Annotated in this window: 60 protein-coding genes and 7 pseudogenes; 18 read left to right on the top strand and 49 right to left on the bottom strand. The window is 40.8% G+C overall.

What is annotated here, in order from left to right:
* Nucleotides 1–183: 183 nt before the first annotated feature.
* The 14 genes and pseudogenes from G4D76_RS00280 to G4D76_RS00230 form a co-directional block, all read right to left on the bottom strand.
* On the bottom strand, nt 184–681 hold the full coding sequence (locus G4D76_RS00280; RefSeq protein WP_213810227.1) for a CcdC family protein: 498 nt from the start codon (nt 679–681) through the stop codon (nt 184–186).
* 1 nt (nt 682) lies between these two features.
* Nucleotides 683–1384: a cytochrome c biogenesis CcdA family protein gene (locus G4D76_RS00275; protein WP_213810226.1), complete on the bottom strand. Its 702-nt coding sequence runs from the start codon at nt 1382–1384 to the stop codon at nt 683–685.
* Nucleotides 1385–1462: 78 nt separating this feature from the next.
* Nucleotides 1463–3228 (bottom strand): annotated as a pseudogene (locus tag G4D76_RS00270) (ABC transporter ATP-binding protein).
* Nucleotides 3218–5002: an ABC transporter ATP-binding protein gene (locus G4D76_RS00265; protein WP_213810225.1), complete on the bottom strand. Its 1785-nt coding sequence runs from the start codon at nt 5000–5002 to the stop codon at nt 3218–3220. The pseudogene G4D76_RS00270 and the gene G4D76_RS00265 overlap by 11 nt, the downstream one beginning before the upstream one ends.
* A 339-nt stretch (nt 5003–5341) precedes the next feature.
* Nucleotides 5342–6880 carry an AbgT family transporter gene (locus G4D76_RS00260; protein ID WP_213810224.1) on the bottom strand — a complete coding sequence of 513 codons (1539 nt, stop codon included), beginning with the start codon at nt 6878–6880 and terminating at the stop codon, nt 5342–5344.
* 154 nt (nt 6881–7034) lie between these two features.
* Nucleotides 7035–8738 (bottom strand): glutathione ABC transporter substrate-binding protein, encoded by a 1704-nt coding sequence (locus G4D76_RS00255; RefSeq protein WP_213810223.1) that lies wholly within the window; start codon nt 8736–8738, stop codon nt 7035–7037.
* 144 nt (nt 8739–8882) lie between these two features.
* Nucleotides 8883–10562: a glutathione ABC transporter substrate-binding protein gene (locus G4D76_RS00250; RefSeq protein WP_213810222.1), complete on the bottom strand. Its 1680-nt coding sequence runs from the start codon at nt 10560–10562 to the stop codon at nt 8883–8885.
* A 119-nt stretch (nt 10563–10681) separates the two neighbouring features.
* Nucleotides 10682–10926: pseudogene (locus G4D76_RS00245) on the bottom strand (YneF family protein).
* A 65-nt stretch (nt 10927–10991) separates the two neighbouring features.
* Nucleotides 10992–11273 carry a transketolase-like TK C-terminal-containing protein gene (locus tag G4D76_RS16445; protein WP_371814707.1) on the bottom strand — a complete coding sequence of 94 codons (282 nt, stop codon included), beginning with the start codon at nt 11271–11273 and terminating at the stop codon, nt 10992–10994.
* Nucleotides 11274–11327: 54 nt separating this feature from the next.
* Nucleotides 11328–11621, bottom strand: a complete 294-nt coding sequence (locus tag G4D76_RS16440; protein WP_371814531.1) for a hypothetical protein — start codon at nt 11619–11621, stop codon at nt 11328–11330.
* Between the two features lie 33 nt (nt 11622–11654).
* Nucleotides 11655–12023 (bottom strand): hypothetical protein, encoded by a 369-nt coding sequence (locus G4D76_RS16435; RefSeq protein WP_371814530.1) that lies wholly within the window; start codon nt 12021–12023, stop codon nt 11655–11657.
* A gap of 41 nt (nt 12024–12064) precedes the next feature.
* The gene (locus G4D76_RS16430; protein ID WP_371814529.1) at nt 12065–12961 is read right to left on the bottom strand and encodes a thiamine pyrophosphate-dependent enzyme; all 897 of its coding nucleotides are present in this window, start codon (nt 12959–12961) and stop codon (nt 12065–12067) included.
* 15 nt (nt 12962–12976) lie between these two features.
* Nucleotides 12977–13216 carry a DUF896 domain-containing protein gene (locus G4D76_RS00235; protein ID WP_213810221.1) on the bottom strand — a complete coding sequence of 80 codons (240 nt, stop codon included), beginning with the start codon at nt 13214–13216 and terminating at the stop codon, nt 12977–12979.
* Nucleotides 13217–13305: 89 nt separating this feature from the next.
* Nucleotides 13306–13620, bottom strand: a complete 315-nt coding sequence (locus tag G4D76_RS00230; protein ID WP_213810220.1) for a hypothetical protein — start codon at nt 13618–13620, stop codon at nt 13306–13308.
* A gap of 142 nt (nt 13621–13762) precedes the next feature.
* Here G4D76_RS00230 and lexA point away from each other — a divergent pair.
* Nucleotides 13763–14378, top strand: a pseudogene (gene lexA / locus G4D76_RS00225) (transcriptional repressor LexA).
* A 209-nt stretch (nt 14379–14587) separates the two neighbouring features.
* On the opposite strand, the gene G4D76_RS00220 reads toward lexA, so the two are convergent.
* From G4D76_RS00220 to panB, 3 genes are read right to left on the bottom strand one after another with little or no spacing between them, the layout of a single operon-like run.
* Nucleotides 14588–15577, bottom strand: a complete 990-nt coding sequence (locus G4D76_RS00220) for a CAP domain-containing protein (RefSeq protein WP_213810219.1) — start codon at nt 15575–15577, stop codon at nt 14588–14590.
* Nucleotides 15578–15589: 12 nt separating this feature from the next.
* Nucleotides 15590–16429: a pantoate--beta-alanine ligase gene (gene panC / locus G4D76_RS00215; RefSeq protein ID WP_213810218.1), complete on the bottom strand. Its 840-nt coding sequence runs from the start codon at nt 16427–16429 to the stop codon at nt 15590–15592.
* Nucleotides 16430–17230: a 3-methyl-2-oxobutanoate hydroxymethyltransferase gene (panB, locus tag G4D76_RS00210; RefSeq protein ID WP_213810217.1), complete on the bottom strand. Its 801-nt coding sequence runs from the start codon at nt 17228–17230 to the stop codon at nt 16430–16432.
* Between the two features lie 72 nt (nt 17231–17302).
* Between panB and G4D76_RS00205 the strand changes: the two genes are divergently transcribed.
* Nucleotides 17303–18184 (top strand): ketopantoate reductase family protein, encoded by an 882-nt coding sequence (locus G4D76_RS00205; protein WP_213810216.1) that lies wholly within the window; start codon nt 17303–17305, stop codon nt 18182–18184.
* Between the two features lie 47 nt (nt 18185–18231).
* Here G4D76_RS00205 and G4D76_RS00200 read toward each other — a convergent pair whose 3' ends face one another.
* The 3 genes and pseudogenes from G4D76_RS00200 to G4D76_RS15675 all read right to left on the bottom strand — a co-directional run bounded on the left by G4D76_RS00200 (nt 18232) and on the right by G4D76_RS15675 (nt 20296).
* On the bottom strand, nt 18232–18849 hold the full coding sequence (locus G4D76_RS00200) for a DedA family protein (RefSeq protein WP_213810215.1): 618 nt from the start codon (nt 18847–18849) through the stop codon (nt 18232–18234).
* A gap of 31 nt (nt 18850–18880) precedes the next feature.
* Entirely contained in the window at nt 18881–19690 is an 810-nt protein-coding gene (locus G4D76_RS15680; protein ID WP_256440599.1) for a protein adenylyltransferase SelO family protein, read from the bottom strand.
* Nucleotides 19666–20296: pseudogene (locus G4D76_RS15675) on the bottom strand (protein adenylyltransferase SelO family protein). Before G4D76_RS15675 ends, G4D76_RS15680 begins: the two are co-directional and overlap by 25 nt.
* Nucleotides 20297–20509: 213 nt before the next feature.
* Between G4D76_RS15675 and G4D76_RS00180 the strand changes: the two are divergent.
* The 3 genes from G4D76_RS00180 (at nt 20510) to G4D76_RS00175 (ending at nt 22815) form a co-directional block, all read left to right on the top strand.
* Entirely contained in the window at nt 20510–21427 is a 918-nt protein-coding gene (locus G4D76_RS00180; RefSeq protein ID WP_213810213.1) for a YkvI family membrane protein, read from the top strand.
* Nucleotides 21428–21739: 312 nt separating this feature from the next.
* Nucleotides 21740–22048 carry a hypothetical protein gene (locus tag G4D76_RS13980; protein WP_250130046.1) on the top strand — a complete coding sequence of 103 codons (309 nt, stop codon included), beginning with the start codon at nt 21740–21742 and terminating at the stop codon, nt 22046–22048.
* Nucleotides 22045–22815: a YkvI family membrane protein gene (locus G4D76_RS00175; RefSeq protein WP_250130045.1), complete on the top strand. Its 771-nt coding sequence runs from the start codon at nt 22045–22047 to the stop codon at nt 22813–22815. Before G4D76_RS13980 ends, G4D76_RS00175 begins: the two co-directional genes overlap by 4 nt.
* A 335-nt stretch (nt 22816–23150) precedes the next feature.
* Here the strand turns inward: G4D76_RS00175 and G4D76_RS00170 are convergent, their stop codons facing one another.
* Nucleotides 23151–24125: a nuclease-related domain-containing protein gene (locus G4D76_RS00170; protein ID WP_213810212.1), complete on the bottom strand. Its 975-nt coding sequence runs from the start codon at nt 24123–24125 to the stop codon at nt 23151–23153.
* 236 nt (nt 24126–24361) lie between these two features.
* On the opposite strand from G4D76_RS00170, the gene G4D76_RS00165 reads away from it, so the two are divergent.
* Nucleotides 24362–25495 (top strand): YkvI family membrane protein, encoded by a 1134-nt coding sequence (locus tag G4D76_RS00165; RefSeq protein WP_213810211.1) that lies wholly within the window; start codon nt 24362–24364, stop codon nt 25493–25495.
* Here the strand turns inward: G4D76_RS00165 and arcC are convergent.
* From arcC to G4D76_RS16410, 11 genes and pseudogenes are all read right to left on the bottom strand, one after another.
* Nucleotides 25485–26423 (bottom strand): carbamate kinase, encoded by a 939-nt coding sequence (arcC, locus tag G4D76_RS00160; protein WP_213810210.1) that lies wholly within the window; start codon nt 26421–26423, stop codon nt 25485–25487. The two genes, G4D76_RS00165 and arcC, sit on opposite strands and share 11 nt — an antisense overlap.
* Before the next feature lie 4 nt (nt 26424–26427).
* A complete protein-coding gene (locus tag G4D76_RS00155) occupies nt 26428–27192 on the bottom strand; it encodes an oxamate carbamoyltransferase subunit AllH family protein (RefSeq protein WP_213810209.1) in 765 nt (254 codons plus the stop codon).
* Nucleotides 27193–28458 (bottom strand): YlbE family protein, encoded by a 1266-nt coding sequence (locus tag G4D76_RS00150; protein ID WP_213810208.1) that lies wholly within the window; start codon nt 28456–28458, stop codon nt 27193–27195. It lies immediately after the preceding gene.
* Complete coding sequence (gene fdrA / locus G4D76_RS00145) at nt 28458–30209, bottom strand: acyl-CoA synthetase FdrA (RefSeq protein WP_213810946.1); 1752 nt, start codon at nt 30207–30209, stop codon at nt 28458–28460. The genes G4D76_RS00150 and fdrA overlap by 1 nt, the downstream gene beginning before the upstream one ends.
* Before the next feature lie 15 nt (nt 30210–30224).
* Entirely contained in the window at nt 30225–31274 is a 1050-nt protein-coding gene (gene allD, locus G4D76_RS00140) for an ureidoglycolate dehydrogenase (protein WP_213810207.1), read from the bottom strand.
* 17 nt (nt 31275–31291) lie between these two features.
* Nucleotides 31292–32320 carry an ureidoglycolate dehydrogenase gene (allD, locus tag G4D76_RS00135; protein WP_213810206.1) on the bottom strand — a complete coding sequence of 343 codons (1029 nt, stop codon included), beginning with the start codon at nt 32318–32320 and terminating at the stop codon, nt 31292–31294.
* A 24-nt stretch (nt 32321–32344) separates the two neighbouring features.
* Nucleotides 32345–33131, bottom strand: a pseudogene (gene allE / locus G4D76_RS00130) ((S)-ureidoglycine aminohydrolase).
* 48 nt (nt 33132–33179) lie between these two features.
* Nucleotides 33180–33347, bottom strand: coding sequence for a M20/M25/M40 family metallo-hydrolase (locus G4D76_RS16425; protein WP_371814528.1), 168 nt, complete (start codon nt 33345–33347; stop codon nt 33180–33182).
* A gap of 67 nt (nt 33348–33414) precedes the next feature.
* Nucleotides 33415–33651, bottom strand: a complete 237-nt coding sequence (locus tag G4D76_RS16420) for a hypothetical protein (protein ID WP_371814527.1) — start codon at nt 33649–33651, stop codon at nt 33415–33417.
* 24 nt (nt 33652–33675) lie between these two features.
* Nucleotides 33676–33852 (bottom strand): hypothetical protein, encoded by a 177-nt coding sequence (locus tag G4D76_RS16415; protein WP_371814526.1) that lies wholly within the window; start codon nt 33850–33852, stop codon nt 33676–33678.
* Between the two features lie 39 nt (nt 33853–33891).
* Nucleotides 33892–34380: a M28 family peptidase gene (locus G4D76_RS16410; protein ID WP_371814525.1), complete on the bottom strand. Its 489-nt coding sequence runs from the start codon at nt 34378–34380 to the stop codon at nt 33892–33894.
* Nucleotides 34381–34554: 174 nt separating this feature from the next.
* On the opposite strand from G4D76_RS16410, the gene G4D76_RS00120 reads away from it, so the two are divergent.
* Nucleotides 34555–35376 (top strand): alpha/beta hydrolase, encoded by an 822-nt coding sequence (locus G4D76_RS00120; RefSeq protein WP_213810205.1) that lies wholly within the window; start codon nt 34555–34557, stop codon nt 35374–35376.
* A 197-nt stretch (nt 35377–35573) separates the two neighbouring features.
* Here the strand turns inward: G4D76_RS00120 and allB are convergent, their stop codons facing one another.
* Nucleotides 35574–36941, bottom strand: a complete 1368-nt coding sequence (gene allB / locus G4D76_RS00115; RefSeq protein WP_213810204.1) for an allantoinase AllB — start codon at nt 36939–36941, stop codon at nt 35574–35576.
* Between the two features lie 232 nt (nt 36942–37173).
* Here allB and G4D76_RS13975 point away from each other — a divergent pair, with 232 nt between their 5' ends.
* The 5 genes from G4D76_RS13975 (at nt 37174) to G4D76_RS00105 (ending at nt 40145) form a co-directional block, all read left to right on the top strand.
* Nucleotides 37174–37869, top strand: a complete 696-nt coding sequence (locus G4D76_RS13975; RefSeq protein ID WP_250130044.1) for a PucR family transcriptional regulator ligand-binding domain-containing protein — start codon at nt 37174–37176, stop codon at nt 37867–37869.
* Nucleotides 37870–37937: 68 nt separating this feature from the next.
* A complete protein-coding gene (locus G4D76_RS13970; protein ID WP_250130043.1) occupies nt 37938–38669 on the top strand; it encodes a hypothetical protein in 732 nt (243 codons plus the stop codon).
* Nucleotides 38606–38782, top strand: a complete 177-nt coding sequence (locus G4D76_RS13965; protein WP_250130042.1) for a helix-turn-helix domain-containing protein — start codon at nt 38606–38608, stop codon at nt 38780–38782. The genes G4D76_RS13970 and G4D76_RS13965 overlap by 64 nt, the downstream gene beginning before the upstream one ends.
* A 111-nt stretch (nt 38783–38893) precedes the next feature.
* The gene (locus tag G4D76_RS13960) at nt 38894–39118 is read left to right on the top strand and encodes a hypothetical protein (RefSeq protein WP_250130041.1); all 225 of its coding nucleotides are present in this window, start codon (nt 38894–38896) and stop codon (nt 39116–39118) included.
* Nucleotides 39087–40145 (top strand): MFS transporter, encoded by a 1059-nt coding sequence (locus tag G4D76_RS00105; protein ID WP_250130040.1) that lies wholly within the window; start codon nt 39087–39089, stop codon nt 40143–40145. Before G4D76_RS13960 ends, G4D76_RS00105 begins: the two co-directional genes overlap by 32 nt.
* Nucleotides 40146–40215: 70 nt before the next feature.
* Here the strand turns inward: G4D76_RS00105 and G4D76_RS00100 are convergent.
* The 3 genes and pseudogenes from G4D76_RS00100 to G4D76_RS00095 form a co-directional block, all read right to left on the bottom strand.
* Nucleotides 40216–41737, bottom strand: a pseudogene (locus tag G4D76_RS00100) (DASS family sodium-coupled anion symporter).
* A gap of 338 nt (nt 41738–42075) precedes the next feature.
* Entirely contained in the window at nt 42076–42432 is a 357-nt protein-coding gene (locus tag G4D76_RS16405) for an MFS transporter (RefSeq protein WP_371814524.1), read from the bottom strand.
* Complete coding sequence (locus G4D76_RS00095) at nt 42366–43313, bottom strand: MFS transporter (protein WP_371814523.1); 948 nt, start codon at nt 43311–43313, stop codon at nt 42366–42368. Before G4D76_RS00095 ends, G4D76_RS16405 begins: the two co-directional genes overlap by 67 nt.
* Before the next feature lie 227 nt (nt 43314–43540).
* Here G4D76_RS00095 and G4D76_RS13955 point away from each other — a divergent pair, with 227 nt between their 5' ends.
* Both G4D76_RS13955 and G4D76_RS00090 read left to right on the top strand, forming a co-directional pair.
* On the top strand, nt 43541–43732 hold the full coding sequence (locus tag G4D76_RS13955; RefSeq protein WP_250130039.1) for a hypothetical protein: 192 nt from the start codon (nt 43541–43543) through the stop codon (nt 43730–43732).
* Nucleotides 43729–44763, top strand: a complete 1035-nt coding sequence (locus G4D76_RS00090; protein ID WP_371814706.1) for a pyridoxal-phosphate-dependent aminotransferase family protein — start codon at nt 43729–43731, stop codon at nt 44761–44763. Before G4D76_RS13955 ends, G4D76_RS00090 begins: the two co-directional genes overlap by 4 nt.
* 216 nt (nt 44764–44979) lie before the next feature.
* Here the strand turns inward: G4D76_RS00090 and G4D76_RS00085 are convergent, their stop codons facing one another.
* On the bottom strand, nt 44980–45177 hold the full coding sequence (locus tag G4D76_RS00085) for a hypothetical protein (protein WP_213810203.1): 198 nt from the start codon (nt 45175–45177) through the stop codon (nt 44980–44982).
* Nucleotides 45178–45257: 80 nt separating this feature from the next.
* Between G4D76_RS00085 and G4D76_RS00080 the strand changes: the two genes are divergently transcribed.
* Nucleotides 45258–45836, top strand: coding sequence for a pyridoxamine 5'-phosphate oxidase family protein (locus tag G4D76_RS00080; protein ID WP_213810202.1), 579 nt, complete (start codon nt 45258–45260; stop codon nt 45834–45836).
* Here the strand turns inward: G4D76_RS00080 and G4D76_RS00075 are convergent, their stop codons facing one another.
* Both G4D76_RS00075 and G4D76_RS00070 read right to left on the bottom strand, forming a co-directional pair.
* The gene (locus G4D76_RS00075) at nt 45837–46547 is read right to left on the bottom strand and encodes a tyrosine-protein phosphatase (protein WP_213810201.1); all 711 of its coding nucleotides are present in this window, start codon (nt 46545–46547) and stop codon (nt 45837–45839) included.
* A gap of 186 nt (nt 46548–46733) precedes the next feature.
* Nucleotides 46734–47180: an Lrp/AsnC family transcriptional regulator gene (locus G4D76_RS00070; RefSeq protein WP_213810200.1), complete on the bottom strand. Its 447-nt coding sequence runs from the start codon at nt 47178–47180 to the stop codon at nt 46734–46736.
* Nucleotides 47181–47299: 119 nt separating this feature from the next.
* On the opposite strand from G4D76_RS00070, the pseudogene G4D76_RS00065 reads away from it, so the two are divergent.
* Nucleotides 47300–47841: pseudogene (locus G4D76_RS00065) on the top strand (cysteine hydrolase family protein).
* 138 nt (nt 47842–47979) lie between these two features.
* Here the strand turns inward: G4D76_RS00065 and G4D76_RS15670 are convergent.
* The 5 genes from G4D76_RS15670 to G4D76_RS00040 form a co-directional block, all read right to left on the bottom strand.
* Nucleotides 47980–48375 (bottom strand): amidohydrolase family protein, encoded by a 396-nt coding sequence (locus G4D76_RS15670; protein WP_213810199.1) that lies wholly within the window; start codon nt 48373–48375, stop codon nt 47980–47982.
* Between the two features lies 1 nt (nt 48376).
* Nucleotides 48377–49582, bottom strand: coding sequence for an amidohydrolase (locus G4D76_RS00055; RefSeq protein WP_213810198.1), 1206 nt, complete (start codon nt 49580–49582; stop codon nt 48377–48379).
* A complete protein-coding gene (locus tag G4D76_RS00050) occupies nt 49583–50971 on the bottom strand; it encodes a sodium:solute symporter family protein (RefSeq protein ID WP_250130038.1) in 1389 nt (462 codons plus the stop codon).
* 326 nt (nt 50972–51297) lie between these two features.
* Nucleotides 51298–51564 (bottom strand): zinc-ribbon domain-containing protein, encoded by a 267-nt coding sequence (locus G4D76_RS00045; RefSeq protein ID WP_213810197.1) that lies wholly within the window; start codon nt 51562–51564, stop codon nt 51298–51300.
* Nucleotides 51565–51682: 118 nt separating this feature from the next.
* Entirely contained in the window at nt 51683–51946 is a 264-nt protein-coding gene (locus tag G4D76_RS00040) for a zinc-ribbon domain-containing protein (RefSeq protein ID WP_213810196.1), read from the bottom strand.
* 134 nt (nt 51947–52080) lie between these two features.
* Between G4D76_RS00040 and G4D76_RS00035 the strand changes: the two genes are divergently transcribed.
* On the top strand, nt 52081–52698 hold the full coding sequence (locus tag G4D76_RS00035; RefSeq protein ID WP_213810195.1) for a glycosyltransferase: 618 nt from the start codon (nt 52081–52083) through the stop codon (nt 52696–52698).
* Nucleotides 52695–53192: a glycosyltransferase gene (locus tag G4D76_RS00030; RefSeq protein WP_213810194.1), complete on the top strand. Its 498-nt coding sequence runs from the start codon at nt 52695–52697 to the stop codon at nt 53190–53192. Before G4D76_RS00035 ends, G4D76_RS00030 begins: the two co-directional genes overlap by 4 nt.
* A 29-nt stretch (nt 53193–53221) precedes the next feature.
* Here G4D76_RS00030 and G4D76_RS00025 read toward each other — a convergent pair whose 3' ends face one another.
* The 5 genes from G4D76_RS00025 to G4D76_RS00005 form a co-directional block, all read right to left on the bottom strand.
* Nucleotides 53222–53653, bottom strand: coding sequence for a hypothetical protein (locus G4D76_RS00025; protein ID WP_213810193.1), 432 nt, complete (start codon nt 53651–53653; stop codon nt 53222–53224).
* A gap of 318 nt (nt 53654–53971) precedes the next feature.
* Entirely contained in the window at nt 53972–54493 is a 522-nt protein-coding gene (locus G4D76_RS00020; RefSeq protein ID WP_213810192.1) for a YdcF family protein, read from the bottom strand.
* A gap of 123 nt (nt 54494–54616) precedes the next feature.
* Entirely contained in the window at nt 54617–54934 is a 318-nt protein-coding gene (locus G4D76_RS00015; protein ID WP_213810191.1) for a hypothetical protein, read from the bottom strand.
* A gap of 127 nt (nt 54935–55061) precedes the next feature.
* Entirely contained in the window at nt 55062–55487 is a 426-nt protein-coding gene (locus tag G4D76_RS00010; protein WP_213810190.1) for a YdcF family protein, read from the bottom strand.
* Between the two features lie 1062 nt (nt 55488–56549).
* Nucleotides 56550–57671 carry a hypothetical protein gene (locus G4D76_RS00005; protein ID WP_213810189.1) on the bottom strand — a complete coding sequence of 374 codons (1122 nt, stop codon included), beginning with the start codon at nt 57669–57671 and terminating at the stop codon, nt 56550–56552.

The following is a 57671-nucleotide window of genomic DNA, read 5'->3' as shown; positions in this document are numbered from 1 at the left end:
GGGAAATGCCGTTGTTAACCGGGAGCACTGGATTCACAACAGGGAGATGCCGTTGTTAACCAAGAGCTGCAGATTCACAACAGGGAGATGCCGTTGTTAACCAAGAGCTGCAGATTCACAACAGAAAGATGCCGTTGTTAACCGGCACAAACATTCTCATAAAATCAAAAAAACAGCATACCGTCATGCGACGGCCTGCTGTTTTTTAAAGTCATTATGTTTGATAAACATTGATAAACGCCAAATTCCGATCATAACGAACGCGAGCAGGAAAAACATTCCGCCGATTTCGCCTGGTGTTGTATTCAGTGAGAATATATACTTCAATGCAATTCTCGCCAGCAGCAGACCCATTAAAATTACAGGGAATGCTTTTGTCTGTCTGACATACAGTTCGGAATTCTTAACTTCGTATTTCGTCGTAATAATCAAGACTACTGAGAATATTGCGCCGATAACTATCGTTTCAGCGATGTGTATCCATGACAGTCTGAAGTATGGGAATATATACATCAATGCTCCCGTTGACATCATTACTGGCGGTATTATAATTTTCTTTAATGTCAGCGGTGTTTTACTTGCATGCTTGCGGACAAAAATAACGACAATCCCCATTATAACCGCACCGATTGATGCGATCAAAAACAGGAGTTCTTCTATCGATTCCAGAAATTCTATCATCTTAAAATCCCTGGAAATCTCCGAAGAACGGCTGCAGCCATATAATAATCTGCGTTAAACCGTCAAAGTATAATATTCCCATCAATATCATGATCACTCCGCCAGCTTTCATAATACCGTTTGAATATTTCAGCATCCAGCGTGTCTTCGATACGAAGAAACTTAAGACGAAGAACGGAACACCAAATCCGAGACAGTATACAACCATAAGCATTAATGCGTTGCTCGGTTCTGATGCACTCATTGCAAATATCGCACCGATAATCGGTCCGTTACATGGTGTCCAGCCGGCTGCGAATGCCATACCGATTAAGATTGAACCCAAAAATCCTGATGGTCTGTTCTTAAATTGCACTTTATGGTTTTTCATCAGAAAATCAAATTTAAGGACACCTGTAATAACCAGTCCAAAAACAACGATTAAGATCGCACCAATTTGACGAATTAAGTTACTGTGTTCAATAAGGAAGCCGCCAAAGAATGACGTTCCAAAACCTAAAGCGATGTATATTAAGCTAAATCCTATTAAGAAAAACAATGTATGTAAAATGGCACGCCCATTAAAATTCTGTTTTTCAACCTCGTTGTAGCTCATTCCGGTAATGTACGAAACGAAAGCAGGGAAAACCGGAAGTACACAAGGGGACACAAAACTCAGTACACCTGCACCGAAGGCAAGGAGAAATGTTACTTCTGAACCCATTAAAATACCCCCATTCAGATTCAGTATACCAAATCTGACGGGGGCAATGAATATCTTAAGCTGATTAAATATGACAAATTATTGTTTACTGTTTTGCAAACGGTACATTTATAGTAAATTCCCTTTAATTGTACCAATTCATCATGAGTTCCACGTTCAACGATTTCACCTTTGTTTAAAACGAGAATTTCATCGGCATCCTGAATCGTCGACAATCTGTGTGCAATTGCGAGCGTTGTTCTGCCCTCTCATCTTCATCAGTGAGGCCTGAATTTTCTCTTCTGTCGATGAATCAATATTTGCTGTTGCTTCATCTAATATTAAAATTTTAGGATTCGTTGCCATCGTACGGGCAAATGCCAGGAGCTGACGTTCCCCGCTCGAGAAGTCTGCACCTTTTTCGACAACTTTCTGTTCGTACCGGTTTTTCAGTTTATTAATAAAACTGTCTGCTCCGACAAAGTCCGCTGCCGACCTTACCATCTCGAACGTCATCGTGCTGTGATACAGTTTAATGTTCGATGTTAAAGTACCATAGAAGATAAATGGATCCTGCAGTACGAGTCCGATGTTATTTTTCATTTCTTCTTTAGGCAGTTCTTTAATAGAATGTCCGTCAATTAAAATTTCACCATGTTCGTATTCATAAAATCTCATCATCAGGTTAATGATAGAACTCTTACCGGAACCAGTATGTCCGACGAGTGCCGTTGTTGTTCCGGGCAGCACTTTAAAACTGATGTTTTTCAGCACATCGACATTGCCGTCGTAACTGAATGTGACATTTTTAAACTCTACCTGTCCATCCGTAATTTTATACTCTTTTTTAATAATTTGTGCCGGTTCGTGACGGTCGTCATCCAGCAGCGTAAACTCTGCTCGCCGCAACGAGTGCCTGCTGGAAAATGTTCAGGTTCTGACTGACCTGGTTAATCGGTTCAAAGAACCGCTCCATATATTGAATGAACGCGAAAATAACACCTGCTGTCACACTCGTTTCAAAACTAAGAAAACCGAAGTAACTTAAAATAACTACAATCGATAAAATATAAATCATATCGATTGCCGGTCTTAGGAGAAGTCCGTCCAGTTTTATCGTGCGTAAATTATACTGATAATGTTCTTCGTTAATCACTTCAAATTCACGCTGCAGACGTTTTTCCTGATTAAAGACCTGAATAATCTTCATGCCTTCTATTGATTCTGAAAGTTTTGCGTTCATGTCGCTTAACAGACCGCGTGCATGTGAAAAATAGCGCGCGGAATATTTACGGTAAACGAGCAGTATAAAGATGATAACCGGCATAAAGATCAGCGCGATAAACGCCAGTTTTACATCCAGAATGAACATCATCACAAAGCTCGATATCACCAAATATTGCCATTAAGAATGTGCCGAGGACCGATGTGAACATATCAACAATTGCCTGCGTATCATTTGTCAGACGGGATACCACGCTGCCTGACGGCACTTTATCGAAGTATGTCATACCGAGCTTGCCGATTTTTTGGAAGGCATCGATACGCAGCTGCTGAATCACTTTAAAAGCGAGCACCTGCAGTAAATATATTTGCCAGTACGTAGTAAGCACCGCAACGACGTTGACTGTTATAAACGCGATGATCAGCCACATGATATCTTCTTCTGGGAAGATCGACGGTGTTAAGTAATCATCGATAAAAATCATTACAAGATAAGGCGTCATCACACCCATCACCGTCGAGATTATCAGCATAGTGAACGCGAGTGCCAGGATACCTTTAAACGGCAGCGTATATTTTAACAGCCGTCCAAGTACGCGGAACTGATCTTTTAACGTTAAATTAATTACATCAGTTGTCATCAGCTCGACCCCCTTCCAGTGTTTCATCAAGCGCTTTCGATAAACTCTGGCGAAGAGACTGCGTTTTAAATGTTTCGTAATACCAGCCCTTTGCTTTAGTAAGTGAAGCGTGATTTCCGCGTTCAATGATACGGCCGTCTTCCATTACTAAAATTAAATCAGCATCTCTTACCGCACTCATACGGTGAGCTGTAATTATATTTGTTTTACCTCTTCTGTTTTGTTCAATGTTGTTTAAGATTGCTGTCTCTGTTTCAGCATCTACTGCCGACAGTGAATCATCCAGTATAAGAACCTCCGGATTTTCTATTAAAGCCCTGGCGATCGAAATCCTCTGCTTCTGGCCGCCTGACAGTGACACACCGCGTTCACCGACAATTGTGTCGTAACCTGCAGGGAAAGCTGTAATATCCTGATGAATATAACTTAACTCAGCAGCACGATAAATTTTTTCAATATTGATGTCAGGATTGGTAAAGGCAATATTATTTCTGATTGTCGTCGAGAACAGGAAATTATCCTGCGGCACATAGCCGAACAGCTGACGCAGATTTTTAATATCTGCCTGTTTAATATCAACACCGTTTACAGCGACTGTATTATCAGCATCTGTATCAAACTCACGGAGCAGGAGCCTGATAATTGAACTTTTGCCTGATCCGGTGCGTCCGACAATACCGAGTGTTTCACCCTCTTTTAGAGTGAAATGAATATCACGAAGTGATACTTCTGCTTCACCGGGAAACGAAAATTCGGACACGTTAAAGGTAATATCACCTGACGGTACAACATCACTTGTTACATTCGTACCGATATCACTTTTAGTGTTCATTATTTCCTCTATCCGGTCGTAAGATGCCTTGCCCCGTTCGATTAAATTAAAGAACCAGCCGAGAGCCAAAAGCGGCCAGACCATCATGCCGAGATACGTCGTAAATGTAACGAGCTGACCGAGCGTAATTTCATCAGCCACAACCATACGCGCACCGAAAAATATCGACAGAAAATAACTGATTGCGATAATCGCCGTAATTGTCGGATCAAACAAGGCATCGATTTTTGCCACTTTTAAATTCTTCTTTACGACATCATCGGATAAATTGGTAAAGTCTTTTAAATCTTCATCTTCATAGCCGAAAGTTTTTGTCACTTTGATCCCCGCAATGGACTCCTGGGTTTTATCGTTTAAAGAACTGAACGCTGCCTGGGCAACGCGGAACAATCTGCTTAAAATCGAACCGTACCAGCTGGTTAGAATCACCATAAAAGGCAGCGGAATCATCGCAATCAATGTTAATTTCGGACTGACAGTCAGCGCCATCGTAATCAGCACGGCACCGCCTGTAATTACCGAGTCGGCAATCGTTAAAATACCAGCCCCCGCCGTCATCTGAACCGCGTTAATATCATTTGTCGCATGCGCCATTAAATCCCCTGTGCGCCGCTTGCCGAAAAATGCCGGCGACATTAACGAATATTTTTTAAACAGCCGCTCTCTTAATGTACGTCCAAGTCTGTTCGACGCTCCGAAAATCATCACGCGCCAGAAGAATCTGAATATGTAAGTTAAAATTGCGACAAAAACCAGCATCACACCAAATAATATAAGTGTATTTGATGTCAGTGTTTCCGTCGTAATCTGATCGATAACCCGGCCGATAACCTGCGGCGGCACGAGCTCCATCAGTGCAACGAGAACAAGCATCACTAATCCTATAATATAACTTTTCTTTTCGAGCTTAAAAAACCATCCCAAATTCTTAAATACCCGCATTAATACACTCCCCTTATTTACACACCCCTATTTCACTTTGAATTTTACCATATATTTCGGAAATTGAAATAAATCATAAGGATGAAAAATGGTGGGGAGCTGATATTGCCTCGGGACTGGCGTGACCTTGTCTCATGTGTATCCGCAGTCTGCCGGACTGGCATGATCGGGTCTCATGTGTATCTGCAGTCATCCGGACTGGCGTGACCTTGTCTCATGTGTATCCGCAGTCTGCCGGACTGGCGTGATCGGGGTTCATGCGTATCCGAAGTCAGCGGGACTGGTATGAGCCAAATCTTTCCATCAAAAAAACCGCAGAATTTCTGCGGCTTTAAAAGTTTAATATGAAAGATTTGTTCCCGGACCGACTGGAATACCGAGAAGCATCCAGATGACGAACATAATAGTCCAAGCTATTAAGAAAATGACTGAATACGGCAGCATTAATGAAATAACTGTACCGATACCGTTTTCTTTGCCGTAGCGCTGTGCGAATGCAACAACGAGCGGGAAGAATGGCATCAGCGGCGAAATAATATTCGTCGATGAGTCACCGATTCTGTAGGCAATCTGTGTTACTTCCGGTGCGATGCCAAGCTGCATGAACATCGGTACGAAAATCGGTGCCATAATTGCCCACTTGGCTGAATCCGCTGCGATTGCAAGATTGATCAGCGTTGTAATCAATATAAACACAATCAGTACCGGCAGACTGCCGATATTTAAGTTCTCTAAAAGTCCTGCACCGTTAACGGCAATAAGCGTTCCAAGATTGGAATAGTTAAACAATGCAACGAACTGTGCTGCAAAGAATATCAATACGATAAAGCCGGACATCGTCGCGAGAGAGCCGTCCATCAGTTTTACGGCGTCTTTATCGTTTTTAATCGTCTTATTCACTGCACCGTAGACAAGACCCGGCACAAGGAAGATTAACATCATAATAAAGATGATACTTGAGATAAACGGTGAACCGACAATCCCCCCATCTTCACCCCGTAAAGGCGAGCCCGGGAAGGCGACGAGACTTAATATTGCAAGCACTGTTACAACTGCAGAAATATTTGCCCAGTTTAATGCGCGTTTTTCCTGTTTGTCTAAAGCCTTGTTCTCACTGACTTCTTCATTATCAAAATCAAATTTCTTCAGACGCGGTTCAACAATCTTATCGGTAATTAAAGTACCTAAAATTACGACAAGGAAAGTCGACACGAACATAAAGAACCAGTTATCTGTTGCCTGTACGATATAAGTCGCATCGAGAATTCCTGCTGCTTCCGTCGTAATACCTGAAAGCAGCGGATCATTCGTACCGATTAACAAGTTAGCGGAATATCCGCCGGCTACACCGGCGAACGCTGCAGCAAGACCTGCAAGCGGATGACGGCGGAAGCCAAGGAAGATAATCGCACCGAGCGGCACAAGAACGACATAACCGACACTGGCAGCGACGTTTGACATAACACCCATAAAGACAACAATCGGTGTAACGAACTTACGTGGTGCTTTCGTGACCACATTCGTCATCAATGCACTGATATAACCACTTTTCTCTGCAACACCGACACCGATCATAGCGACCAGTACCGGACCAAGTGCCACGAATGTAGTAAAGTTTTCAACCACACTCGTAAACATATAGCGGATACCGTCACCTGTTAAAAGACTGACAGCGTGAACCGTTAATTCTTCACGCTCGCCCGACTCGGGATTAATTCCGACATAGCTGACATTGACACCAAATAAATATAAAACATGAGAAATTGTAATAACAAGCAATGTTAAAATTAAAAATATCGTGACCGGATGCGGTAACTTATTACCGGTAATTTCAATCCAGTCGAGAAGTGAACGCTTCTCTTTTAAACTGTTATTCATAGTATTCTCCTCTAATATAATAATCGCTGTTTATTATACTACGCGTTATTACTATTTGCTAGCGGGTAAGTTTAAGTTAGTAAGTGAATGCGTTTTCTAACAAAACACCCGGACAGAACCTAAGTTCCATCCGGGCATTTATTACTATTTAATTTTATTCTTCAGTGCCAAACGAAGCATTTTCAAGTCTGATATTTCCTACAGGATCAAGACCGATATTGTTTACGCTGTCGTTGTTCACACCTAATAGGAAGCTCGTGTGATTTAGATATACTGCCGGTGAATCGTCAATCAGGATTTGCTGTACTTCGCTGTACGCTTCCTGACGTCCTGCTTCATCCGGGTTCATACGTCCTTCATCAAGCAATGTATCTACTTCTTCATTCTCGTAGAATGAACGGTTCCCTGGTGCACCGAAGTTGTTAGAGTGGAATAATGCATACAGTCCGTAGTCAGCGTCAGCTGTAACTGTCGTCCAGCCGAGAATAAACATATCGTGTTCTCCGTTTGCTGTCTGATCAAGGAATGCGCCCCACTCAGATTGCTGAACTTCTACTGTAATGCCAATTTCACTTAGTGCGTTTTGAATATATACTGCCGAGTCAACAATTGCTGGATCGTCGTTCACCCATAATGTTGTAGTGAAGCCGTCCGGCTGAGATGATTCGCTTAACAATTCCTGAGCGCGCTCAACATCAACGTCGATGCTCTCAAGGTTTTCATCGTAACCCCAAACGTCTGGAGCTAACGGGCTTTGTGCTGTGATACCGTAACCATCATACACACCGCTGATAATTTCATCGCGGTCAATTGCATGTGCGATTGCCTGACGTACTAAAGGATCATCGAATGGCTCTTTCTCCATGTTAAATCCTAAGTAGTTCATACGTACTGATTCACTTTCGATTAACTCAGTCGCATCACCATTTTGAATACGGTCTGCACTCGCTGTATCGATTTCGTTGGCAATATCAATGCCGCCAGTATCAAGTTCAGCTAGACGCGCTTGTGTTTCAGGAATAACTCTGAATACAACTTCATCAAATTCACGCTCTCCATTTTGGAAATCTTCGAATTTGCTTAATGTTACCGAGTCACCTGGTGAACGGTCAGTCATTTGAAGATGGTTCGTACCATCTGTTTCAGCACCGGTAACCCCGCCGATATGCTCGCTGATTTCATCAGCAACAGCCTGAAACTCATCTCCGCCTGCTTCACGCAGTTCATAGTATTCTTCTAAAGTAACATCACTGCCGGCTTCATCAAGTGCAGCCTGGTAGTCTTTATCAATTAAATCCTTACTCATAATTCCGCCTGCGTTATGTGATAAATGTGCAGGTAATGGAGCGAAGGCATATTCTGTATGTAAATTCACTTCGTAATCTCCAACAACTTCAACTTCTTCAATCATTTCGTAAAGGAATGCAACCTGTGATGCAACAGCCGGGTCATTAACTCGGTCAATTGTCGCTTTCACATCTTCAGCAGTAAACTCCTGTCCACTGTGGAATGTAGTACCTTCACGCAATTTGAAATTCCATACTGTATCTTCCGTCGCTTCCCATTCAGTTGCAAGACCTGGAGTTAATTCCAGCGCTTCATCCTGGAAAATAAGCGATTCGTAAATATTACGTCTGATTTGAGCACTTGCCGAGTCATTCGAACCATGCGGATCGACCGTGACCATATCTTCAGACATCCCGATATTAATCGTGCCGCCTGCCGTTTCTTCTGTACTGCCTCCCCCTTCTGCCGCTTCATCTACATTTTCATCACTTGAACATGCAGCTAAAACTAAAGCAACAGTGAGTAAAAGAAAATACTTAAATCCTCTTTTACCATTTTTGTTAACCCCCAAAATATTTTGATAATTTGAATTATATAGAAAATAACGAATTTATGCAATATAATAATTCGAATTCGTATAAAGATAAAGGTAGAACCAAAATTTTGCATAAAAATACCTCTTAACTGCGAGGTGCAGCCAAGAGGTACTTCCATATTATTTAAATCTCACATCTTTAAAGTGCAGTCCGCCTGCCGGATCCACTTCGATGCCGCTTACTGCTGTTTCGTTATAACCTGCAGCAAATTCTGCGTGGAACAGGTATGATGATGGCGATTCTTCTACGAGAATATTTTCGATGTCAGTATAAATCTGCTGACGTGCTTCATCATCTACTTCTGCGCGTCCTGCGTCTAATAGCTCATCGACTTCAGGATTGTCGTAGAACACACGGTTACCTGCTGCGCCCTGGTTTTTAGAGTGGAATAAAGCATACAGACCGTAGTCAGCATCCCCTGTTACAGTCGTCCATCCAAGGATAAACATTTCGTGGTTACCCTGCGCAAGTGTTTCTAAGTACGCGCCCCACTCGAACTGCTCAATTTCAACATTAATGTTAAGTTCAGCAAGTTCACTTTGAATATAGACAGCTGTGTCGATAATCTGCTGATCATCATTCACCCAGATTGTAGTGTCAAAACCGTCTGCTACATCTGTTTCAGCTAAAATTTCTTTTGCTTTTTCAATATTGTATTCCTGTCCTTCAAGGTCTTCTGAGTAACCCCAAACATCTGGTGCTAGAGGTCCTTTTGCAGGAATTCCCATGTCATCGTAAACCCCTGATACAATCTCTTCGCGGTCAATTGCATATGAAATTGCCTGACGGACTTTCATATCATTGAACGGCTCTTTGTTAATATTAAGTCCAAGATATGACATACGAACTGAATCCGTTGAAGTGACTGCAGTATCTGCACCATTTTCAACGCGTTCCATATTCGTTGAATCCACATCAGTCGCTACCTGGATTCCGCCTGTTTCAAGTTCTGCCATACGCGCGCCATTTTCTGGAATTACTTTGAATGTTACATTTTCAAAGTAACGGTCGCCGCCCTGGAAGTCTTCAAATTTCTCTAACACTACTTCATCCCCTGCACTGCGTGAAACGAATTTAAGATGGTTCGTTCCGTTTGGCTCATTCGCCACAACAGTACCTAAATGTTCACTGATTTCTTCTTTAACAGCATCGTACTCGTCTCCGCCTGCTTCACGCATCTCGTAGTATTCTTCTAAAGTAACATCGCTCTCAGCAGCATCTAATGCAGCCTGGTAATCAGCATCGATTGTTGCTTTAGAAATAATACCGCCTGTGTTGTGAGCTAAGTGACTCGCTAATGGAGCGAATGGTATGGATGTATGAATATTAATTTCGTAATCACTGACAACTTCGATTTCCTCGATCATTTCGAACAGGAAAAGTACCGGTGATGCCATTGCATCATCCTGCACACGGTCGAAAGTTGCGACAACATCTTCCGCGGTAAATTCTTCACCGTTGTGGAAAGTTGTGCCTTCACGAAGTTTAAAATTCCATGTTGTTTCATCAACTTGTTCGTATTCAGTTGCAAGACCTGGTGACAGTGACATGTCAACGTCCTGGAATACTAAAGTTTCATATATGTTTGCTCTGACCTGGCGTGATGCTGAATCGTTCGATCCATGTGGATCCGTCGTCACCATTTCCGCCATTGTACCAATTGTTAAATCTCCTGTTTTTTCATTTTCAGCCGCTTCATCGCCAGCCGCTTCTTCTTCGACGTTATCATCGCTTGAACATGCTGCCATGACAACTAAGAAAGCGATTACAAGAAACGCTAAAAAATTTTTCCTTTTCATTGTTGTATTACCCCCTTTGTTTGATAAAGTTATTATATCCATGCCAATAACAAAATTGCAATAATTTTCTAAAATTTAAATAAATATAAAAAACACGCACTTTAAAAAGTGCGTGTTCCTCAAGTTTTTACTTTTTCTTTTTTAGCTTGTTCTGATGATTTATTCATCATACTCAGCATTTGATTAATTTTCTTCTGGGAAGGTTTTGTCCCATCTGCATCATCATAATTCTGAGCATGTCTTCATTAATAGGAGGGTTCTTCTCCAAATAATCCATCATATATTTTCTAGAGATCCAAAATCCTAATGCGAAACCACCAATGAGGGCTACGATTACAATTAGTATCCATATCCAAGTCGCCAAAATGCTCACCTCTTTCCGTGTAAACCACTATTTAGTTTACATTAACGGGCATTTAAATTCAATGCTTATTTATTACAGATAATATTCGACAGGTTCTCAACTGTAAAGCCGTAACGCTCAACAACTTCACCGCCCGGCGCACTTGCGCCGAATGTATCGATTGTTAAGAGCTTGCCTTTAATACCGAAATCTGTGCCAGCCAAGACTTGCAGCCATTTCAACTGCCGTGCGGTTTTCAATATCAGTATTAATACCGATTCAATATACGCTTCATCCTGATTTACAAATGCTTGTACATTAGGAATCGAGGCAACTTTAATATTAACGCCTTCTTCAGCTAATTTCAGAGCAGTTTCAACTGCAAGAGAAACTTCACTTCCTGTTGCGAAACAATAGCATCTTTACCGCCGTCGTAAGCAATAATCCGCCGCGGCGCACGCCTTCTTCAATTTTTTCTGTTTCAATATCAAGACAGTGAGATCCTGACGTGTCAGTACTAAAGCTGTCGGTGTATCTTTAGATTCTAAAGCAACTTTCCATGCAGCACGTGTTTCGTTGCCGTCTGCTGGACGAATAACGTTCAGGTTCGGAATGGCACGAAGTCCAGCTAATTGTTCAACCGGCTCGTGTGTCGGACCGTCTTCACCAACTGCAATTGAATCGTGAGTGAATACGTATGTTACCGGTAATTTCATTAGTGCACTTAAACGTACTGCCGGCTTCAGGTATCACTGAAGAAAGAACGTTCCTGCATAAGGATAAACGCCACCATGTGCTGCCATACCGTTATTGCAGCTGCCATTGCAAATTCTCTGACGCCAAACCAGTGTTGCGTCCGCGTAGTTGTCTTTAGCAAAGTCAGATGCTTCTTTAACGTTTGTTTTGTTACTGCCTGCAAGGTCAGCTGCACCGCCGAAGAATGTTGGAATTGTTTTTGATAATTCCTGAATCATATCTCCCGAGTTGCCGCGTGTTGCTTTTTTCGTCCCCGCTTCGTAAACCGGAAGTTCTGAATCATAGTCTTCAGGCAGTTCACGTTTAACTGCAGCCATAAAGTCGTTATATTTAGCTTCGTCAGCTGCTTTAAATGATTCCATAACTTTGTTCCACGCCGTTTCTTCTGAAGCGCCGCGCGCAGTTATGTTTCATCAAAGCGTGCGTATACAGAGTCGTCCACATCGAAAGTTTTCAGGTGGTCGAGACCATATGCCTCATAAGCACCCTGACGCTCTATCTCACCAAGCGGTGAACCGTGTGCATCAGATTTACCTGATTTATTCGGCGCGCCAAATCCGATTACTGTTTTCACTTCGATCAGTGATGGTTTATCGCTTTGTTTAGCTTCTTCAATCGCTTTATCGATTGCATCTAAATCGTTGCCGTCTTCAACACGCAGGTAGTGCCAGTTATACGCTTTAAAACGAGCCGCCACATCTTCAGAGAAACTCTTGTCGAGGTCTCCGTCGAGTGAAATATCATTTGAATCGTAAAGTACAATCAGCTTCTCAAGACCTAAGTGTCCTGCAAGTGATGCCGCTTCATGCGAAATCCCTTCCATCAGATCACCGTCTGAAGCTAGTACATAAGTATGGTCAACAACTTCGTGCTCATCTGTATTAAATGCAGAATTAAGGTGAGTTTCAGCCATTGCCATACCGACACTCATCGCAAAGCCTTGTCCAAGCGGCCCTGTAGTTACTTCTATACCGTCTGTATGTTTGAACTCAGGATGTCCCGGAGTTTTGGATTCGTACTGTCTGAATTCTTTTAAATCATCCATTTCCAAAATACCAGAAAGATGAAGCAGGCTGTAAATTAACATTGAACCGTGGCCCGCACTCAGTACGAAACGATCTCTGTTAAACCAGTCCACATTTTTCGGGTTAAAGTTTAAATGTTTTTGCCACAGTACATACGCCATTGGTGCAGCACCCATAGGCAGTCCCGGGTGACCAGAATTTGCTTTTTCAATTGCATCAATACTTAAAGAGCGGATCGTATTGATCGCTAATAAGTCAGTTTTATCAAATGACATTTACTTTCGACTCCTTTAATTCTCTTCATTATTATTTTTTTTGCGCAGTGCCTTAATTTTGTCAGGGGTAACATCTTTACCGTCCGGATCGATCACTTTAGTGTTTTCAATCTGGTTTTTAAAAGAATTTCTAAAGTTTGATAAATATTGTTCTCTCAAACCAGTCAGCTCTGTAAGTTCCGATGCGGATATTTTATCTTCACGTTTTAACTTTGCAAGCTGGTTGAGACGTTTTAATTTTTTATCGTCTAACATGAGCTCCACCCTTTCCAATATAATTTACCATAAAAAAGGTGCGGAAACCAAATGGTCCCGCACTTTAATAGACAATATACACTTATTAATTAATTTCTGCTGGAAACGTCATAATTAAGAGGTTCTGTGAGCGTTCCGCTGCTGATAAAACCATTCGCAGGGCGTTCTTCTTCCGCCTTTTCTGTTTCTTCATCATCCGGTTCATTAATTGACGAAGCCGACACCGTGCCGTTCGCCTCTTGTTCGATTGATTCTTCAGTTATATTTTCAGAAAATGCAGTGTTTTCATCAGAATGTATGTTCTCTGCATAATCCGGTTCAACCATATTAAAACTATATAAAAGCCCGAAGCTTAGCATTACCGCGAATAAACCTGTGAGAGTTTTGAAATCTTTCATTGTCATTACTATCCACTCCTAAGAACAAATGTTTGTAATAACAATATAACAGAACACCTGTTCGCAGTCAACATAAATACGAACAAATGTTTGTAAGTGTATATAGTATATGATAAAATTTAATTAATATAAGGCTGGAGGTAAAAATATGAAAGATTTAACAGACAGACAAAAAGATATTTTTCAATATATAAAACGCAGCGTAAATGATAAAGGCTATCCGCCAAGTGTCCGTGAAATCGGAAATGCGGTAGGACTCCAGTCGAGTTCTACAGTACACGGTCATCTCGCAAAACTTGAAACTAAAGGATATATCAGAAGGGACCCGACAAAACCCCGCGCAATTGAAATCGTCCAGGCTCCAGATGACAACGCATCACCCGTTATTCATGTTCCTGTACTCGGTAAAGTTACAGCCGGCCTCCCTATTACAGCCGTTGAAAACATCGAAGAGTACTTCCCTCTTCCCGAACACTTTACGGCAAACCATAACAGCGAAATTTTCCTGTTAAATGTTTCCGGTGACAGTATGATCGATGCCGGCATACACGACGGCGACCGCGTTATCGTCCGCAAACAGAACATTGCCCACAACGGTGAAATCATCGTTGCAATGACAGAAGACGAAAGCGACAGTTAAACGCTTCTATAAAGAAAAAGGCTATTACCGTCTGCAGCCTGAAAATACAACGATGGAACCTATTTACCTCGATAATGTTATCGTTCTTGGTAAAGTCGTTGGGCTGTTCAGAGAATTTATTTAATAAAATATGTGTGTGACCGCCCGGGGCTCTGTGCCCTGGGCCTTTTTTGTGTTGGGCGGGATGCTTGCTTATGCATGAGAGATTAACTCATGGTGCCCTCACTTTTTTCATCAGTAAAATTTAATCGCATGTGACTCGATCATCCGGTCAAAAAAACAAATAAACAAACAAAAACACCCGGATTTTGCCAATCCGGGCTCTCATACTCATTATTTTTGTATATAGTTTTCCGTATAATACGGTACGTTGTCACCGTTGTACTCAATGCCTACACCGAGATAGTTAAACTGATCGTTCAGTATATTAACACGGTGTGACGGCGAGTTCATCAGACTGTGGTGGGCAAATATCGGCGATGTATGTCCTGTCGCAATATTTTCTCCTGCCAGCCTGAAGTCAACCGAGCCGTTTAACAGCCTGTCTTTCAGCGTGCGGCCGTCCGGTGAGTCGTGATCAAAGTAATTATTTTCTGCCATATCGGCGCTGTGATAGTAGGCAACTTCATCTGCCAGAGAGTCGCGTTCTAATGTCGAATAGCCGTACTCTGCACGCGTTGCATTAACTAAGTTAAAATGCATCTGCTCATTGTCTTCCAGCGGAGGGTTGTTATAAAGTTCGTTGATTTCAATTACTTCATCTTTATTAATAATCAGCATACCGTTCGCTTTATCGTTCTCATGTATATCGTAAAAGAAATATGCATAGTAATTGCCGACATCGAAAACATCGTATTCGTCATGTTCGACTTTCAGCCGCTTCCACTGCTTACGAATATAATCGAGCGGTTCCCCGTATACTTCCCGCAGCTCTGCACGGTTCATGCCGTCGAGGCTCATTTTGCCTAATGATACATCACTTGAATTCGTATAGCCGCCTGTAACGATGCCGTCACGCACGAGGAGCATATGAAATGCCCCGGGCTGATTCTTAATGACAAAGTCGCCTTCGTATTCTGAATTAATAACTGTCTCGTCCGCCGTTGTGAACGATGAACCGAGTGAATAATCAATATTCGTCTCCTGTGCACCGTGCACCTGTTCTATTTTTGTCGTATCGTAATTTGGAATGACATTCTGTTCAAGCCAGTGATTAAAATAATCTTCGGTCAGACCGTCCTTAAAGTCGTAGGATTGCATGGCCGGTACGATAAGCAACAAAGATGCGTATAAAATTAATAGCGCTGTAATTCGCCGTACCATATTATTCCTCCTTTAAATGCTGACGTATAAATTATCAATCAGCCTTGCTTTTTCAAATTGTACTGCAATAAATATAATAACATCCTCGTCGATATTTTCAACAGGCTGCAATGCGCGCGCTGTGTATATCGCTAGGTCATCCACAGTACCGCTCGTCTGCTGCTCAATATGAAGTCTGATAAACGACATAATCTTATCCGTATTAACAGTACCCTTTTTAATCTGTTCCGCCGCATTTAATAATGCCGCGTTAATTTCACTTGCTTCATTATATTCAGATTCACTTAAATTCACATTGCGGGAACTTTTTGCAAGACCGCTTGCTTCGCGTTTCGTCGGCACTCCAATAATTTCAACCGGTACATTAAAGTTTTCCACGTAGCGCTCGATAATCATCAGCTGCTGACGGTCTTTTTCACCGAACACAGCAAAGTCCGGCTGAATAATATTTAAAAGCTTGCTGACTACTGTCACAACGCCTTCAAAATGTCCCGGACGCTTTACACCATCCAGTATATCCGCCATTGATTTAATGACTACATTAAATTCCATTTCCTCAGGATACATTTCGTTCACTTCAGGATGGAACACAATGTCCGCGCCATGTTCGCGGCAAATATTTAAATCGCGTTCCAGATCGCGCGGATAGCTGTCGTAATCTTCGTTTGGACCGAACTGCAGCGGATTAACAAAAATACTCACTGCAACTGCATCAGCGTATTTCTTCGCCTCTTTCATCAGCGTCGTATGCCCTTCATGCAAATAGCCCATCGTTGGTACGAGCGCAATTTTTTTATCCTTATGAGCACTTAAGAGCGCTCTCACTTCTTTAATACTTCCTGTGTGCTTCATTTACTCGAACACCCGTTTCTTGTAGGTCGTTTCCTCAGAAGGGAACATTCTGCTCTTCACTTCGTTGCGGTAGTTCGTCAGTCCTTCTTCAACAACTGAGTTCACATCCGCGTATGCCTTAACAAACTTCGGCAGACGGTCACTGCCGTACTGAAGTACATCATGATAAACAAGCACCTGGCCGTCGGTATGAAGACCTGCGCCGATACCGATAGTTGGAATGTTAACTGATTCCGTTACTTTTTTTGCAAGATCCATTGGAATGGCTTCAAGCACCATCATCGACGCACCGGCTGCTTCAAGCGCCTTCGCATCTTCAATCAGTTTTTCAGCCTGTTCTGTATCACCAGCCTGCATTTTAAATCCTGTAATTCCAAAGTGCTGCGGCGTTAATCCTAAATGTCCGCATACAGGAACGCCTGCCTTAACAAGACCTTCGATAATATCGAGAGACTCGGCGCCTTCCATTTTGATCATGTTCGCATCGCTCTCCTGATAGAGTCTGATGCCGTTTTTAATTCCTTCATTTACATCTGCATGGTGTGAGCCGAAAGGCATATCAACGACGATAAACGTATTCGCTGCACCGCGTCTCGCCGCTTTCGAGTGGTGAATCATATCGCCGAGCGTTACCTGCACCGGTGATTCATATCCCAAGACGACCATTCCAAGTGAATCTCCCACTAAAATGACGTCTACCTCCGCCTTCTCTGCAAGTTTTGCAGAGGGATAATCATATGCTGTTACCATCACTATTCTGTCATTGTTTTTCATGCTGATTAAATCTGCTGTCGACTTCATAGTTTCCCTACTTTCTGAAATTAGATATACTTATTTTACCACAGAAATGAGAAAAAATAACGGAGTGAAAATATGAGAATAGGTATTATCGGTGCGGGTGCAGTCGGCAGTATTATTGCCCGCGAGTTCTATAAACTGCCCGCAGATAAAGTTGAGCTGACATTAATGGCGAGATCCGCTCGAGACGGCTTTACGATACTCGACCAGGGTGTGAAAACGTATCATGAAATTAAAGTTCATAATATCAGTGAAGTTACAGTTAAATTCGATGTGCTCTTTATCGCAGCGAAGACACCTGCACTTACGGCGCTGAAAGAAACGATTAATATTATCCATAAGGACTCGGAAATAATTTATGCCTTAAACGGCATGGGCTACGACGCAGTATTTGACCAGGGAATTCCAGGCGTTGTCTATATCAGCGGCCAGCAGCATGACGATTACATCGAGCATTATGTAAATCAGAAGATTATTTTGCCGGAAGGTAAGTTCAGTTATATCGATAAACTGATTGAGCTGATTGACAGTACAGAGACAGTTAATTTCGAGCTGCTGAAAAGTTCAGCATTCAACAAAATGCGCTATGAAAAACTGCTGATTAATGTCGGAATTAATTCTATGACCGCTCTCAGTAAAAACACTTCGAAAATATTTGAAGATGATAGAACAGTACAATTAACAAGGCAGCTGCTGACAGAATCTCTGGCTGTCGTGAACAAGTGCAACACTGATAATGTGGAAATTGATGAGAACTTCATCGACTATGCTATGGATATGTATTTCAGCTATCCGCGGGATATGGGCACCAGCATGTATTACGATGTGATGGCGAACAAGACTACAGAGTTTGAATATATTCAGCAATATGTCTATAACATGAAACAGGATTGTGATATTGACACGCCTGTCCTCGACATCGTAGTCACGCTACTCGCAGCTTACGACAAGAAATAATATTTAAAAATGGGGTTGACCGATAATACCGGTCAGCCCCATTACTATTATTTCTCTTTTTTCTTTGGTCTGAAGTAAAAGAACCATACTAAAAATGCGATAACCAAAACAGCAATGACTGCATAGGCAATATTTGCGTAGACATCCATCACCTGAACGATATCTTCCCAGTTCTCTCCTACTGAAGCACCGAGATTAACGAGCACCGTGTTCCAGATAAAAGTACCAAGCGTCGTCAGCACTAGAAACTTCGGCATGCTCATTTTACTCATGCCTGCAGGAATTGAAATCAGACTTCTGATTAACGGAATGAAGCGGCAGAAAAACACAGTCCATGAACCGTATTTATTAAACCAGCCGTAGGACTTATCAACATCATTTGTTGTTACCCTAAACCATTTTCCGTATTTCACAACGATGCGCTTCATACGTTCGGCACCCAATATGCTTCCAAGATAGTACAGTACAACCGCACCGCCGACGGAACCTGCCGTCGAAGCAATAATTACCCCTGTTACTGTCATATCAGTCGCCGCCGTCATAAAGCCGCCAAACGTTAAAATCACTTCCGAAGGAATCGGCGGAAAAATATTCTCCACTGCAATCAAGATGACAATTGCAGCGTAACCAAACTGGTTAATTACTTCTTCTAGGAAATTCTGCATTATATTTTTGTCCTTTTATGAGAATTAATTATTATGTGCCGCAGTATGTCTTAAAGTCCGGATCAACATCGTCTTTACCTGGTGCATTAATATATTTCCCGCCGAGCTTATCATTAAAAGGTTTAGACACAGCTTTTAAGAGCTGTTTTAACTCGCCGTAATGACCTTCCAAAGCAAGATTTAATGATTTTTGAACTAAATGGTTACGCGGAATAAAACTTGGATTTGCTGCATTCATCGCAATATTAATTTCATCTTTTTTAGCACTCTGCGCTTTCTTTCTCGCCTGATACTGTTCGAACCAGTTTATAAATTCACTGTCGTTAAACATCGGCAGTTTATCGTAATTAGTGAGATAAAGATCTCTGAAAGTCCGCGTGTAATCCGCTTCATATTTAAACATAAATTCGAGCAGCTCATCGACCAGTTTCACGTCGTACTGTTCGTCATAATCAAGATCCAGAATGCCGAGTTTGCTACCCATTAATGAAATATATTTTCTATTATAATACTGCGGATATTTATCGAGTATTTCCTGAGCGAGCTTCACTGCTTCACTCTGAGAGTTGTCAAACAGCGGACACAATGCTTCACCGAGCTTGCTTAAATCCCACTGCCCGATCGGTGGCTGATTTTTATAGCGGTAGCGTCCTTCTGTATCAATCGAACTGAAATACGTATCCGGATTATAGACATCGATAAACGCACACGGGCCGTAATCAATCGTTTCACCTGAAATTGACACGTTATCCGTGTTCATCACACCGTGAATAAATCCGACTGACTGCCACTGGGCAATTAACTCTGCCTGTTTTCTTACGACATGGTCATAAAATAGCAGATATTTTTTTCTTCTGTCAGCGCTGCAAGATATGGATAGTGACGTTCAATTGCAAAGTCAGCCAGCGCTTTTAATTCGTCAGTCGACTGACGTGCAGCATATTCAAAAGTACCGACACGGATATGAGAACTCGCGATGCGTGTTAAGATACCGCTCGCCGTTCTTGTTTGACGCGTCAGCTGTTCTCCTGTATCGACGACCGCTAAGGCACGTGTCGTGGCAATCCCGATGTTTGCCATATATTCACTGATAATATTCACGCAGCATAGAGTCAATCGGCGCACGGCCGTCACCCTGGCGTGAGTATTTTGTCGCACCTGATCCTTTTAAGACGACATCATACTTTTCGCCATCTGTGTTATGCTCACCTAGTAGGACGTTTCGTCCGTCACCAAGCATATTTAAAGTACCAAACTGATGTCCCATATAAGCCTGGGCAATCGGTTCAGCCGACTCCGGCAATTTATTGCCGCTGAAAAATTCAGCATCATTTTCAAGTTCTTTTTCGTCGATATTTAATAATCTCGCTAAATGGTGATTAAACAGAACAATTCTCGGTGCATCTGATTCCTCAGGTTCGTACGGTGTCCAGAATGTACGCGGCAGCGATTTATAGTCATGTGTAAAATTAAGCCTTTATACATTAAAATTCTCCTTTTCAAAACAAACGTTCAAATACAATCTATAGTAATTGAGTATACTATATACATATATACTTGCATAACAGAAGACACCGTTTTCTGAACAAATAAATAATTTTTGTTAACATAGTAAAAAAGAGGGTATAATCAGTAGCAGACAGAAATAGGAGTTGGAAATATGTCAAATGGTAGCAGACGTGCTTCCTGGAAATATGCCTTTGCATACACCGGTATTGTAGTGGGTGCCGGCTTTGCAACAGGCCAGGAAGTACTTCAATTTTTTGCAAGTCACGGATTAATTAGTATTGCAGGTATTATTTTAACAGGATTGATTATTATGTTTATCGGCCGGCAGGCTGCTAAACTGGGATATGCAACGCACGCTGAATCCCACGTATTACCGCTGAACACACTATTTGGCAAAAAACTTGGACTTGTCGTTGATATTATACTCGCCTTCTTCTTATACGGTCTTGCGATCGTTATGATTGCTGGAAGCGGCGCAACATTCAATGAAGGTTTTGGTATACATCCGCAAATTGGGGCAATTGTCCTTATCATACTTGCGTTTATTACATTACTTATGGACTTTGATAAAATCGTTTCCATAATCGGCGTTATCACACCAGTACTCATCATCGCAATGTTCTTTATTGCGGGATATAACATATTGAATCCGATGATTCCTTTATCAGAGGTCAATCAGTATAATGATGTGTCACGGGCACCAACAAGCAGCTGGTGGTTTGATGCGATTACTTATTCAGGATTCACACTAGCAACAGCATTCAGCTTTTTATCAATAATGGGCTCAGAATCTGCACGCCAGTCGATTGTAAGACGCGGCGCTGTTTACGGCGGACTGTTAATTATGATACTGATGATGCTGATTACATTCGGTGTACTGTCAATTCTTCCGATCGCATACGATGTCGCACTGCCGACAATGCAAATGGCGGCAAATGTTGCACCATGGCTCGGCACAGCATATTCGGTAATTATTATATTATTAATATATAATTCTATCGTCGGATTTTTATACCCTTTCCTGGCAAGATTTACTAAACCGGGTTCGAAGAAATATAAATCTTATTAGCTGCTGCACTTATCGTCGGATATTTTGGTACTTATGTAGGATTCGTTGAACTCGTTAACATTATCTATCCATTATTTGGATATGTCGGGTTAATTATCGGTGTCATGCTGACTGTCCGCTGGGTATTTTTAAAATTTAAAGCGCGTAAACTTGCAGAAAAACTTTCAGACAATAACGAAGAATAATACATGCACCCTGCTCATTACTTCACCGTAATTTGCAGGGTGTTTTCTTCTGTCATTTTATTTTGGATGTTTTTTTTTTGAATAGTTTATATATAAGTTATGTAAACCACTAACAGGAGATGAATTTATGTCACAAGGTAAAAATCGTGCCTCATGGAGAATCGGCTTTGCATACGCCGGCATTATCATCGGCGCAGGATTCTCAACAGGACAGGAAGTATTACAGTTTTTCTCAAGTCACGGAATGATCAGTATTGCTGGTATTATACTCGCCGCGCTGATTTTAATGTTTGTCGGCCGGCAGGCTGCAAAACTCGGATTCCGTTTGGATGCAGATTCTCATGAAACGCCGCTAAGGGTTTTATTTGGAAAAAAACTTGGACTCGTTATCGACTACGTATTAATATCTTTTTATACGGAATCGCAGTTGTTATGATTGCGGGGAGCGGTGCTACATTCAGTCAGGCATTCGGTATACATCCGCAGATTGGTGTACTCATTATGATATTAATTTCATTTGGTACACTGCTGCTCGACTTCGATAAAATCGTCAATATTATCGGAGGGATCACGCCGCTGTTAATTATCGCTGTGATCATTATTACAGGTTACAACATATTAAATCCGGAAGTCCCTTATTCGGAAGTCGACACCGTCGTTGACCCTTCTCGTACACCTACTTCATTCTGGTGGTTCGATGCGGTAACTTATGCCGGTCTGGCACTGGCAACTGCGTTCAGCTTTTTATCGATTATGGGATCTGAAGCATCCCGTCATGCGATTGCACGGCGCGGTGCGATATACGGCGGACTGATAATTATGCTGTTAATGTTACTCGTGAACGTCGGTGTACTGTCAATTATGCCGACAGCAAACGAAGTCCCGCTGCCCGCAATGACAATGGCAAGCAACATGGCACCCTGGCTCGGCACAGTCTACTCGGTTATCATTATCCTGCTGATATTCAACTCAGTCGTCGGATTAATGTACCCGTTCCTGACACGCTTCACAGAACCGTTCACAGGAAAATACAAAATCATGCTCGTCGTGTCGCTGATTGCAGCGTTCATCATATCTAACGTCGGATTCGTTGAACTCGTCAACATTGTCTACCCGATTTTAGGCTATATTGGTTTGGCGATATCCGCCGCACTGTTTGTCCGCTGGATAATGAACAAAAATACGAAGAAAAAGCTGCTGTAGATGTGATAAACCCCATCCGCCTGTGTGTGGATGGGGTTTTTTTGATGTATTTGGGCTTTTCTAAGTGTCAGAGCAGTATTTTGCGTCGTAGGACTACCATGTCAAAGATACATGGTAACCCAAACACTCCCGGACTACCATGTCAAAAGTACATGGTAATCCAAACAGTCCCGGACTACCATGTCAAAGATACATGGTAATCCAAACACTCCCGGACTACCATGTCAAAAGTACATTGTAATCCAAACACTCCCGGACTACCATGTCAAAAGTACATGGTAATCCAAACACTCCCGGACTACCATGTCAAAAGCACATGGTAACCCAAACAGTCTTTATCCTTTCAAATGGTCTTTATATTTGATAAATAGTTCTGGTTTCCCCATAGCATCCTCAAAATTTTGATATTTAAATATATATGCTGTTTGATTGCCTTTTTTATTAACATAACAGTGTTTTAATAAGATTCTGTAAACAACTCTAGATGTTAAACTGTAACCAATAAAATTCATAAACGCAGTCCGTGTCATTGGTTTACCGTAAAATAAAAATTGATAGTCGCTCATTGCCCTGAGTAAATGCGTTTCATTAACCTCTTTGCTCCCACAGCTACTGCAGACTAAATGAAACCGGGATTTTATCAAATTGAAACTCCCGCACTGCCCGCAATATATTCCCTTCCTCAATCTTTCCTCATCCACATTATTATCTATATACGGGTTCTCGACTATATTCTCACTGAGCAGCCGGACTATAAATTGCGACTTATTACTAATCTTCCCGCCCCGAAACTCCCTCAAATATCTCCGCAGATTCATACGCACAACGATTTTGCCCCACAGCGAGTTGTCATCGGTTTGAAGATAAAAATCATCGCTTACGAAAATCAGTTTTCCGCTGATTCCAAAATTACCATTCACCGAATTTCTCAAGCCGATTAATTTTCCAACAGCCCGGTTCAGCTGAGCCAGCGGTTCTTCGGATATTCTCTGTCCATTTCTGAACCAGTCCCCGCCCTCCACCTTGTATTCTCCGATGTAGTTTTTTATCTCGTTAACAATTATTCCGTCATCGTTAATTACCAGAGCATCGTACTGGGTAACTGATTTTCCAAGTTTAAGATAAAGGTCCCGGTAAACTAAAACATCATCATGCCCAACGTCTTCAAAAATCTCATCGTATAAGCATTCGCCTTCAAAGCCTTTCTGAAATGTTTTAAACCAGCTTTTCTCTACACTCGTTAATTCGCACCTTCTCTGCAGCGTTTCGTAAAATAAGTCATGTGATTTGCCTCGAGTATTCAAAAACATATAACCGCCTCCTGCAAAATACTAAGTCACTTCAGTTATACAACAAAACTCCTCAAAAAAGGCGTCCAGTCCAAACAGCATACAAAAATCGCAAAACTGTACAACTGATATTTAGAAATAATATTACATGAATTTACATTTAATTTTATATTACCTTTTACACAATCACGGTTATTATAAAATTCCAAGTGTGTTAGTATATTGACTTGTGTTAATTATTTAGGAGGAGATTTTTTGTGGATTCACAAAAAGATGCAATAAAATTCGCGCTCGCCTATACAGGTATTGTCGTAGGTGCAGGGTTCTCAACTGGACAGGAAGTTTTACAGTTCTTTACCAGTTTTGGACTATGGAGTTTTGCAGGGATAGCGCTCACTGCAATATGTGTAATATTTATCGGCAGACAGACTGCCAAATTGGGTTACAGATATGATGTACCTTCCCATGAAGTACCATTGAATAAATTATTCGGGAAAACTGCAGGTACGCTTATTGACTATGTATTTACTATTTTTATGTATGGTATTGCAGTAGTGATGATTGCGGGAAGCGGCTCCGCATTTAAAGAAAGTTTCAACATAGAACCGTGGATTGGAACAATAATATTAATTGTTCTGTTATTTTTTACATTACTTATGGATTTCGATAAAATCCTCACCGTACTCAGCGTGGTTACACCATTCCTTGTGATTGCGGTATTTATTATTTCTGTGATCAACATAATGAATCCCGGCGTCGCAATTGATCAGGTCAATCAGGTTGCAGATATCAGCCGCACACCGACTGGTTTATGGTGGTTTGATTCTATTACTTATGCCGGTATCGTTCTAGGGGTGACATTTAGTTTCCTCTCTATTATGGGTGCTGATGCTGATAAACAGTTCGTCGCACGACGCGGTGCTGTTTACGGCGGTATTATCTTTGTCGTTATGCTGCTCTTATTAAACACAGGAATGCTCGCTGTGCTTGATGAAGCAAATGAAGTGGCGTTACCGACATTGGTTATGGCAAATGCGATTCACCCGGTGCTTGGCACATTGTTCTCGGTTATTATCATTCTGCTGATTTACAATACCGTTGTCGGCATGCTTTACTCGGTGGCAGCAAGATTTACAATACCTTACTCAAAAAATTACAAACTGCTGCTTGCAGCAATGCTCATAATTGGATATCTTTTAACATTTATCGGCTTTGTCGATCTGGTTAATTTCTTCTATCCAATCTTTGGTTATGTTGGCATAATCATCGGTATTGCACTCTTAGTCAGATGGATTATGAATAAAATACCGATAAAAAATTATTATAAGACAAGCCAAAAAAAGCGGCGAAGACCTCAGTCTTCACCGCTTTTAATCTATATTAAAGTTTAATTCTAGTGCCCGCTTTACCTTCAAGTGCTAATACTGCTTCATCTAATGAACAGATGATGCCTTCTTTGCCTTCGTGTTTAGCGAATGCGATTGCTGCTTCAATTTTAGGAAGCATTGAACCTGCCGGGAATTGTCCGTCAGCAACGTGTTTTTCTGCTTCTTCAACTGTAATAGCTTCTAATTTTTCTTCGTTTTCTTTACCGAAGTTAATGTAGACGTTAGGAACGTCAGTCAGCATCATGAAGACATCTGCTTCAGTTTGCTCTGAAAGTTTTAATCCTGAACGGTCTTTATCGATTACAGCTTCTACGCCGTGAATCTGACCTTTTTCATCTCGGTAAATCGGAATTCCGCCGCCGCCTGATGATACGACGATAGATGATTCGATTAATGTTTTAATTTCGTCCACACCGTGGATTACTTTGGGTTCCGGAGATGGAACAACACGTCTGAATCCGCGTCCTGCATCTTCAGCCATCTGATAGCCTTTTTCTTCAGTCATCTGTTTAGCTTCTTCTTCAGTGAAGAATACACCAACTGGTTTAGTCGGGTTATCGAATGCTTTATCATTTTTGTCGACTTCAACCATAGTAAGAAGCGTAACAACGTTAGTGTTGTCGCCGCCTTCAGTCAGTCTGTTTTTAAGCGCAGATTCCATCATGTAGCCAATCATGCCTTGTGACTCAGCATTGTTGACGAAAATCGGCATTGCCGGAATATCTTCTTTAGCTGCTTCGTTTTGAGCGATGATATTACCAACTTGAGGTCCGTTACCGTGTGTAACGACGATTTTGTGACCTGCTTCCGAAATTTCAACCATACGGTTTGCTGCATTGACTACGTTCTGATACTGGTTTTCAAATGTTGCTTCTTGTTTAGGCTGTAAAATTGCGTTACCACCTAATGCTAAAACTACTTTTTTACCCATTGTTTCATCTCCTATTTAATGTCATATAAATACCGTACAACGTGTCGCGCCCTGAGCTGGAGCCCAGTTCGAGAAGCGCATCCACTGTTTCTTTGTCTGGTGTCTCGCCGATATCTGTAATACGTCTTGAAAAAACACCCTCGAGTGCCAGGCTGATAAAGTTCTCGCTGACAATTGTCGTTACACTTTCACGTATATACAACTTGAGGCTGTTCAGATGATTCTCTGCAATAAAAGGTTCGAGGCAGTTTATATACAGTATACCTGTAATAATGTCGTCACCTGACGGTGTCAGTCCCTGTCCTCTGCCGACTAAATAAGCGAGTGGAAAATCAACATCAGGATTCTCTAAATCCGCCAGAATGCGGTTTAGTTTATCCCTGCTGAAGTCACTGCTGTTATAATCGCAAAAATCATAGCTGCTGACAACACTTTTTATTGAATCGGTGTCACTTTTATTAACTTTACTATATAAATAAACTTCTGCATTTCTGTTCGACAGCATAAAATCATTATGATTAAGTGATGATGCTGCTGTCTTCAGTATATCTCCGACCTGCAGTGTTTCTTTTATATAATGCATTGTATATTTATTTATTGTAATGCCGAACGGAAAATAACCGTTCTTATTTGTGCCGATAAAAATTAAATCATTTTTATCATTAACAATATTAAAACCATTGTTGAAAATACTGTGCACACGCATTGCTTGATTTGTTTTTAACAAGGAAAGTGCGATCTCACCGATCGCACTTGACTCATATATCATTTATGCTTCAAAACCTAATTTAGCAGCGTAAGCTGTAATTGCTTTCTCGAAACATTCGATTGGAGGGTTAACTGTACCCGCACCAATCTGACCAAATCCTGCAACTTTGTGTGCAATACCTGTGTTAATTACAGGAAGAATTCCTGATTCAACTACTTTACGTGCATCGATTCCAGTTGGAGCACCTTTAAAGTCCCAAGTCGGGATAATAAAGTTAGGGTTTTCCTGTTCAGTAATCTCAGCCATGTTATTACTCGTTTCAAGTGCGTCGTTGAAGCCGCCTGAACCTACGAAACGTGTAACAGCTGGTGCAGCGATCATCGCCATACCGCCGACACCGATAGTTTCAGTAATCGCCGAGTCACCGATATCCGTGTTTGCATCTTCTGCTGAATATCCTGTGAAGTACAGACCTTGCGGTGTATTTACAGGCGCTGTGAACCACTCGTCACCCATACCAGCGATACGGATACCGAAGTTTTCACCGTTACGGCACATTGCAGTAACAATCGTACCGTGTTCGATAGTACGTGCAGCGTCAGTCATTGATTTAGCTGTTGCCATTGCAACGTTCAGGAAGAACTGGTCAGTGTCTGCAAGGAACTGCATAACTTCCTCGCGATCCTTAAGCGAAACATCTTCAAGACTAGTAATTGCCGGAGCAACTTCTTTTAAGAATGCTAATGATGCAGCAATGTTTCTCTGGTGGAATTCGTCACCCATAGCAATTGCTTTAGCAACCAGTACGTTAACGTTTAAGCCTTCGTCCATAGTTTTAAGTGCTTTAGATAATACAGGACCAAGTACATCTTTCATCCAGTGAAGGCGTGTAAGCACCTGATCACTGTAAGAACCGAAACGGAGAACCGCGCCGATACCTTCGTTTAGAGTACAGTAAGCTTCGTTCCCGTGCTCTTTGTTAACAACGACTACAAGTGGCATATTCATTGAAGTAATACCGCCCATTGGTCCTACTGCGTTAACGTGGTGGCAAGGGATGAATGTGATTTTACCGTTTTCAAGTAATTCACGTGCACCCTGCTCATCTTCAGCCCATCCTTCAAAAAGAATAGCGCCGACACATGAACCCTGCATCGGGTCAGTCATGTTTTCATATTTAATCGGAGGACCGGCATGTAATAATACATGCTCAGTCAATTCCGGAATTACTGTATGTGCAGGAACAACATCTGTTAAGAAAGGTGCTGAACCAATCATTTTTTGAACAACTGCTTTGTTTGCTTCATCTATAGTTTGGTAAGCCATTATACATTCTCTCCTTCATAATTGTTTAAGAATTGAAGTACTTTCATAAGCTTCTCATCTCCGCCTGCAACCGGACGCCAGTTGAACTGTACAACTTCTGCTCCGCTGTTTTCAACAGCTTCAGTGAAGCTCTTAAGTCCGATATTAATAACGCTTGGGTTATTTGAAATCAGGCTCATCATCTTCTCGTCTACTGACAGATCTTCAGTGCCTTTATCGAATGATTTCATTTCAGTTTCAGGCTGAGCCACTTTACCGCCGATTAATTCGATTGCTGTACGTACCATCTGATCGTTTGTATCACAGATTACCGCACCCGCTTCTTCTAAAATCTGGCGCTGTTTATCATAACCTTGAGCATCTTTATCAGTACCGACTACAGTTGCAAGAACTACTAGTGAACGTTCTTCTGAAGCTGCTTTGTCAGTAATACGTTTTATTGTCGGCGCAAGTTCTGAAGCCATGTCAGCATGTGAACCGTAACCGATAACGTTGTCGAGCATAATTACTGCAGTATCTTCTGAGTCAGCAGATGTTTCTAATGCTTCGATACGTTTTTCAGGGTCGATCATCGGGTGAGGTTTACCTTGAGTGTACATGTCATCACCAAGGTCGATAACTTCGTGAGATGCTGATTTATAAGTGAAACCTTCATCTTTAATTTCTTCTTCACCAAGTGAATGTTTAATCATCATCGCTGCTTCACTCGCAAGCGTACCGCCTGAGTAGTAAGCTTTAATGCCTTTTTGGTTGTCATCAAAGTCAGCTTTAAGCCCGTCGATTGAAGTTGGAGTGAATTTAACCTCTTCACCATTTGACAGCTGAACTGATGCTACTGCTGCTTCTTCAAGAGTATAAGCGTGATAAATAGCTTCTTCCTGGTATTCAGGTTTAGCACCTAAGAATAGTGCAACAACAGGTTTGTCGATGCTGCGCAGCAGGTTTTCTACTTTTTCCTGTACTTCTTTAGCCGGCGGCTTAGAAATTACAGTAATAACTTTAACTTTTGGATCCTGGTTTAACGCTTTAATGCTGTCAAGCATAGTAATCGCGCCGACTTCTGTTGATAAGTCACGCCCGCCTGTGCCGATAGCGTTAGTTACACCTTTACCTAAACGGTCAACAATTGTCGTAACTTCCTGGATTCCTGTACCTGATGCACCGACCACACCGATGTCACCTTGTGCTACAGTGTTTGTGAATGCTAATGGCACGCTGTGGATAATACCAGTACCACAGTCAGGACCCATTACTAACAAGCCTTTTTCATGTGCAAGTTCTTTTAGACGAACTTCGTCTTCTTTAGGTACGTTATCACTGAACATGAATACGTGCAGACCATTGCGAATTGCGTTTTCAGCTTCCATTGCAGCGTATGTGCCGGGAATTGAAATCATTGCAAGGTTTGGTTTGTTTGCAAGTTCAAGTGCGCGTTTCCAGTTGTGTGCTTCACTGCTTTTAGCTGAATCGTCAGAACCGCCGCCACCGGCAAGTTCAGTGTCGACCGCTTCGTTTACTTCATCAACTTTTGTTTCGTCCGCAGTATCGACAACGATAACAATGTCGTTTGCACTTGCTGTTTCTAATTCCGGTGTACCAAGTCCTGCACCTTTAAAAATATCTTTGTTCGCAGGTGTTCCCATCATTACCGAAGCCTTGTCCACTCCGTCCATAGCGCTTAATTTTTGGCTCAAAAGCATTAATACGATAGAATCCTGATACGTATTTTCTTTAATAATTGTATATAACATCATTTACCTCCATATTTATTCTGCAAATCTATTTTTCTCGTGATAGCGATCAAAATGAATATCGTCACTCACGAGGTAATCATATATTTCATCGACAATTTCGATGCCTTCTTCATCATACTTATCGGCACGCAGTTTACCGCGTTCGCCCGGATAATTGACTTCAGTAAAACCTGGAGCCGGTGTCTGTTCTTTTAGTTCATCCAGCATTACAGAAAGCTGCTGTTTAAATGCATCGACATCTGTAAAGTATGCAGGGTTAATAACGATATGAAGCTGACCAAGCTGTCTGCCTGCAGATAAATCTTTGTACATACTGGAAACGTGGACACCGTGAGGAAGTCCCAGAAGACTGCCTGACAGAATATCAACCATCATCATTAAACCGTAACCTTTCGGTCCTGCTACAGGAACGAGTGCGTGAACATCTCTTGAGTTCGTCGTCGGTTCACCCTTATCGTTTACAGCCCATGTGTCCGGGATATCATTGCCTTTTGAACGTGCATCCAGCACTTTGCCCCATGCCTGCACCGTCGTTGCCATATCGAACGTAATAATACGCTCGTCATTTGTCGGTGCACTGAAAGCAATCGGGTTTGTACCAAAGTATGGATCTGTGCCGCCGAACGGCACAACCATTGGATCGGACTGGCAGACAGAAATTGCCACCATATCCTGTTTTGCTGCTTCTTCAACGAAGTAACCGAGGGCGCCGGAATGAGAAATGTTCGTCATGCCGACGACAGCCACCCCGTTATCGCGTGCAATTTCAATCGCACGCTCCATACCCTGTTTTGCAACCTGATGGCCGGGACCGTTGTCACCGTCTAAAATCGCTGTCGATGGCCCTGTCTTTTCAAATTTATATTCGGGATTGTTCGTAATGCCGCCCTTTGCAATACGTTCAGCATAATACTCAACGCGTACTGCACCGTGGGAATGAATGCCGCGGTGATCAGCAAATGTCAGTACATCACTAATATCAGCCGCTGCATCTTCTTTTAAGCCTGCTTTTTGAAGTTTATCTTTCATTAAATTGAATAGTTCTTCTTTTGACACGCGCATTTACAAAACCTCACCTTTTAGTATGGTGTTTCCGATTTAAGAAATTCCATAATATCTTCCGGAATCGGAATGCCGTCTTTTTCATATTCTGCTTTTTGAGCTTCCATTAATTCACCAGGGTAGTATACCTGATCAAAGCCTGTTGCCGGTTTGTTCTCGTGAAGTTCATCAACCATCGTATCCATTTTTTCTTCCATTGTTTCTCTTGAACTGAAGAAATCAGGGTTAATGACGAGGTGGAACTGTCCCAAGCGGCGGTATTCACTTAAGTCTTTGTACATACTTGAAACATGTTTACCGTGATTTAAACCGAGCAGGCTGCCTGATAAAATGTCGACGATCATCATCAGACCGTAACCTTTCGGTCCTGCTACCGGAAGCAGTGCATTGACTGCGTACGGATCAGTTGTCGGGTTACCGTCTTTGTCAACCGCCCACGTATCCGGAATATCTTTATTTTTAGAGCGTGCATCGAGGATTTTACCCCAGGCCTGCACTGTTGTTGCCATATCGAAAACAATCGGCGTATCGTTTTTACGCGGTGCCGCAAAAGCAATCGGGTTCGTACCGAAGTACGGTTCTGAACCGCCGAAAGGTACAACCATCGGATCCGACTGACACAGTGATAAAGCAACCATTCCCTGTTCAGCTGCCTTCTGCACGAAGTAGCCGATAGCACCCGAATGACTCATTTCACTTACGCCGACTGCACCGATTCCTGATTCTTTAGCAAGTTTAATTGCTTCTTCCATCGCTTCATTAGCAACGTAGTGACCGAGTGCGTTATCGCCGTGATATATACCTGTTGACGGGCCTGTTTTCTCAAACTTAAGCTCCGGATCGTTATTGAATCCGCCTTTTGCACTGCGTTCCGAGTAATACTGCATACGGACTGAACCGTGGGAGTGAATACCGCGCTCATCTGCCCACACGAGGACGTCTGCCGCACGGTCTGCAAATATGTCCGGCACGCCATTCAGCATCAGTTTTTCTTTAAATAAACCGCGGAGTTCTGATGAATTCGAAATTACTAGATTTTCTGACATGTCATTGCCTCCTGAATAGGTGAATTAGATTTCAACGTCTCTGTTAGCATCTTTAGAGTAAATATATGAGAATGACTCATCAAGACCAACTGCATAAGTTGCCTGTAATGCATAAGCACCCATGAAGATGTAGTCGCCTTTATCAACCGGCATCCAGTTGTTATCAAGGTTGTACATTCCGCGTCCGCTTAATACGTAAGCACCGTGCTCTTGTACGTGTGTTTCGATATAACCATGTGAAGCACCTGGTTTAAATGACAGGATGTGGAAGTTCATGTCGTATGCGATGTCTGCAGGTAGTAAATCCTGTACAAGCACTTCGTCCATGCCTTCGTAAGCTTTAGCCTGAATGTCGTTTACATTGCCTGTAACGACGGTTTGCCCACATTTTTAGCTTCCTGGTAACGTTTCTTGTAAAGGAACAGGCAGCTGTCTTCACCGTTATTGCTGTTCACGAAAGTAAGTTCTAAGTGAGGCGGCACGTAGATATATCCACCTTCTGACAGTTCGAAAGATTCCCCGTCAACTGTTGCAGTTACGTTTCCGTATACTACATACATGAAAGTCTGTACGCCGTCTCCGCCGAAACCTTGAGTGTTTCCACCCTGATTTTTAACTGTTACAAGGTAGTCTACAAAACGTGCACCCATGCGCGGTGAACCTAAGATTGACATATCGCAGTCATCGAAGCCTGGTACTACGTTGTTTACAAGACCATCCGGAGTAACTACCGCGTAGTCTCCTTTTTTAATGATTGAACGTGTTTCAAGAATCCTTCTCTGTATCCTTGCTGGTGGTTTAAGTAACCCATTTTAAAATCTCCCTTTCTTAATATCCAATTTTTTTATCGATTAATACGCTAATTTGTAAAGGTTTCTGCCAGTACTTCAATACCTTTAACGAGATCTTCAACATCAGTTTCTTCTTCGACGTTATGAGAAATACCGCCGATTGACGGAACGAAAATCATTCCCGTCGGCATGTAGCCTGCGAAAATCTGTGAATCGTGGCCGGCACCTGAAGGCATAACTTTATAAGAACCGCCTGCAACTTTTCAGCTGACTCTTCGATCATCTTAACGATTGAATCATCCATTAATGCAGGTGACTGTTCCATCCATAAGTTATATCTGCTGTGATACCGTATTTGTCTGAAACTTCGTTAATTGTTGCTTCTACCGTCTTAGCAAATGAATTCAGTTCAGCTTCGTCGATGTGACGTGTATCTATAGAATTCAACTCACCAGGTACAACGTTAACTACGCCGGGAACCGGTTTGACACTGCCGAAAGTTACAACTAGCGGGTCACCGATTTCACGCGCTTTTTGCACAAGCGTCTGCAATTTCAGTAAATGCTACAACCGCATCTTTACGGTAGCCCATCGGTGAGTACCTGCATGGTTCGCTTCACCTTTTAAGTTAATTGTGTAGCGTTTTTGACCAACAATACCAGTAACGACACCAATTGTTTTTCTTCTTTTTCTAAAATCTGTCCTGCTCGATATGAACTTCAACGAACGCTTTAATATCATCGCGCACTTTATCGTCTGTTTAAATAAAACATGACTCTTTCATTGCGTCGACAAATTAATTCCTTCGCCGTCACACGATATCTTTACATCGTCATTGTTCTGCAGGTTAAAGAAGTTTTTAACGCCCCAGAAAGTATAAGGGAAACGTGACCCTTCTTCTTCGGCAATCGACAGTACTTCAAGCGTACGTTTCGGCTGACCGTATTTTTCTTTCAAGTAAAGTGTTGCGACGAGGGCGCTTAGAACCCCGAACTGTCCGTCCAGATGACCGCCTTCAGTCACGGTATCGATGTGCGACCCGCTCATGATTGTTTCGTCAGGTTTTTCACTGCCGATGAGGCGGCCGGATACGTTACCGACTGCATCGCTTGAAACTTCGAGGCCGTTTTCTTTGAAGATGGCCTGCAGTGCATTGACCGCTTCGCGCCATTCTTCAGAATATAGTAATCGTGTAATACCGCGGGGCTCAAGACCGCCGTAACTGGTAAACTGTTTATCCAGTTCTAGAAAGGTTTCACGAATATCCATTGTTTTATCCACTCCACTCATTTTATTTCACTTATAATTATAGATTTAATTACCGCCTGAGGCATTGACAGTTCTAACAATCATCCCTCTTGGAATTATTCACTTTAGACAAATACAGAAAAATTCATTACTCTGTATAATAGTACAAGTAAATAAAGGAGGTTTTCACAAGCCATGAACACAGTAACGATAAAAGAAACTGACACTTATACGCTCAACGGTGATCTGTATGAAAGCACCGCCGATAATGAATCAGATGTACTTGGTACATTAATTTATTTACACGGCGGCGGCCTTGTATTCGGAGAAAGAATAGACCTCCCTTCAGAATATATAAAAGTGCTCGGACGCCGCTTTGACGTCCTCGCCTCTGATTACAGATTAGCGCCGGAATCTAATATCGATGATATTTTTACCGACTTACATCACATATATCACTTCGCGTCATCTTTGAAACACGATAAAGTTTATATTATGGGCCGTTCTGCCGGCGGCTTTTTAAGTTTAATCACTGCCCGGGACTTTGATATCGCCGGTGTGATTGATTTCTACGGCTATTTCAACTTTACACACAGCGATTTTTCTTACCTGCCGCACGACCAAAAACATTTATCAAATATGCTGACAGAAGAGCTTGCATCTTCTAATATTCGTGATTATGTGACGGTGAGTGAATCGCCGGACCCGAGGTATTTGCTCTATTTATACTATCGACACGCTGGTAATTGGCATGAATTTCTTGGAATTGATATTGAATCCGATAAATACCGACTCACTAATCAAGACCTTGCGGCACTGCCTCCGGTGTTTATCGTCCACGGAAAAGGCGACCCGGATGTGCCGGTATTTTTCAGCCGTAAACTGAAGAAAACTGCAGCGGCGGCTGAGTTCGTCGAAGTCGACACTGCAACGCACAACTTCGACCAGCAAGTCAGTCCAGAAAATATTGAGATTTATGAACGCGCTGTTGAGTTTATGGCTGAACAGTCGAAGTAAATATTTGATTAGTTGAAAGCATCGGCAACTTGCCGGTGTTTTTTTGTATATTTTTACGATAAATACCGAGTTTTGTTGACTTTGTTGATTCAACATTGGGTATACAACTACTTCTATTGACTCTGTCCTTGTCACATTGTCATTGCATCCCTCAAAAAAGCACCGCGCAATCAAAAATTGCGCGGTGCTCCCTTTAATTATTTATAAAATTTACCAATCTTAGCGTCACTTACGCCATTTTCAAGTGAATAGATTTCTTCTCCGCGTAAAATTGTGCCGGCAACCTGTGCGCCGATTTCACGTCCGATATATGGACTGATTTTATTGCGGTATTCTAATTCTTCTTTTTCTACTGTGTAAGAAGAGTCACCTTTAATTAATACAAAGTCAGCGTCGTATCCGACTTCGATACGCCCTTTTCCTTCAAGGTCAAAGCGTGCTGCAACGTTCGTCGCAATAATGTCAGAGAATTGCACAAGTGACATACCGCGTTTTTGAACTGCTTCATCAAACAGCATATCTACGTTGTTCTGGATTCCTGAAATTCCGCCCCATGCTTCAAATGCATTGTCCGTATCTTTTAAGTCCGGTGTACATGGTGAGTGGTCACTTGTAACAAACATTACCTTGCCGTCAAATACGCGTTCCCACATTCCTTCAAGACGCGATTTTTCACGGATTGGCGGTGAACATTTAACTACCGGTCCGATATCGTCAAGTTCTTCTTTATAGAAGTATAAATAATGCGTACAAGTTTCACATGTAATATCTACACCGTTGTTTGCTGCTTCGTTGATTAGATCAATTCCTTCAGCACATGCAACGTGTACAATGTGCACTCGGCAGCCAGTTTCACGAGCGAATAAAATAATCTTCTGAATTGGTTCAATTTCAGTGAAAACAGGACGTGAGTCTACATAAGCTGCAAGTGATGTTTCACCGCGTTCTTGTGCCAGCTGTCCTAATTTATCTGTAATCGGACCGTTTTCAGCGTGAATTGATAAAAGTTTACCTGTCTTAGCAATTTGACGCATTCCTTCATATAAAGAATAATCGTCAACATTCATAAAGTCGCCTTCGATTGTACGGTCCCCGGCTGTTGCAACGAATGCTTTATATGCAACAACTCCGTTGTCGTCCAGTTCCTGAATACCGCCGTTAAGATTAAATGGTACTAATCCGCCGTAACTGTAAACATCAACAGATAGTTTGTCGTCACCCGCATCGAATTTCGTCTGAATTGACTCAGCATCAACAGTTGCCGGAATTTGGTTTAAAGGCATTTCAATAAATGAAGTGACACCGCCTTTTGCTGATGCGCGTGTACCTGTGTCGTAGCCTTCCCAGTGATCGCGGATACTGCCGCCCGGCTCACTGATATGTACGTGAGCATCGATCATGCCTGGTGATACAATTAAACCTCCAGCATCAACAACCCGAGCGTCGCCTGCATCAATATTTGTAGCGATTGAGGCGATTTTACCATCAATTACACCGATATCAACGTTTTTTTCTCCACCTGGTAAAATTACCAGACCATTTTTTATAACTAAATCAAAAGCCATTTATAATTCCTCCTGACCATTCTGTAAAACGTAAAAATATCACTCATCTTTCTGTATACTATACCCCTAAGAAAGGCGGTAAAACGCACAGCCGATGAATTATATTTAAGTTTTATTTATTATTAGTGTACTATTATATGAGTAAATAAATATAGTTAAAATATGATGTCTGCTTATTAAATTTGTGCATTTTGTACAAAATTTTATAGATAGGATTTTAGGTGATGAATAATTGGTATCTATTAGAGAAATTTTATCATTAGAACGCTTCAGCAATTTTAAATTAATAAATAAAGATGCGGACTTATCGCGCATAGTGACCAGCGTCGATATTACAGAAACTCCCGATGTTAAGGATTATACTTCCGAACACACACTTTTGCTTACGACTGCAATGAATTTTAAAGATGATCAGCAGGCGCTGATTAATTTTATCAGCGAGCTCGACAGCGTGCCTGTTGCGGCACTCGGTATTAAGCTGTCGCGCTTCATTCACTCAATCGATAAAGAAGTGATTGATCACGCAAATAAGCTTGGTTTTCCGCTGATTGAAATACCCGAAAACTGGAAGCTCGGTCAGGCGACGCACAGCATCTCAACATATATATCACAAGATGAAACCGAGAAATTATACTATGCGCTGGGAGTTCAGCAGCGTATGAACTCAATGCTGATTAAAGAGTTCAGTGTTGAACGTATGCTGAATCAGCTGAGTCAGTTTCTCCGCCTGCCGCTTGTACTGATTAATCCGTTTTACAAAGTGGAAGTCACGAGTAATGATTTCAAGAATGATCAAAAACTGCTGAAAGAGAACTTAAGATATTTTAACGATGTTTATCTGCCTGATAAAGACAGTGTGAATATCGATTTCAACAGTAAAATCGCAGTATTTGAAGTTCCGGCTTTCAGCTACTTCCCTTATATTTAATCGTTTCAAATCTTGAAACGATCAGCTACCCTTTCAGTCATCTGGCGATAGAACAGGCAATTAACTCATTGTCGTTCGCAATATATAAGGATTCAAGAATACGTGCAACTGAACAGGAAGACGTCAATCTGCTTTTCAGTTCTCTCATCAATACAACAGAAGGCTCGCCTATAAGTCTTGAAAGCAATCCCGATTTTTTTGAACGTTATCATTTAAAAGATTCTGCATACTATAAAGTCATCATCTGCGGTATCGATCCCGCGGGTGATATCGAGAATTCCGAGTATGTAAATGAACGCTATCAGCTGACATTTGAATGGCTGAAAAGTGTGCTTGTCACACTTGATCCGAATATCAGTATTTTCGGTTTTGGAGATTCCAATAAATTTGCAATTCTGCTGCAGGATAAGCATGAATATTATCAGGCCTACTGCCGTCACCTTCAGCAGGAATATAAGAAATTCTTTAAGGAGTCGCTGTCTTTCGGTATAGGCAATGAAGTATCCGACTTTACGCAAATACACTCTTCATTCGTAGAAGCTTTGGAAACATTCGACATTTGTCAGGATGAGGGAGCGACCGAGTTTCTGGAAGTGTACCGTCCGCGCAACTTTGAAGAACTACTGCAGCTCTTACCAGCGGATAAAGTCCGTCCGTTCGTGCTCAGCACGCTGGGTGACCTCGCTTTTCCACAGAACACTAAAGACAAAGAATTAAAAAAACACTCCATATATATATGGATAATCAGTGTGATATTACAAAAACTTCAAACGAAATTTTTGTCCATAGAAACACTGTAAAGTACCGGATTAATAAATGCGAAGAACTGCTCAAGGTCAATGTTATGGACCCAGCGCACTCGTTAAATATACGCCTGGCGCTGTTTATCTCACAGTATATACAGGATAATTAATTGTCAGCCATCGATAATTATAATACCGTTCATTGTTCACATTGAACAATGAACAGTGATGTTTTTCCTTCTATAATATAGTGAGTTAAAAATTATAGGAGGCGTACTTTAATGAATCAGATAGAACAAAACGGTTCACAGTACTATAAAAAAATAATTGTTGCTTTAGTACTTGGTTGGGTTGCGATTTGGATTTACAGAACGATTCTTACGCCGATTTACCCTCAAATACAAAGCTCGCTCGGCGATGTATCTAACGCGGAAATTGGTTTAATCGCTTCTGTATTTCTTTGCTTACACAGGTATGCAAATTCCGGCAGGTATATTAGTCGATAAGTTTGGACAGAAAAATGTTTTAATTCCGGCGTTTATCGGATTTGCTATCGGTGCTGTTGTACTCGGTACAGCAAGTTCACTGCCTCAAGTATATCTTGGGTCATTAATTTCAGGTATCGCTACAGGCAGTTACTACGGTTCAGCGTACAGCTTATCAGCAAAACACGTTCCTAAAGATAAAAAGACTTTTGCCAATGCGATTATTAACAGTGGTTCCGCAGTTGGTATGATTATCGGTCTTGTCGGTTCATCAGTTCTTGTCGGCGGTTTAAATGTTGAATGGAACTGGATGCTTTACGGGACAGCTCTTATCATCCTGGGTGTAACATTTGTATTCTACAAAAACATTAAGAGTGATAAAAAAGCTGCTCCAGTTGAGAACATCGAAAATGCTGATGCAACTTCAGCGGATGTAGTCACAGATTCACAAAGCGAAGTGTCATTATTCTCACCTAAACATATTACAGTTTACTTTACGTACTTTGCAGTATGTTACGGGTACTACATGATTGTGACATGGTTACCGTCATTCCTCGTTGCAGAAAAAGGTTTCTCACAATCAGATGTTGGCTATGTATCAGCACTTGTTGCTGTTGCAGGCATCCCCGGCGCGTTAATTTTCGCGCGCTTAATCGATAGAAGACAGCAGGATCGTTTGAAATATATTCTGTTACTCCTGCTCGTTTCAGCAGTAATGATTGGTCTTACAGTATACTCACCGTCACCATGGATACTTTATCTTGCGTTAATCATATACGGTTTAATGGGCAAACTTGCAATTGACCCAGTAATAACCTACGTCTCAGATTCAGTGCCGGAACAGAAAACAGCTAAAGCACTTGGCCTGTTTAACTTCTTCGGTATGGCGTCATCCGTAGTTGCACCTTGGCTTACAGGGTACATCGGCGACGTAACAGGTTCACAAGTACTAGCATTCTATATCGGTTCAGTACTATTATTAGCAGCTGCAGTATTCTTCTTCTTTGTTATTTATCTGAGAAGCGAAAAAGAAACTCCGGCACATTAATATAATGAATATTAACAAAAACAGCGCCCCTCCCGAGATTTTCGAAAGGGGCGCTGTTTTACTATCTAAATTAGAATGGGAATGTAAGCAGGTCGATACCGAATACAACTGGCACCCAGAAATATACGACTAAAATAACAATTATTGAAGCAATTATATTTAATCCAAACCCTGTTTTAACCATTTCCCCAATAGACACTTTATTCGTACCGAATACAATCGCGTTTGGCGGTGTCCCTACCGGCAGCATGAATGCACAGTTTGCAGCCATTGCAGCAGGAATCATTAGAGCCAGCGGGTGCACGTCAAGCGCAATCGCAAGTCCAGCCAATACTGGTAAGATCATTGTCGCCGTAGCTGTATTAGATGTAAATTCTGTTAAGAACAGAATTAAAATTGCAACGATAGCAATCATAAGAATTAATGGAATACCGCCTACACCTGCAAGTACTTCACCAATCCATTTATCTACCCCTGTTGCTACGATTGCTCCAGCTAACGCAAGTCCTCCACCGAATAAGAGCAGCACGCCCCATGGAAGATCTTTTGCGACAGCCCAATCGAGTACGCGACCATTTTGTTTTCTCGAAGGAATGATGAACAGCAATACTGCTGCAAACATCGCAATCGAACCGTCACCCAGCATTTCTGTAAATGCAAAGCGATCGAAGAAGAATCCACGCATAATCCACAAGGCAGCTGCGAGTATGAATACTGCAAGCACCCATTTTTCTTCCCTCGTCATTTTACCGAGTTTATCTAATTCGTCCGTAATAATTTTACGTCCGCCCGGCAATTCTTTCATACCGTGTTTAAAGCTGAAGAAGTTCATGTAAGCCCAGGCAATAGCGAGCATTACAATAACAACTGGAACACCGACCAGCATCCATTGTGCAAAGTTCATATCATAATCAAAAAGTTCTTTCATTTGACCCGCAAGAATAATTAATGGAGGTGTACCGATTAACGTACCCAACCCACCAATAGTACCTGCGTATCCAATACCGAGAACGAGTGCTTTCTCAAATAATTTAACATCACGCCCGAGCTCTGGTGTCGACAGTGAATGAGCTTCTTTAATGATTGCAAGTCCTATTGGAATCATAATCATTACCGCAGCTGTATTTGATACAAACATCGAAAGCAATGCTGTTGAAATCATGAATCCAAGTAATATTGTTGCCGTAGTAGTTCCTATCGCCTTTATAATGGACAAGGCAATACGCGTATGTAAGTTCCATTTTTCCATTGCTACAGCAAGCAAGAAACCGCCGAGGAATAAGAATAAATATCATTACCGTAAAAACTCGCTGTATCCGAGTTAGACATTACTCTTACCCGCCCATTGGGAATAAAATTAACGGTAACAGTGATGTTGCTGGAATCGGAATAGCCTCTGTTACCCACCAGGTTGCAATCCATAAGGCTGCAGCTACGACGAAAATCCCCGAGCTGTCCAGAGTGTCGGATTTAATAAATAACAGTGCCAAAACAAATAATAATGGCCCTAAAATTAAACCGATCAGCTGTGCTGGTTTATACGCCTTTCTATGCTCATCGGGTGACGGTGCACCGGATGCCGCATCTCTCAAATCTTTAGAACTGAAAAACTTTAATAATTACTTATTCTTTTTGATTCACTCCATAAGTTATCATAACTTTTTTGGACAATCCCTCTATCCTTGGAATCGCTCACAAAAACTCCTCCTTAAAATAAACATGTTTTGAATTTATCATAAATATTCAGATAAATCTATATAAATTTAATAGATAGTCATAAGTTTAACTTCATACAACAGATGTAAGCGCTTATAATAAGAATATTGTACACAATATATACGTTTTTCAATGAAAATCCCTCTCCGTTCCATTACATACAGAAAACTCCCCAAAGCTGAAAATAGCTTTGGGGAGTTTCATATACTATCTATTAATTTGTTTTTTCAACATTTTCTACTTTGTTATAACCAGACTCATCGATGAAGAATACTGCGATGATACCGACTACAAGCAGTGCACCTGCGAAATAAAAGCCCATGTCTAAGTTTCCTGTTGCATCTGTAATAAATCCTGTAATGTAAGGCGCTAAAATTGATGCCGACATTCCGATGAAGTTATAAATACCGAATGATGTTGCCAGTCCAACACGGGGTGCGTTATTTGCTACTACCGCAATCAGAACCGGGTTTGTACTTAGTTTACCAACGATGCCGTAAATAATCAGCGATACGTAAAGTACCCACATCTGTTCGAACAGGACGATTGAAATAGTCGAAATAAATGCCATTGGAACCATAAACACAGTACCGGACGCTGTTTTCCTAATTTATCTGACAGCCAGCCGAAGAAAAGCATACCCGGGATTGATGCCCAAGGCACCAATGATGACACGAATGCAACGCTTGATCCGCTGATACCGCGTGATGTTTCAAGGTAATACGGCAGCCATGTCAGAATTACGAAGAAACCGTAAATTGAACAGAAAATTGTAACGAAAGCTAAAATAAGGTTTCTGTTTTTAAACAGTTCTGATACTTTGAGTTGTTCAGGAGCACCATCGGCACTATCCGGTGCTTTATAACCCGGCGGATGTTCTTTAACCATAATCCACATCACAATACCGATGACGATTACAATAACACCCATAATCCAGAACGGCGTGCGCCAAGACATGTCCATTTCCTGAACAGTAATACTGGAAATCCAGTAACCAGCCGACATACCAATTGCCATACCACTGTTAATAATTGCACTTCCGAGTGTGAGACGCTTCTGCGGGATTGCTTCAGAAGATAATCCATACTGCGGTCCGTAGAATACCCCCTGGAACATACCAGTCAGGAACCACATCATCAGGAACATATAGAATGTAACCATCTGTCCTGAAATAATTGCCAGTATACCAAAACCGATAAATGCCGGGATAATCATTTTCTTGCGTCCGAATTTATCCCCTAAAAATCCTGAAGGAATTTGTGTAGCAGTATAGCCGAGGAAGAATAAACTGCTAATCAGTCCTAATTGGGCTGCATTAATTGCGAACTCTGACTGAATATTTGTCATAATCGGGTTTAAAATTGTCCGTGTGGCATATATTGCAACCCATCCGAGCGTAAAGACGATGACAATTTTTATCCAATAACTATTGGAAATTTTCTTGTTATCCATTGTTTTGTCTCCTTCAAATTTAATTTTTTATTATTCTCACCTATTATTTTACAATATCCAATTATCAATTACTTTATCCATAGTAGATAAAGTAATTATTGATTTTGTGCAAAACATCACAAAATAGTGGAGAGAAAATCATCCCATTAAAATAATTTGTATAATTGTGCTAATAATTATATTATTAACAGTACAAAAAAAATAATCTGTGAAGGATGATACGCATAATGGCAAGTTTACAAATAAACAGAAGACTAATCATGACCCCCGGACCTGTTGCAGTTGATCCAAGAGTTTCCCAGGCGATGAGCAACTCAATTCTCGGACAGTTTGATCCGGAATTCACCGATATTATGAATGACACGATGGAATTAATCCGTGCATCATTTAAACGAAAAACAAATGGTCATTTCCAATAGACGGTACAAGCCGTGCAGGTATTGAAGCTGTTATCGCAAGTATTGTTGAACCAGGTGATAAAGTACTGATTCCAATTATCGGACGTTTTGGCTACCTTATTACCGAGCTTGTTGAACGTGCGGGCGGTATAGTGCATACAATCGAAGCTCCGATGGGTGAAGTAATACCACAGGAAGATATTATTAAAAAAATCGACGAAGTACAGCCTAAGGTCCTCGCAATTATTCACGGGGAAACATCATCAGGCCGTCTACAGCCAATCGATAAAATCGGACACGCTGCAAAAAAACGAGGTGTATTCACAGTCGTCGATGCAGTCGCTACATACATGGGACAGTATATTCCTGTAGATGACTGGGCACTTGATGCAGTTATCGGGGGCGCACAGAAATGCCTGTCGGTACCGTCAGGAATTACACCGATTACATTTAATGAACGTTTCAGTGAAGAAATCAATAAGCGGAAACGTGTTGAAAAAGGTATACGTACTGCATCAGACGAAGCAACATCAGCTTTTATTACGAGTAACTACCTCGACCTTACCCAGCTTCAGGATTACTGGGGTGAACGCCGCCTGAATCATCATACAGAAGCGACTGTTAATGTATACGGTCTGTATGAAGGACTTAAGCTCGCGATTCGTGAAGGTGTTGAACAGCGCGCACGCCGTCACAGCTATCACCACGAAGCAATGAAACAGGCAGTGACAGCGCTCGGTCTTGAATTGTTCGGTGATGAAAATCATGAAATGCAGATGGTTGTCTGCGTTAAAATACCTGAAGGTATTAGCGACGCGGAATTCCGCGCTGAACTGCTCTCACGATTCGGCATTGAAATTGCCGGTACATTCGGTTCAGTTGCCGGCCAGATTTGGCGTATCGGTACGATGGGCTACGTTGCAGAGAAGCAGAATCTTTTAAACTTTATTACGGCCTTCGGTGTCTTCCTTCAGGCTCAGGGCGTTGAAAAAATCGACCCTGCAGCCGGACTGAACGCAATGATGGATTTTTACGATAATAACGAAATTTAAATCATTGAAAGAGCCAAACCGTTCTCGGAATTTTATTGAAAATGGTTTGGCTTATTTTTGTTGTTGCGTATACATGAGAACCCCTCATGACTATGAAAAATGCAATACGTATACATGAAGTCCGCTCATAACTACGAAAACGCCAGCCACTCTGCATACCCCACCAAAAAAAGGCGCGAAAAAGCGCATCTGTGACTTTACAGATACGCTTCTTAATTATATACTCCGCACTTCTATAGATGTGATTAGACTTAAGTTAATATAAACTTCTCCGCCGCTTCGATTCGGAAGTTTCACAAACTGGTTGGTTTCAAATCTGCCGCCAATTAACTCCAGTAATTCATTTACCGCTTCTGTCTTATTGACTTCCATAGTCGACCCGCCGATATAATGAATCGTAATAATTTGTTTCATTTCCTTCACCTCTTTGTAAACTATACCCCTTTTATAAGAACTTAATAATGTTAAAATAAATATAGTTAAGGAGTGATATCATGTCACAGGGTGAACGGGATTTACAAGAAAAACATGGTACAGAGCGACGTGCAGATGCCTTTTACAGTAATCAGATGATTGATTATTTAAATGATGAAATGCAGCGGTATATTAGCGAGCAGACATTTTTATTTATCGCAACGAGCGATAAGAATGGCAACTGTGATTCTTCGTTTAAAGCGGGTGAACAAGGTTTTATTCATGTCATTGATGATAAACGTCTGATGTACCCGGAATACCGCGGCAACGGCGTCATGGCCTCGTTAGGCAACATCCTAGAGAATCCGCATATCGGTCTTTTGTTAATTGATTTCTTTGACGACCAGATCGGCCTTCATATTAACGGTGCTGCTGAAATTGTAGAAAATGAACACATTCATAATATCGCACCAGATGTGACTGATGACCGTGCTGAGCGCTGGGTTGTAGTGACGGTGCACGAAGCTTACATTCACTGTTCAAAACACATCCCCCATCTCGTCGATACTAAAAATTTAAGAGCTTGGGGTACGGATGATACGGCGAAAAAAGGCGGAGATTATTTCAAAGTCAAACAGAGTAACAAGAAACGGAAATAATTACTGTTGCTTACCCAGGACGGCAGCTGCCGTCTGTTTCATTTTTTCTACATAGGACTGCCCAAGCTCATTGCCGATAATCTCAAAGGCTTCCTTGGACATAAATGGACGGTATTCTGCATGGTGTGCATCGCTTGCGACGATATGAATCAGCCCTTTTTCTATCAGATCGAGTGAATTTTCCTGCAGGTCACTGCCAAACTCACCGCACACCGACGCTGCCGTGACTTGAGCCAGCGCCCCGTTTTTAATAAGACGCGCTAAAATCTGTTCGTTTTCAACGAGCGGACGGCAGCGTTCAGGGTGCGCGATAATCGGCGTCAGACCGAGTTCGCGAAGATCAGTGAATACTTCATCAACATCTTCACGGAGTTCAGTAAATGAAAATTCAACAAGAATATAATTACTGCCGGCGAGCGTCAGTGACTCCCCGCTTCTAAGCTCATCGATTAACACATCATTAATACGGATTTCCTGGCCGGCGTGGACGTTTATCTGAAGATTATTATCTGCAATAATACTTTCTACTTCCAATAACTTCTGTTTTACGACACTTGCCGGTGTTACATAAGTACCGCTGTGATGATGAGGTGTCACAATAATATCAGTTATTCCCTGTGCTATTACCTGATTAAGCAAATTAAAAGTTTCTTCTGATGATTTTGGACCATCGTCGACATTTATCAATAAGTGATTATGAATATCTATCATTAAACTCTCTCCATTCCCTGTAGTCATTATTATTATAGCGCGAATCATAAATTAGTTAAAAATATCCGTTTCATCTTAACAGAAATGTTACAAACCTTCCTCTGAAATATTAAAGAAGTGTACGATGAATTAAATCAATAAGATAAAAACCGGCTGCCCTTCGATTATACGGGGTCAGCCGGTTTCTTATATTGTTTCACTGCCGAGCAGACTGCGGTGTTTTACTTCATTTATGGATAAATAAAGTTTGTAGTTGCCATAGACGAGTATTTCATCCAGCAGGACATTAATACGCTCCTGGGATTCCACTTTAATTTTTAAATGATAGCAGCCTTCACCGGACACCCGGTGAGCTTCAATAATTTCCTGCTGCCCATTGATGAAATCTATAAAAGAATGGTGATTGGCCGTTTTCATATAAATAATAACAAAAGCAGTGTATGCATAACCCAGTTTCATTTCATCTGCAATAACGGAATATGCCTGAATGACACCAGCGTCTTCCAATTTTTTAATACGGTTTCCGACAGCCTGTCCTGTCATATGAATTTCCTCGCCGAGATCTTTCCATTGAATCCGCGAGTTTTTATTCAATATACGAAGTATTTGAAAATCGATATTATCCAGCTGCATTTGTGACTCCTTTCGCCATGAAATGCTTTTGGTGAAAAGCAGTTCACCAGCATATCGACGGATATCATTAAAATTACTATACTTATAATATAACAAAATTTTATAGACGGGGTGTAATTATGAGCACAGCTTTAATTATAGTAGATATACAGAACGATTATTTTAAAGACGGTAATATGGAACTGGTTAATCCGGATCAGGCAGCAGCAAACGCAGCTAAAGTATTGGCATGGTTTAGAGAAAATAAGAAAATATTTTCCATGTTCAGCACATCGCTGCAGACCCTGCGATGGGATTCTTCCTGCCAGATACAAATGGTGCTGAAATTCACGCATCGGTTAAACCACAAGATGATGAAACAGTCATTATTAAGAATTTCCCCAACAGTTTCCTGCAGACAGATCTGGAAGAGAAACTTAAAGAAAACGGTGTGACTAAAGTAATCGTGCTCGGTATGATGACGCATATGTGTATCGATGCAACAGCAAGAGCTGCGGTTGATTTAGGATTTGAAACGACGGTCGTTGAAGACGCATGTGCAACACTTGATTTATCATATGACGGTCATGACGTTCCAGCTGAACAGGTGCACTACTCATTCATTGGTGCATTAAATGGCATGTACGCAGAAATCACATCAACAGAAGATTTTCTAAAATAATCAGCAAAATTGAGAAGGCAGTACGGAAAAATCCGTACTGCCTTTTTTATGTCTGTCATAGATTTTATCAGTGATTATAAAATCTTATAAGTCAATATTTATTTTACCTAAGCATATACTTTCAGATTTTAAGACTTTTTATTTTTTAAATACCACTTCACCGTTAACCACTGTCATCTGAACGAGTTTATCCGACAGTTCTGTTTTTTCATCAAAAGGATTTTCGCTCAATACAGCAAAATCGGCGTACTTGCCGATTTCAACTGAGCCTTCGATATGACTTGTGCCATTTAAAACAGCTGCATCAATAGTCATTTTACGATAAGCCGCCGCCCGGCTTAATTTCATATCTTCACCAAGTACATCGCCGTTACGTGTTTTACGTTCACAGGCAATGCGAATCGTTCCTAGCGGTGAAATATCCGTTACGGGGCAGTCTGAGTGTATTGTATTTATCATACCAAGTTCATCTGCCCATTTAACAGGCTCAATTCTTTTAACCCGGTCTGGCCCTAAAAATTTACTCTTATGCACATCACCAAAATAATATATGATTCATAAAGAACGAGCCGCCGATGTCGTTATCAACCATAAGTTTTATATCTTCCTTATTTACAATTTGCAGGTGTTCTACTCTGTGCTGAATATCTGTTTTCTTATGTTCCGCTGTGCTGATATACGCATTAATCACTGCTTCTCCTGCCTTATCTCCATTGGCATGTGTAATGAGCGGATATTCAAGTTTTTGAAAATGGGTAAATAATTCCTTCAGTTCCTTATCGGTAAACTGGGTATCATCAGACGGTGTACCGTCGTAATACTCTCCTCTGATACTCGCCGTATGCAGCTGTATAGAACCGTCATTAAAGAATTTAGCACCGCCGAGTGTCGCAAATCCTTTACTCAGCGTTTCAAATTTATCTTTTAAAGTCACACCTGTTTCATTTTCAAAAATACTTTCTTCGAGCAGCAGTTTGTAATCAATGGCGTATCTTGTTCTGAAATTTTGCGGCTGCTCCAAATATTTAAGAACAGCATGATAATCATCCATGCCGTTTAAGAGCCCGATGCACATTTCAGTGGCGCTCGTAATCCCGCGGCTCTGGTAATCATACACACCGCCGGCTATATCTTCAGCTAAATCATCCGCTTCAATTTTAGGCAGTACTGCTTTTGCTTTATCAAGTGCCGGAAACTCAAACAGCACACCGTTAACCTGGCCATCTTTATCCCGTTCAAATCGGCCGCCTTTAGGATCCGGGTCATCGAGATTAACCCCCATCAGTTCCAGTGCTTTCGTATTCACTGCCCCCATATGTGCAGAACTGTGCTGAACATATATTGGAATTTCTGACACTTTATCCAAATCAAAACGGTTTGGATGACGCTGTTCATTTAACTCAAATTCATTATAGCCGTAGCCTCTCAGCCAGCCATCTCTAATGAGTTCATCCTTTTGCTCTGTAAATTTTCCAACCAACTCTTCTATACTCGAAATACTCTCCGGAGAGCAATTCAGCTGTCTGCGGAAATTGCTGTACATAACTAAATGACTGTGTGTATCGATAAAACCCGGTGACAGGTACTGACCGTTTAAATCTAAAGCATCACTGTCAGTCATTGTCTCACCCTGTTTAATTACTTTTGCAATGCTGCCGTTTTTTATAAAAACTGTAGATAATTCGACAGTGCCATTATTAACATCGAGCACATTTGCATTGATTATTTTTTCAAGTTCCATTTAAATGTCCCCTTTTTTATAATCACTTAATCTGTGACTAATTGCGGCTTTCGGTATTTCACTCTTATCGTGCCTAGTAATTAAGCTGACACCTACAACAAGTACGAACGACAGTGTATAACCGACAAGTGCCTGATCATACGGCAGTCCAAGATATGGATAGATAAATGCGACAATCAGTGAACCAATCATACTGGCGAGCACACCCTTTTTCGTTACTCTCGACCAGAACATAATTGCAAGGAATGGGAATACGAGTAAAACTCCGTTGACCATCAGCGCCCAGCGGTATGCATCATTAATATTAGTAATAAAGAACGCAGCACCCAGTCCGAGCAGTGTAATAAACACAACCGCAATTCTCGAAACAAAGAGAAGTTTTTTATTAGATGCTTTTGGATTAATCATTACTTGATACATATCACGCGTTAAGTTACTTGCCCCCTGCAGGTTAAATGACGTTGCACCGGTCATCAGTGCTGCGAGCAGTGCAACGAAGATAATTCCTGCAATTGGTGTCGGCAGCAGCTCGTTTGTAACGAAGGCAAATATCAGATCCTGATTCATCGACAAGTCAACAAACTGTCTTGCAGATACTCCAATTAAAAACGGCAGGAATGAAATGATCATTACAATAACATGACCTGTAATCCCCGCACGCAGTGCTGTCTTTTCATCTTTAGCTGCAAAGATTCTCTGCCATGTTGACTGCCATACCAAATAGAACGGACCGACTGACAGTGCATAAAGCAGTGTTTCAGACATTCCTTCAGGACTTATCGGACTCAGGAACTCCCAGCTTGTATTTGCAAATAAATCTGTAATACCTCCAACGTGCATGACTGTGACTATTGCGAGTACAATCAGCCCCAGCAGAATTAAAATGGACTGAATCGCATCCGTCAATATCGTAGCTGGCAAACCGCCTAAAATAGAGAAAGCGAGAATTAACACTGTACCGACAAGTAAACCGGTCATCTGATTCCAGCCGAGCGTAATATTAAATACGGTCGACATACCGATCAGCTGCAATGCCAATGTCGGTACTGAATATATAAATGCTGATAAAATAGACGGCATTATACCTGCACGTCCACCAAAACGGACGGTGAATAAATCAGCGAGTGTGAATAGTTTCTGTCTTCTTAACGGTTTAGCGAAGACAATCACTAAAATTAAGCTGAATATGTAAGCGACTAGTGCAAATTTCACATAACCGGACAAGCCGACGGTGAAACCGAGACCTACCCAGCCGATAAATACGGCTGCCCCTGCATTGGTACTGACGATTGTCCCCGTTATTTTCCAGAAACCTGTACTCCAGGAAGATATCATGTAATCTTCATAAGTTTTAATTTTATAGAAGTAATACCATGCGATGCCGATCATCGCTGCAAATAATAATAAAATATACTAAATACCAGTACATAATTTCCCCCATTGTTTAATTTTCAGTTTTAATTATTTTCTCAATTTAAAAAACAGACGAATCCTAAGAGCAGCACTCCGGTAATAACCATAACCCAGTTAATTTCCGGTGCAGATGCACTATTAAAGATAAGCAGGTTTAAACTTTCCTTCATTAGTATTGCTCCTCCTCTCATATTTGTACGATGTTCTCATTATATATAACTGAGTATTGTTTTCAAATGACCACCCTTAGAAAATCTTAGCCTCACCGGGAGAACCAGCGAGGCTAGAAATTTATTACGTCTCTATTCACCTGACTTGCCGAACTTTCTCCGTTCCACTTCAAGTTCTCTTTTCTCCAGCTCATCATCGTTATACGTATCATCGGGCAGATTATCGATTGCTTCATCAAAGTTTCCCGGTTCACTCAGAATATCCTCGTCCGGCACCTCACGCTCCACTCTGACGTCTGGATCAGTAACAGCTGTATCATCATATAGATAAGATCCGCAAGACGGACAAATATCGATATTTTCTTCGATTGTTTCTCCGCAGTTTTGACATTTAATCATATTTTACAACTCTCTTTCGTATGTACTCAATTTGTTTCTGATTAAATACCCTGTTTCATTCAATATTAGTCATATGATAAAAAAATACTTCCCGATACAAGATCGGGAAGCATCATTACTATTTATCATCAGTACGGCCGAAATCACTGCGTTCTTTTTTCTGCTGTTTATTTAACTCATCTTCAGGATAATTCTCTTCCGGCATATCTTCCATCTTATTATCCTTACCGGGACCGTTTAAGAACTCCTCTTCCGGTGCTCTTTCCTGAATCAGTCCGTTATTATCTGTAAAATTCTCGTCGTCGCGGATAAACTCTCCGCATGTCGGACATACCCTTGTGCCTTCCAGTACTTCTTCACCGCAATTTTGACATGCAACCATGGTAAATCACTCACTTTCAGTAAAATATTTGATAATAGATAAATACCCATTTGTATATTAAATACTCATTCATGTAATCGTTCCCTGTATAATGATAAAATAGTTAAAAGAATTGAAATAGCTGGAGGGTTACGATGAATATCTTATATATCGTTCATTTCCATGCGCCGATGGGCGGACTGCACGAGAATGTATATTCCAGTGCGCTGTATATGAAAAGTAAAGGCTGTAAAGTTTACGTCATGCTGAAATCCGGGCCGCTGGCAGAACGTCTGAAGGCACAAGAAATACAGACAGTGGAAACTGAATTTGGTGCAGGCGTTCCGGCGGTAAATTCCTCTGTCGCACAGCTTAAAGACTTAAATATAAAATTCGATTTAATACACTTCCATCCGGGGCTGTCGAAGTATCCTGCTGTAAAATACGCCCGTGAGCATGATATTCCGCTCATAGAGACTTATCATGGCATGTGGCACGATGATTTAAATAAACATGCAGGCAAGCTGAGTGCAATAGTCACTGTATCCGAAAGCATCAAACTAAACCTGCAGAGCCGGTTAAAGCGGCTGCACGACCGTTACTATGTTATACCTAACGGCTATGACAGCAAGGTGTTTAACGAGCCTGTGTACTATGATGAAAACAAAGATGAACTGAATATCGGATTCATTACCCGTCTCGATGAAGATAAGCAGTTTATCCTGGATATAATGCTGCTTGCAGTAAATCATATAAAAACAAAACAGGGATGAAGATTAATGTTCATCTTATCGGCGACGGCACAAAAAAGGAAGAATTTATAAGACTGTGTGAAGAGCTGTTCACAGACACACCCCACTCCATCATTTCTAAAGGATGGCTGGTGGATCAGGCGCTGAAAAAAGCTTATATTGATTGTGATATTATTATTGCCCCTGGCCGTTCTGCCTTAGAAGGCATGGCATCCGGCAAACCGGTTATTGCGGTCGGCAGCAAAAATTATATCGGTTTGATTAAACAGGATAACTGGCAGTTTGGAATGTATAACAATTTCGGGGGCATAGGAGAGAAATTTGCCGGCTATGAAATAGGCTGTGTGGAAGCGGATCTGGATTATCTGCTGGATTCCAGAGAAAGGATTAAACCGCTGGGTGAGTTTTCTTATAAAATAGCCAGTCAGTTTTTTGATGCTGATAAACTGAATCAGAAACTCTATGAGTTGTATGAAATTCTGATACTTGGCAAAGAGGTTGAAGAGAATAAATAAAAGCCGAAGCGGTTGCTTCGGCTTTCGTCTTACACCAGCTGATCTTTAAACATATCGTCATAGAATGACAATGTGAACATTGAATAAAATGATACTAATGGTGATTGGATTAAATTATCTTTCCAAGCAGTTTCAAAAGCATTATCAATATTGTAGTCTAATACCGTTGTATAGAATACATCATCATAGATTTTGCTTAATACATGGTTATTGTTCTTTTGAACCTGAGTTGCCACTACTTTAAGTGTCTCGTTCATATCGCCTGTGTTCTGCTCTACAAGTCTAAGGATGGGTTCGAGTTCTTTCGTTAGTTTAACAAGCTGTTCACGGATTTCCTGGTTCTTATCTTCAAGATCTTTTGGAAGATCTAAAGGATAGAAATCCTGTGTTATTTTTTCCAGAGTGAATCTCTCCAGCACTTCCAGCTCTGTTGGATACTGAACTTTTTTGTCTGCAGCCATTACACCGTGTACACTGCATCAGAGATAATCTGATTAAATCAATTCTTATAAAAGAACGGCATAGTTCAACGACTGATAAGTGGTTGAAACCCTCTTTTTTAAATTGAGCTAAGATATCATCGAGTTTTTTTGACTGCGTCTCAATCATTTCAGGAATACGTGTCATACGGTATGTGAAGTTTCTATAGTCTGTTGCTTTTAATAATTCTTCTTTAGTTTCTTTATAGCTTTTCATGGAATCCCCTATTCTAATCTATTAGTCATTAGTAATAGTTTAACACATAGGAGAATGGAATTAGCCGTTCTATAACGATTTTCTTACTGATATCTTAACCTAGATACTCTACGGTATTTGCTCTTCGTATACAGTAAGTTGTCTTTAGTAAAGAACTTATAGTTCTTCATAAGATATAATCCAAGTTTTATAACTTCTGAAGAATATTCCATTAACGTTGTATGATGATTCACACCTAAAAATTTTAGCTTTGTGCTTCCCTTAAATACATTATTGAAGATCAGCTTTGTACGGAACTTATGGTACTGGCTCGTAATGATGATAACATTCCCGTAATTCAGTCTGGAGAGTATCTGCTGTATTTCTAACGCATTGTTGTAGGTGGTCGTTGAGAAGTATTCTGTGAGGATATGACGCTCGTCTATATAATCATAATTGGAGTTTAAAAGATCTTTTGTACCGCGGAGTTCGTTGTGGTCATTAAATGATGTGATGAGTATATGCGCCCGGTCATAATCAAATGTCTGATATATTTCTGCAACTGCTTTAAAGCGGCGGTAATCACCGTCAAGGTAGACAATGAGTGTTTTATTTTCATAAGACATAACAGTAGTCACCTCTTTTGTATTGATACCTGGAGTTTAACAAGTGAGTGTTTAGATAAAATTTCAGGACAGTAAAGTTAATGTAAAAAACCGCGAGATTAATGAAATCTCACGGTTCGGGATTTATTCAGCTGTTTTTAAATTAATAGTATCTTCATTGTACTGGTTAAAGCTGATGACAATGCTGTCAGCTTCTTCTACAGTATCCAGCGTCATTGGGGGCTCTCCATTGTACTGAATCGTTTCAATGAAGTCTTCTCCATTAAAGTACGATACATAGCTTGAACGGTTGATTTCGTATGTTGTAGCTGGATCGTAATCGATTTTTTCTGTTGTTCTCATTTCTTCGTTCTCTACAGCCTCACCGTCGTAGCCCATCCAGCTGCCTTCAGTTAACGAACCGGTATCAATCAGATTATCCCCTGATCCGCTTCCGCGCATGCTGATAAAAACATAACTCCCAGTAGTACACTCATAAAAGACATTTTGATTTTCATAGCTGTTCCCCTTTTCTGTTTAAAATAAGTAACAGTTAAATAATAGCATAGTCTCTCGAGTCTACTAACGGCTAACCGAAAATTTTATATAAACCGAAGCGGTAGCCCCATGTATTTATGAATTCGCCCAGCCAAAGAGAAAATGCATCTTCTCTGTCCAGACCTGAATTTCCGTCGAGGTTCGCTGATGCGATATAGTTAAAGGTCTTTTCCTTATCATTCAAACGTTCGAATATCAGCTTAGCTCGTTTAAGATGGTAATCACTCGTAACAATTAATGCAGTTTCAAAATTATTGTCATCCATAATTTCAATCGTTCTCTGTGCATTGGAATATGTACTGGTGGAGTCAGTGTCTACTATTACATCTTCTTCTTCTTCGACACCATAGTGGCGAGCGATGGTTGTAAGTTCCTTTGCATTGTATCTGTCCCCTGCCGGTGTCATAAGAACCTTATCGGCATATCCTGAATCATATAAATCAGCACCCTTCTGCACACGGCCCTGATCACCACCGCCAGTATGACAATCACATCAATGTCTTCAGGTGAGTCAGATTCTCCTGGTATAAAACTTTCTATTAAAATTGCTATGCTTTTTTAATAAAAAGTGTATTTCTTAGGAGGGAATTATATTAATTAACACCTATTTGTAGACGTCTTTTCTGCAAAATCCACTTATTTATCATTAATATTTTATCTACATTATGAACTTCTAAATTCATTAAATATTTTAATAAAATTTATAAAATGAAAATAGAATTTTCTAGGTATTTTAATTATATTGATGTTTATAACCCTAATTAATTCCAACAACAACATTTATCAGTTTAAAACCAATTTTATCAATTGATGAGTCATTATTATAAATTTCTACTTGTCTGGCCAAGGGTCTTAGTTTGTTTTTATTTATTATCCTTCATAATATGTAGTGATTTTGAGTTTTAATTATATTATTCAGTTTTAGCGAAAAAATATTTAATTTTAAATATTTCATCTAAATTATTAGGAACCTTAAATGCTATTTTGTAATTATTAGCACCTGCTGCTATAGAAACTGTTCCTGTAAGATTAAAATTATTTTTGTTTATAGACTTTTTAAACCATTTAGTCTCTAATTTTGTATCCCTTAAAGAAAATCACACAGTATCGAAAACTAATAGATTTCTTACTTTCAATGAATATATTAAAACTCAATTTTTTCCTATTTTTAATATCGGCTATTTCATTTTTAGCACCTTTGCTTATATTTTTGCTGAATGTTGTTAAATATAAGTTTTTATTGGATTCATTATCCACAGAAACAGTATATTCATTATCATAGGACACTAAAGTTAATCCATTATTAATTGAATTCACTTCAGGCATCAAGTCGTGTATTTTTGGAACTACATTCATTTTGTTTATAATAGTTTCCGGAATTTTTATATTAATATCATCAGCCGTAATAGGTTTGTTTTTATGTAATTAATATAAGAAAATAACGAAAGAGCTGCCCACATAAATTTCAAGTGCTTATTGGTCAGATTATTTTCGAAAGTCTTTTTAAGTTCATTATAGTCTATAACTTGATATATTTTATGAGATGGGTCAGACAACAATATTTCTTTAAAACTATTACGAACATATTATTTCCTTCAAGTGTCAAGTTTCGCCAATTGTAACTTGCCATTTTAGTTAAGGAATATAACGGCTCTCTGTTAAGCCAGCTATAGTAATTCTCGGGCTTTGTGGGCTGGTCTTTCTCGAATCCCCACCTACTCTCAACAAGTGGCAATTTTGAGATTTCTTCGTTAAGTTTCTTGGTTAAAGTATATTGGATGAATCCATTATCTAAATAACTCTTCTTCACTTTAATAATAGATTTAGAAAAATGATTATCATAATACGGAGAGTAAATATCACTCGAATAAGACTTAGCTAATCTGGTACCACTGGTCCATCGGCCATTTCTATAAAATAAAGCGTGTTTATACTGTGCATTTTGAAAATCACTTGTTACTAAATTTTCTAAAAAAATTTGATATTCTTTAGAAGAGCCTTCCAATAATAAGTTATCCAACGGCAAAAATCGCTTGACCATTTCAACTTTAGGATTTGCAGGATTGACATTGTTTAGATTACTGTAGCCACCTTTTAGCGATAGAGCTGCAACTCCTGTAACTCCTACATTTCCTTTATAAATTGACTGATGATTGATATTTTCATAACCATAAACTTGTCCTGAGGTAGCAATCATGGCATTTAGAGCTTTTCTCTCTAAATTTACAGTCATTCCTTTAGCATCCGTAATTTTTGGTTCTGTAATTCTATGTTTCAAACCTAGTTTATTTGCTATTAATTCACCCATTTGGACATCAGGATTATCAAGAAATCCCCTCGTATTTGTATCTGCATTATAACCCGCTTCCAACAGTCCTAATAATGCTAAACGACTGTCTTTTCCACCTGTAACTCCAATATTTATTTTACTTTTCTTCGGCACTGCTTTAAAAGCTTCTATATAATCTTGTTTTAACTTATTATTATATTCACTGTTGGGCTTAACGGTAGATATTTCATTTAATGAATTATCTATATCGTGTATTTCTAAACCTTCACTATCTATAACTAGTTCACTGTTTGGAGGAACGACTTTTACTCCTTTAAATAAGGTGTGCTCATCTGCAAAATAGCCATTCAT

Source organism: Jeotgalicoccus sp. WY2, from assembly GCF_018437745.1.
GTDB lineage: Bacteria > Bacillota > Bacilli > Staphylococcales > Salinicoccaceae > Jeotgalicoccus > Jeotgalicoccus psychrophilus.
This window is presented reverse-complemented; position numbering and strand designations above follow the sequence as displayed.

Excerpts from the sequence above, each read along its gene's own strand:
- G4D76_RS00280 (WP_213810227.1), bottom strand. The coding sequence starts at position 681 with ATGATAGAATTTCTGGAATCGATAGAAGAACTCCTGTTTTTGATCGCA.
- G4D76_RS00275 (WP_213810226.1), bottom strand. The coding sequence starts at position 1,384 with ATGGGTTCAGAAGTAACATTTCTCCTTGCCTTCGGTGCAGGTGTACTG.
- G4D76_RS00265 (WP_213810225.1), bottom strand. The coding sequence starts at position 5,002 with ATGCGGGTATTTAAGAATTTGGGATGGTTTTTTAAGCTCGAAAAGAAA.
- G4D76_RS00260 (WP_213810224.1), bottom strand. The coding sequence starts at position 6,880 with ATGAATAACAGTTTAAAAGAGAAGCGTTCACTTCTCGACTGGATTGAA.
- G4D76_RS00250 (WP_213810222.1), bottom strand. The coding sequence starts at position 10,562 with ATGAAAAGGAAAAATTTTTTAGCGTTTCTTGTAATCGCTTTCTTAGTT.
- G4D76_RS16440 (WP_371814531.1), bottom strand. The coding sequence starts at position 11,621 with ATGAAATTACCGGTAACATACGTATTCACTCACGATTCAATTGCAGTT.
- G4D76_RS16435 (WP_371814530.1), bottom strand. The coding sequence starts at position 12,023 with ATGGAATCATTTAAAGCAGCTGACGAAGCTAAATATAACGACTTTATG.
- G4D76_RS16430 (WP_371814529.1), bottom strand. The coding sequence starts at position 12,961 with ATGTCATTTGATAAAACTGACTTATTAGCGATCAATACGATCCGCTCT.
- G4D76_RS00235 (WP_213810221.1), bottom strand. The coding sequence starts at position 13,216 with ATGTTAGACGATAAAAAATTAAAACGTCTCAACCAGCTTGCAAAGTTA.
- G4D76_RS00230 (WP_213810220.1), bottom strand. The coding sequence starts at position 13,620 with ATGACAATGAAAGATTTCAAAACTCTCACAGGTTTATTCGCGGTAATG.
- G4D76_RS00220 (WP_213810219.1), bottom strand. The coding sequence starts at position 15,577 with ATGGTACGGCGAATTACAGCGCTATTAATTTTATACGCATCTTTGTTG.
- panC (WP_213810218.1), bottom strand. The coding sequence starts at position 16,429 with ATGAAGCACACAGGAAGTATTAAAGAAGTGAGAGCGCTCTTAAGTGCT.
- panB (WP_213810217.1), bottom strand. The coding sequence starts at position 17,230 with ATGAAGTCGACAGCAGATTTAATCAGCATGAAAAACAATGACAGAATA.
- G4D76_RS00205 (WP_213810216.1), top strand. The coding sequence starts at position 17,303 with ATGAGAATAGGTATTATCGGTGCGGGTGCAGTCGGCAGTATTATTGCC.
- G4D76_RS00200 (WP_213810215.1), bottom strand. The coding sequence starts at position 18,849 with ATGCAGAATTTCCTAGAAGAAGTAATTAACCAGTTTGGTTACGCTGCA.
- G4D76_RS00180 (WP_213810213.1), top strand. The coding sequence starts at position 20,510 with ATGTCAAATGGTAGCAGACGTGCTTCCTGGAAATATGCCTTTGCATAC.
- G4D76_RS13980 (WP_250130046.1), top strand. The coding sequence starts at position 21,740 with ATGTCACAAGGTAAAAATCGTGCCTCATGGAGAATCGGCTTTGCATAC.
- G4D76_RS00175 (WP_250130045.1), top strand. The coding sequence starts at position 22,045 with ATGATTGCGGGGAGCGGTGCTACATTCAGTCAGGCATTCGGTATACAT.
- G4D76_RS00170 (WP_213810212.1), bottom strand. The coding sequence starts at position 24,125 with ATGTTTTTGAATACTCGAGGCAAATCACATGACTTATTTTACGAAACG.
- arcC (WP_213810210.1), bottom strand. The coding sequence starts at position 26,423 with ATGGGTAAAAAAGTAGTTTTAGCATTAGGTGGTAACGCAATTTTACAG.
- G4D76_RS00155 (WP_213810209.1), bottom strand. The coding sequence starts at position 27,192 with ATGATATATGAGTCAAGTGCGATCGGTGAGATCGCACTTTCCTTGTTA.
- G4D76_RS00150 (WP_213810208.1), bottom strand. The coding sequence starts at position 28,458 with ATGGCTTACCAAACTATAGATGAAGCAAACAAAGCAGTTGTTCAAAAA.
- fdrA (WP_213810946.1), bottom strand. The coding sequence starts at position 30,209 with ATGTTATATACAATTATTAAAGAAAATACGTATCAGGATTCTATCGTA.
- allD (WP_213810207.1), bottom strand. The coding sequence starts at position 31,274 with ATGCGCGTGTCAAAAGAAGAACTATTCAATTTAATGAAAGATAAACTT.
- allD (WP_213810206.1), bottom strand. The coding sequence starts at position 32,320 with ATGTCAGAAAATCTAGTAATTTCGAATTCATCAGAACTCCGCGGTTTA.
- G4D76_RS16425 (WP_371814528.1), bottom strand. The coding sequence starts at position 33,347 with ATGCCTTCAGGTGCCGGCCACGATTCACAGATTTTCGCAGGCTACATG.
- G4D76_RS16415 (WP_371814526.1), bottom strand. The coding sequence starts at position 33,852 with ATGATATTAAAGCGTTCGTTGAAGTTCATATCGAGCAGGACAGATTTT.
- G4D76_RS16410 (WP_371814525.1), bottom strand. The coding sequence starts at position 34,380 with ATGGATATTCGTGAAACCTTTCTAGAACTGGATAAACAGTTTACCAGT.
- G4D76_RS00120 (WP_213810205.1), top strand. The coding sequence starts at position 34,555 with ATGAACACAGTAACGATAAAAGAAACTGACACTTATACGCTCAACGGT.
- allB (WP_213810204.1), bottom strand. The coding sequence starts at position 36,941 with ATGGCTTTTGATTTAGTTATAAAAAATGGTCTGGTAATTTTACCAGGT.
- G4D76_RS13965 (WP_250130042.1), top strand. The coding sequence starts at position 38,606 with ATGGATAATCAGTGTGATATTACAAAAACTTCAAACGAAATTTTTGTC.
- G4D76_RS13960 (WP_250130041.1), top strand. The coding sequence starts at position 38,894 with ATGAATCAGATAGAACAAAACGGTTCACAGTACTATAAAAAAATAATT.
- G4D76_RS00105 (WP_250130040.1), top strand. The coding sequence starts at position 39,087 with ATGCAAATTCCGGCAGGTATATTAGTCGATAAGTTTGGACAGAAAAAT.
- G4D76_RS16405 (WP_371814524.1), bottom strand. The coding sequence starts at position 42,432 with ATGGCATTTATTTCGACTATTTCAATCGTCCTGTTCGAACAGATGTGG.
- G4D76_RS00095 (WP_371814523.1), bottom strand. The coding sequence starts at position 43,313 with ATGGATAACAAGAAAATTTCCAATAGTTATTGGATAAAAATTGTCATC.
- G4D76_RS13955 (WP_250130039.1), top strand. The coding sequence starts at position 43,541 with ATGGCAAGTTTACAAATAAACAGAAGACTAATCATGACCCCCGGACCT.
- G4D76_RS00085 (WP_213810203.1), bottom strand. The coding sequence starts at position 45,177 with ATGAAACAAATTATTACGATTCATTATATCGGCGGGTCGACTATGGAA.
- G4D76_RS00080 (WP_213810202.1), top strand. The coding sequence starts at position 45,258 with ATGTCACAGGGTGAACGGGATTTACAAGAAAAACATGGTACAGAGCGA.
- G4D76_RS00075 (WP_213810201.1), bottom strand. The coding sequence starts at position 46,547 with ATGATAGATATTCATAATCACTTATTGATAAATGTCGACGATGGTCCA.
- G4D76_RS00070 (WP_213810200.1), bottom strand. The coding sequence starts at position 47,180 with ATGCAGCTGGATAATATCGATTTTCAAATACTTCGTATATTGAATAAA.
- G4D76_RS00055 (WP_213810198.1), bottom strand. The coding sequence starts at position 49,582 with ATGGAACTTGAAAAAATAATCAATGCAAATGTGCTCGATGTTAATAAT.
- G4D76_RS00050 (WP_250130038.1), bottom strand. The coding sequence starts at position 50,971 with ATGATCGGCATCGCATGGTATTACTTCTATAAAATTAAAACTTATGAA.
- G4D76_RS00045 (WP_213810197.1), bottom strand. The coding sequence starts at position 51,564 with ATGATTAAATGTCAAAACTGCGGAGAAACAATCGAAGAAAATATCGAT.
- G4D76_RS00040 (WP_213810196.1), bottom strand. The coding sequence starts at position 51,946 with ATGGTTGCATGTCAAAATTGCGGTGAAGAAGTACTGGAAGGCACAAGG.
- G4D76_RS00035 (WP_213810195.1), top strand. The coding sequence starts at position 52,081 with ATGAATATCTTATATATCGTTCATTTCCATGCGCCGATGGGCGGACTG.
- G4D76_RS00030 (WP_213810194.1), top strand. The coding sequence starts at position 52,695 with ATGAAGATTAATGTTCATCTTATCGGCGACGGCACAAAAAAGGAAGAA.
- G4D76_RS00025 (WP_213810193.1), bottom strand. The coding sequence starts at position 53,653 with ATGGCTGCAGACAAAAAAGTTCAGTATCCAACAGAGCTGGAAGTGCTG.
- G4D76_RS00020 (WP_213810192.1), bottom strand. The coding sequence starts at position 54,493 with ATGTCTTATGAAAATAAAACACTCATTGTCTACCTTGACGGTGATTAC.
- G4D76_RS00015 (WP_213810191.1), bottom strand. The coding sequence starts at position 54,934 with ATGCGCGGAAGCGGATCAGGGGATAATCTGATTGATACCGGTTCGTTA.
- G4D76_RS00005 (WP_213810189.1), bottom strand. The coding sequence starts at position 57,671 with ATGAATGGCTATTTTGCAGATGAGCACACCTTATTTAAAGGAGTAAAA.